At 51.9% G+C, this 43429-nt stretch carries 43 protein-coding genes, 3 tRNA genes and 4 pseudogenes; 9 read left to right on the forward strand and 41 right to left on the reverse strand.

Translation table 11 applies throughout. The features are described 5' to 3' along the window. Positions 1 to 118: 118 nt before the first annotated feature. The gene (locus GJ1_RS17850) at positions 119 to 376 is read right to left on the reverse strand and encodes a hypothetical protein (RefSeq protein ID WP_083509985.1); all 258 of its coding nucleotides are present in this window, start codon (positions 374 to 376) and stop codon (positions 119 to 121) included. 316 nt (positions 377 to 692) lie between these two features. Beyond that, on the reverse strand, positions 693 to 2903 hold the full coding sequence (gene katG / locus GJ1_RS10070) for a catalase/peroxidase HPI (RefSeq protein ID WP_066231795.1): 2211 nt from the start codon (positions 2901 to 2903) through the stop codon (positions 693 to 695). Between the two features lie 314 nt (positions 2904 to 3217). On the opposite strand from katG, the gene GJ1_RS10075 reads away from it, so the two are divergent. Next, the gene (locus GJ1_RS10075) at positions 3218 to 3700 is read left to right on the forward strand and encodes a hypothetical protein (RefSeq protein WP_066231798.1); all 483 of its coding nucleotides are present in this window, start codon (positions 3218 to 3220) and stop codon (positions 3698 to 3700) included. Positions 3701 to 3806: 106 nt separating this feature from the next. On the opposite strand, the gene GJ1_RS10080 is transcribed toward GJ1_RS10075, so the two are convergent. Together GJ1_RS10080 and GJ1_RS10085 are read right to left on the reverse strand one after the other, a co-directional pair. Further along, positions 3807 to 4382: a hypothetical protein gene (locus tag GJ1_RS10080; RefSeq protein ID WP_066231800.1), complete on the reverse strand. Its 576-nt coding sequence runs from the start codon at positions 4380 to 4382 to the stop codon at positions 3807 to 3809. Positions 4383 to 4486: 104 nt separating this feature from the next. Then, positions 4487 to 5122 carry a BMQ_0737 family morphogenetic spore coat protein gene (locus GJ1_RS10085; RefSeq protein ID WP_066231803.1) on the reverse strand — a complete coding sequence of 212 codons (636 nt, stop codon included), beginning with the start codon at positions 5120 to 5122 and terminating at the stop codon, positions 4487 to 4489. A 298-nt stretch (positions 5123 to 5420) separates the two neighbouring features. Between GJ1_RS10085 and GJ1_RS10090 the strand changes: the two genes are divergently transcribed. Further along, positions 5421 to 7139 carry a coiled-coil domain-containing protein gene (locus tag GJ1_RS10090; protein ID WP_066231806.1) on the forward strand — a complete coding sequence of 573 codons (1719 nt, stop codon included), beginning with the start codon at positions 5421 to 5423 and terminating at the stop codon, positions 7137 to 7139. Between the two features lie 142 nt (positions 7140 to 7281). Here the strand turns inward: GJ1_RS10090 and GJ1_RS10095 are convergent, their stop codons facing one another. Genes GJ1_RS10095 through GJ1_RS10105 form a run of 3 tightly spaced genes read right to left on the reverse strand, consistent with a single transcriptional unit; the run spans position 7282 to position 9816 of the window. Then, the gene (locus GJ1_RS10095) at positions 7282 to 7899 is read right to left on the reverse strand and encodes a LysE/ArgO family amino acid transporter (protein ID WP_066231810.1); all 618 of its coding nucleotides are present in this window, start codon (positions 7897 to 7899) and stop codon (positions 7282 to 7284) included. Then, on the reverse strand, positions 7896 to 9344 hold the full coding sequence (locus GJ1_RS10100; RefSeq protein WP_066231812.1) for a PH domain-containing protein: 1449 nt from the start codon (positions 9342 to 9344) through the stop codon (positions 7896 to 7898). The genes GJ1_RS10095 and GJ1_RS10100 overlap by 4 nt, the downstream gene beginning before the upstream one ends. Then, entirely contained in the window at positions 9334 to 9816 is a 483-nt protein-coding gene (locus tag GJ1_RS10105) for a PH domain-containing protein (RefSeq protein WP_066231815.1), read from the reverse strand. Before GJ1_RS10105 ends, GJ1_RS10100 begins: the two co-directional genes overlap by 11 nt. Before the next feature lie 211 nt (positions 9817 to 10027). On the opposite strand from GJ1_RS10105, the pseudogene GJ1_RS10110 reads away from it, so the two are divergent. Beyond that, positions 10028 to 10222, forward strand: a pseudogene (locus tag GJ1_RS10110) (amino acid permease); the annotation flags it as partial. 129 nt (positions 10223 to 10351) lie between these two features. On the opposite strand, the gene GJ1_RS10115 reads toward GJ1_RS10110, so the two are convergent. The 5 genes from GJ1_RS10115 to GJ1_RS10135 all read right to left on the reverse strand — a co-directional run bounded on the left by GJ1_RS10115 (position 10352) and on the right by GJ1_RS10135 (position 14268). Continuing rightward, positions 10352 to 10540: a hypothetical protein gene (locus GJ1_RS10115; RefSeq protein WP_231578574.1), complete on the reverse strand. Its 189-nt coding sequence runs from the start codon at positions 10538 to 10540 to the stop codon at positions 10352 to 10354. Between the two features lie 225 nt (positions 10541 to 10765). Then, the gene (locus GJ1_RS10120) at positions 10766 to 11335 is read right to left on the reverse strand and encodes a YdhK family protein (protein ID WP_066231901.1); all 570 of its coding nucleotides are present in this window, start codon (positions 11333 to 11335) and stop codon (positions 10766 to 10768) included. Between the two features lie 280 nt (positions 11336 to 11615). After that, the gene (locus GJ1_RS10125; protein ID WP_066231821.1) at positions 11616 to 12173 is read right to left on the reverse strand and encodes a TVP38/TMEM64 family protein; all 558 of its coding nucleotides are present in this window, start codon (positions 12171 to 12173) and stop codon (positions 11616 to 11618) included. Between the two features lie 38 nt (positions 12174 to 12211). Then, a complete protein-coding gene (locus GJ1_RS10130; protein ID WP_066231824.1) occupies positions 12212 to 12892 on the reverse strand; it encodes a response regulator transcription factor in 681 nt (226 codons plus the stop codon). A 2-nt stretch (positions 12893 to 12894) separates the two neighbouring features. After that, positions 12895 to 14268, reverse strand: coding sequence for a sensor histidine kinase (locus GJ1_RS10135; protein WP_066231828.1), 1374 nt, complete (start codon positions 14266 to 14268; stop codon positions 12895 to 12897). Positions 14269 to 14484: 216 nt separating this feature from the next. Here GJ1_RS10135 and GJ1_RS10140 point away from each other — a divergent pair, with 216 nt between their 5' ends. The 3 genes from GJ1_RS10140 to GJ1_RS10150 all read left to right on the forward strand — a co-directional run bounded on the left by GJ1_RS10140 (position 14485) and on the right by GJ1_RS10150 (position 17723). Further along, positions 14485 to 16578, forward strand: a complete 2094-nt coding sequence (locus tag GJ1_RS10140; protein ID WP_066231832.1) for a DNA topoisomerase III — start codon at positions 14485 to 14487, stop codon at positions 16576 to 16578. A gap of 120 nt (positions 16579 to 16698) precedes the next feature. Beyond that, positions 16699 to 16896 carry a hypothetical protein gene (locus tag GJ1_RS10145; RefSeq protein WP_066231834.1) on the forward strand — a complete coding sequence of 66 codons (198 nt, stop codon included), beginning with the start codon at positions 16699 to 16701 and terminating at the stop codon, positions 16894 to 16896. Beyond that, complete coding sequence (locus tag GJ1_RS10150; protein WP_066231838.1) at positions 16896 to 17723, forward strand: serine/threonine protein kinase; 828 nt, start codon at positions 16896 to 16898, stop codon at positions 17721 to 17723. The genes GJ1_RS10145 and GJ1_RS10150 overlap by 1 nt, the downstream gene beginning before the upstream one ends. A gap of 157 nt (positions 17724 to 17880) precedes the next feature. On the opposite strand, the gene GJ1_RS10155 is transcribed toward GJ1_RS10150, so the two are convergent. The 11 genes and pseudogenes from GJ1_RS10155 to chrA form a co-directional block, all read right to left on the reverse strand. Continuing rightward, complete coding sequence (locus tag GJ1_RS10155) at positions 17881 to 18660, reverse strand: enoyl-CoA hydratase/isomerase family protein (protein ID WP_066231841.1); 780 nt, start codon at positions 18658 to 18660, stop codon at positions 17881 to 17883. Between the two features lie 48 nt (positions 18661 to 18708). Further along, complete coding sequence (locus tag GJ1_RS10160) at positions 18709 to 19479, reverse strand: SDR family NAD(P)-dependent oxidoreductase (RefSeq protein WP_044731335.1); 771 nt, start codon at positions 19477 to 19479, stop codon at positions 18709 to 18711. Between the two features lie 80 nt (positions 19480 to 19559). After that, positions 19560 to 19736: pseudogene (locus GJ1_RS10165) on the reverse strand (SDR family oxidoreductase); the annotation flags it as partial. A gap of 157 nt (positions 19737 to 19893) precedes the next feature. Then, a complete protein-coding gene (locus GJ1_RS10170) occupies positions 19894 to 20949 on the reverse strand; it encodes an RNA-guided endonuclease TnpB family protein (protein ID WP_066231848.1) in 1056 nt (351 codons plus the stop codon). 4 nt (positions 20950 to 20953) lie between these two features. Then, a pseudogene (locus GJ1_RS19485) lies at positions 20954 to 21025 on the reverse strand (IS200/IS605 family transposase); the annotation flags it as partial. A gap of 7 nt (positions 21026 to 21032) precedes the next feature. Further along, positions 21033 to 21353: an SDR family NAD(P)-dependent oxidoreductase gene (locus tag GJ1_RS17855; RefSeq protein ID WP_245629377.1), complete on the reverse strand. Its 321-nt coding sequence runs from the start codon at positions 21351 to 21353 to the stop codon at positions 21033 to 21035. A gap of 513 nt (positions 21354 to 21866) precedes the next feature. Then, positions 21867 to 22652, reverse strand: coding sequence for an ABC transporter ATP-binding protein (locus tag GJ1_RS10180; protein WP_066231850.1), 786 nt, complete (start codon positions 22650 to 22652; stop codon positions 21867 to 21869). Beyond that, complete coding sequence (locus GJ1_RS10185) at positions 22649 to 23728, reverse strand: nitric oxide synthase oxygenase (RefSeq protein WP_066231904.1); 1080 nt, start codon at positions 23726 to 23728, stop codon at positions 22649 to 22651. The genes GJ1_RS10180 and GJ1_RS10185 overlap by 4 nt, the downstream gene beginning before the upstream one ends. Positions 23729 to 24104: 376 nt before the next feature. Continuing rightward, positions 24105 to 26234 (reverse strand): YhgE/Pip domain-containing protein, encoded by a 2130-nt coding sequence (locus tag GJ1_RS10190; RefSeq protein WP_066231854.1) that lies wholly within the window; start codon positions 26232 to 26234, stop codon positions 24105 to 24107. Positions 26235 to 26318: 84 nt separating this feature from the next. Further along, entirely contained in the window at positions 26319 to 26753 is a 435-nt protein-coding gene (locus GJ1_RS10195) for a DMT family transporter (RefSeq protein WP_066231856.1), read from the reverse strand. Between the two features lie 171 nt (positions 26754 to 26924). Then, a complete protein-coding gene (gene chrA / locus GJ1_RS10200; RefSeq protein WP_066231907.1) occupies positions 26925 to 28124 on the reverse strand; it encodes a chromate efflux transporter in 1200 nt (399 codons plus the stop codon). An 83-nt stretch (positions 28125 to 28207) separates the two neighbouring features. Between chrA and GJ1_RS10205 the strand changes: the two genes are divergently transcribed. Beyond that, the gene (locus GJ1_RS10205; protein WP_066231858.1) at positions 28208 to 28711 is read left to right on the forward strand and encodes a QueT transporter family protein; all 504 of its coding nucleotides are present in this window, start codon (positions 28208 to 28210) and stop codon (positions 28709 to 28711) included. A gap of 88 nt (positions 28712 to 28799) precedes the next feature. Here the strand turns inward: GJ1_RS10205 and GJ1_RS10210 are convergent, their stop codons facing one another. Then, complete coding sequence (locus GJ1_RS10210; protein ID WP_066231860.1) at positions 28800 to 29057, reverse strand: hypothetical protein; 258 nt, start codon at positions 29055 to 29057, stop codon at positions 28800 to 28802. 368 nt (positions 29058 to 29425) lie between these two features. Between GJ1_RS10210 and GJ1_RS10215 the strand changes: the two genes are divergently transcribed. After that, positions 29426 to 29869: an OsmC family protein gene (locus tag GJ1_RS10215; RefSeq protein WP_066231864.1), complete on the forward strand. Its 444-nt coding sequence runs from the start codon at positions 29426 to 29428 to the stop codon at positions 29867 to 29869. Positions 29870 to 29958: 89 nt separating this feature from the next. Here the strand turns inward: GJ1_RS10215 and GJ1_RS10220 are convergent, their stop codons facing one another. The 17 genes from GJ1_RS10220 to GJ1_RS10300 all read right to left on the reverse strand — a co-directional run bounded on the left by GJ1_RS10220 (position 29959) and on the right by GJ1_RS10300 (position 43027). After that, positions 29959 to 31170, reverse strand: coding sequence for an ABC transporter substrate-binding protein (locus GJ1_RS10220; RefSeq protein WP_066231868.1), 1212 nt, complete (start codon positions 31168 to 31170; stop codon positions 29959 to 29961). A 105-nt stretch (positions 31171 to 31275) separates the two neighbouring features. Beyond that, complete coding sequence (locus GJ1_RS10225) at positions 31276 to 31983, reverse strand: ABC transporter ATP-binding protein (protein WP_066231870.1); 708 nt, start codon at positions 31981 to 31983, stop codon at positions 31276 to 31278. Next, a complete protein-coding gene (locus GJ1_RS10230) occupies positions 31976 to 32740 on the reverse strand; it encodes an ABC transporter ATP-binding protein (RefSeq protein WP_066231873.1) in 765 nt (254 codons plus the stop codon). The genes GJ1_RS10225 and GJ1_RS10230 overlap by 8 nt, the downstream gene beginning before the upstream one ends. A 2-nt stretch (positions 32741 to 32742) precedes the next feature. Continuing rightward, positions 32743 to 33780 (reverse strand): branched-chain amino acid ABC transporter permease, encoded by a 1038-nt coding sequence (locus GJ1_RS10235; protein ID WP_066231876.1) that lies wholly within the window; start codon positions 33778 to 33780, stop codon positions 32743 to 32745. Next, the gene (locus GJ1_RS10240) at positions 33780 to 34643 is read right to left on the reverse strand and encodes a branched-chain amino acid ABC transporter permease (RefSeq protein ID WP_066231879.1); all 864 of its coding nucleotides are present in this window, start codon (positions 34641 to 34643) and stop codon (positions 33780 to 33782) included. Before GJ1_RS10240 ends, GJ1_RS10235 begins: the two co-directional genes overlap by 1 nt. Positions 34644 to 34697: 54 nt before the next feature. Continuing rightward, positions 34698 to 35312, reverse strand: a complete 615-nt coding sequence (locus tag GJ1_RS10245) for a TetR/AcrR family transcriptional regulator (RefSeq protein ID WP_066231910.1) — start codon at positions 35310 to 35312, stop codon at positions 34698 to 34700. 20 nt (positions 35313 to 35332) lie between these two features. Continuing rightward, the gene (locus GJ1_RS10250) at positions 35333 to 36502 is read right to left on the reverse strand and encodes a thiolase family protein (protein ID WP_066231914.1); all 1170 of its coding nucleotides are present in this window, start codon (positions 36500 to 36502) and stop codon (positions 35333 to 35335) included. A gap of 471 nt (positions 36503 to 36973) precedes the next feature. Then, complete coding sequence (locus tag GJ1_RS10255) at positions 36974 to 37378, reverse strand: MaoC family dehydratase (RefSeq protein WP_066231882.1); 405 nt, start codon at positions 37376 to 37378, stop codon at positions 36974 to 36976. Further along, complete coding sequence (locus GJ1_RS10260) at positions 37375 to 37824, reverse strand: MaoC family dehydratase N-terminal domain-containing protein (protein ID WP_066231884.1); 450 nt, start codon at positions 37822 to 37824, stop codon at positions 37375 to 37377. The genes GJ1_RS10255 and GJ1_RS10260 overlap by 4 nt, the downstream gene beginning before the upstream one ends. Positions 37825 to 37842: 18 nt before the next feature. Beyond that, the gene (gene fabG, locus GJ1_RS10265) at positions 37843 to 38607 is read right to left on the reverse strand and encodes a 3-oxoacyl-ACP reductase FabG (RefSeq protein WP_066231886.1); all 765 of its coding nucleotides are present in this window, start codon (positions 38605 to 38607) and stop codon (positions 37843 to 37845) included. Positions 38608 to 38642: 35 nt separating this feature from the next. Further along, positions 38643 to 39821, reverse strand: a complete 1179-nt coding sequence (locus tag GJ1_RS10270) for an acyl-CoA dehydrogenase family protein (protein WP_066231890.1) — start codon at positions 39819 to 39821, stop codon at positions 38643 to 38645. Positions 39822 to 39997: 176 nt separating this feature from the next. After that, positions 39998 to 40741, reverse strand: coding sequence for an NAD-dependent protein deacylase (locus tag GJ1_RS10275; protein WP_066231893.1), 744 nt, complete (start codon positions 40739 to 40741; stop codon positions 39998 to 40000). Between the two features lie 86 nt (positions 40742 to 40827). Then, on the reverse strand, positions 40828 to 41577 hold the full coding sequence (nfsA, locus tag GJ1_RS10280; protein WP_066231897.1) for an oxygen-insensitive NADPH nitroreductase: 750 nt from the start codon (positions 41575 to 41577) through the stop codon (positions 40828 to 40830). 154 nt (positions 41578 to 41731) lie between these two features. Beyond that, entirely contained in the window at positions 41732 to 42565 is an 834-nt protein-coding gene (locus GJ1_RS10285) for a pirin family protein (RefSeq protein WP_066231899.1), read from the reverse strand. Positions 42566 to 42772: 207 nt separating this feature from the next. Continuing rightward, positions 42773 to 42865 (reverse strand) — tRNA-Ser (locus GJ1_RS10290). 9 nt (positions 42866 to 42874) lie between these two features. Beyond that, positions 42875 to 42947: transfer RNA gene (locus GJ1_RS10295), tRNA-Ala, on the reverse strand. A gap of 3 nt (positions 42948 to 42950) precedes the next feature. Then, positions 42951 to 43027 (reverse strand) — tRNA-Pro (locus GJ1_RS10300). A 200-nt stretch (positions 43028 to 43227) separates the two neighbouring features. Between GJ1_RS10300 and GJ1_RS10305 the strand changes: the two are divergent. Next, positions 43228 to 43429: pseudogene (locus GJ1_RS10305) on the forward strand (hypothetical protein); the annotation flags it as partial.

The raw sequence follows: 43429 nt of genomic DNA on the forward strand, positions 1-43429 counted from the left end.
AATTGTTTTTTACCGGTTTATTATCGGTCGTTGATTATCAACTGGAGGTGTTTTTTATGTTGTTTCAACAAGCCATAATAAAAAACCTGCGCCCATGCAGGTTTTGTGTTATAAAAATCTACTTGTTGTCATTCTTGTTGAGAATGGAAAATAAACCTGTAAATAAGAAAATAGCCCCCACCGTTTTATAAGCGTTTATATACCCTTTTAACATTTGCAAATATTCTTGAGAATCCACAGAGCCACCTACGGATCGAACCCATGATGAAACAGAAGAAACTCCCAATCTAGGGCTGTTTAAAATTAACAACAATCCAATAACAGCGACAATCAATGAAATAAATTTCATTTTGTTCGGGTCTTTTAAAAAATTCATTTTATCCCTTTCTTCCCCCTCTCTTGATGCAGTTGGACTTGATTACCAGTCCATTATAACATATATAAGTCTATCCGTTTTGTTAAAATCTGTTCCCACTCGCTTTGAGTGAAAGGCTTTTTCAACTGGGCTACAAACTCTTTTATGATTCCTAAGCCGTAATATGTCCCCATACGCCTCCCGTCTTCCATCAACCATACTATAATGAGCAGTATTCAACCATGTCATACATTAAAAAAAAGAAAGAGGTCTCTAGACATACATACAAAAGCAGCTTGCCAATTCAGCGGCAAGCTGCTTCTTTTCGCCTCGCCGATCAAACCGTGACCGACTCTTTGGCTTGTTTCAAATGAATGTCAAAACGATCGGCATTCATCACTTTGACCCAAGCGTTGATAAAGTCGCGGACGAATTTTTCTTGGTTGTCGTCTTGGGCGTAAAATTCCGCGTACGAACGGAGGATCGAGTTGGCCCCGAAAATGAGGTCGACCCGGGTTGCCGTCCACCGCACTTCGCCTGTTTTCCGATCGCGAATTTCGTAAATGCCGCTTTCTGTCGGCACCCATTCATAGTTCATATCTAGCAAGTTGACAAAGAAATCATTGGTGAGCACACCGATGCGATCGGTAAATACCCCGTGAGGCAGATCGCGATAGTTCGCCCCCAACACCCGCAGACCGCCAATTAAGACTGTCATTTCGGGAGCCGTCAACCCAAGAAGCTGCGCTTTGTCGACGAGCAGCTCTTCAGGCGGAACGCTGTACTCTTTCTTCAGATAGTTGCGGAACCCGTCCGCAAACGGTTCTAACACCGCAAAGCTCTCGACATCGGTTTGCTCTTGTGTCGCGTCGCCCCGTCCGGGGATGAACGGCACCTTGACATCAAAGCCGGCATCGCGGGCTGCTTTTTCGACCGCGGCGCTGCCGCCAAGGACGATGAGATCGGCGATGCTTACTTTTTTCGGCAGCTGGCTTTGGATCTCTTCATAAACCGAAAGCACTTTTGCCAGCCGCTCCGGTTCGTTGACTTCCCAATCTTTTTGCGGAGCGAGGCGGATGCGGGCGCCGTTGGCTCCGCCGCGCTTATCGGAATTGCGGAACGTGCTTGCGGAAGCCCAAGCTGTTTTCACCAGTTCACTGACGGTCAGTCCCGAGTTCAAAATTTTCGCTTTGATTTCTTCAATCTCTGAATCGCTCAGCTCATAGTCCACCTCCGGAATCGGATCTTGCCAGATGAAGTCTTCTTTCGGGACTTCCGGGCCGAGATATCTCGTTTTCGGACCCATATCTCGGTGAATGAGTTTAAACCAAGCCCGGGCAAATGCGTCCGCGAATTCCTCCGGATTTTGGTGGAACCGGCGGGCGATTTTTTCGTATTCCGGATCAAAACGCAGCGCCAAATCGGTTGTCATCATGATTGTCGGCACTTTTTTCGATGCATCTTCCGGATCGGGCGCCAAATCTTTTTCATCAGGGTCTACCGCTTGCCATTGCCATGCTCCGGCTGGGCTCTTTGTCAGCCACCAGTCATAGCCAAACAGCAAGTCGAAATACGACGTATCCCATTGAGTCGGAGTCGGCGTCCAAGCCCCTTCAATGCCGCTCGTAATCGTGTCGCGTCCCTTTCCTTTTCCATACGAGCTGATCCAGCCCAGCCCTTGTGCTTCAATCGGGGCGGCTTCCGGTTCGGGGCCGACGTGCGAGGCAGGGCCGGCGCCATGGGCCTTGCCGAACGTATGGCCGCCTGCGATCAAGGCGACGGTTTCTTCGTCGTTCATCCCCATCCGTCGGAATGTTTCGCGAATATCGCGGGCCGCCGCCTTTGGATCTGGCTTGCCGTCAGGACCTTCTGGGTTGACATAAATCAGTCCCATCTGAACGGCCGCCAGCGGGTTTTCCAGTTCGCGGTCTCCGCTGTAACGTTCGGAGCCAAGCCACTCTTTTTCCGATCCCCAGTAAATGTCTTCTTCCGGGTGCCATACATCCTCTCGGCCGGCGCCAAACCCGATCGTTTTTCCTCCCATTGACTCAATCGCCACATTGCCGGCTAGCACGATCAAGTCCGCCCAAGAAATCTTGTTTCCGTATTTTTTCTTGATCGGCCATAGCAACCGCCGCGCTTTATCCAAGTTGGCGTTGTCCGGCCAACTGTTCAACGGCGCAAAGCGCTGTGTGCCGGTCGACGCGCCGCCGCGGCCGTCGCCGATGCGGTACGTTCCAGCCGAATGCCAGGCCATGCGGATGAACAGCGGCCCGTAATGGCCATAATCGGCCGGCCACCAGTCTTGGCTTTCCGTCATCAACTTGCGCAAATCTTCTTTTAACGCCCAATAGTCCAATTTTTGAAATTCCTCAGCATAATTGAACTCTTCATCATGAGGATTCGTTTTTCGGTCATGTTGGTGGAGAATGCTTAAGTTCAGCTGGTTGGGCCACCAGTCTTTGTTTGTTGTTCTGTTCGAGGCGTGACTCGTCACACTGCCATGATATGGACATTTGGAAGCATTGTGTTGATTTTGGCTTTCCATTCCCTCTTCCCCTTTCATCATAAATTCAAATGTGATCATTATCTTTCTAGCTGTTTTCTCTGACAGCTATAATTGATAATGATTAGCACATTAAAATTATACTAAATTGATATTTAATAGTAAAGGATAAAAAATATTTTTTAGTATAAAATCTTCAATAAATGCCATCTTACGATTTTCTTGTGTGAGTTATTCTCCCATTTCATAATGAAAAATAGGTCGAAAAATAGTTATTCATCCGAAACATTTTTCCAAACATTATCATTTAATACAGTAGTATCAAATCTAAAATATTGGGAAAGGATGATCTACTTATGGTTTGTGTGTGCAATGAAGGGTTATTTCCGCAATTGTTCTTTACCCAATCATCGACGGATTTGCCAATTACCATTCCACTAACAGGAACGGCTGTCACGGAAGTGCTTCGTTTGCAACCGATTACCACCCTTAGTGGCGATCGTGTCAAACTGGATTCTATAGTCGAACTAGAGTTGGCTGTGCTAGCCATCGCAACAGGCTTACCCTTAACAGGCATTACTTATCGCTTAGAACGTTCGACCAATGGAGGGGCCTTTACCCCGATTGCCTCGCTGGATGTAGAATCGCTCCTCCCTGTTTTAACTGCTGCCGCTAATACAACCTTATTCCCGAACTTAACATGGGTCGATGTACCAGGCGTAGGCACACATGTGTATCGCATCGTTATTGAAACAAATGGAGGCCTTCTATCCACATTGTTAAGCTCCATCACAGCCGAAACTCGCGCCTTGAATGCCCTTGTCGTCCGAAACGCATAACTAAAAAGGCTGACTCAATGAAAAACATATGCCATTGAGTCAGCTTTTTTGCTGTTTCCGAACAAAAACTGTTTTTTGGGCATGTATCAAGCAATGGATAAAAAAGTCAAGCATGGATGGCAATATGGTTCAGCGCTCGAATCCCGTCAGGCAACTGTTGACAGAAAAAAAATCCTTCCATTTTGTAGGTCGTTTGTTCTTCGCCCATATGGATCTGAAACTGGAAATTCGAGAAAGAGAGGTTTTGCCCTGGCTCAATACGCGATACACGAATCGGTTTTAGCCAAAATTCCCCTTTCTCTTCGACCATTTGCTTGGCTTGTTCGGTCATGTATTGCCATGCTTCCATTACCACTGGGTTTACACGGCGGTCATACTGGACATCGTCCCCTAGTTTCGCTGATAATGCAATATGTTCTTTAGGGGTGACTCTCAAACATATGAAGGGATTTTCTAATGGGATAGAACCTATATTGCGAATCGTAAAATTGCCGATCACCGTTCCTTTGTATCCGGTTGTTTTCGGGAGCAATAATGAATATGTGAAATAGGAAATCGCCTGAATCTCATCGTGTTTCTGTTGGCTGGAATTTTTCAGCTCTTTTAATGCTTGTTTGACCGCCTGAAGCTCTTTCTCGATGGTGCTGATTTTATTTTCCATTTCCGGCAGACGGTGGATCATCCTTTTCCCTCCTTACCCATCTCAATGTTTTTTGTATGTTATATGTATGAAAAAAAAGAGGAGCGGATCTCCTCTTTTTTGCGAGCAGGAAGGAACATTGTTTTTTACATCGTTGGAAAGACGACCGGGCATTGCGGCGGAAAAACATCCACAGGGCATTCTTCCTCGCAGATGATCTCTGGACGGGGTTGGCAAAACCGTGCGGCCACTTCCAAAATTACTTCAAAAGTCACAACGATACTTTGGCAAATTCTTACTGAAACGGTAGCGGTAATCGCATCGCCATTCTGAGTAAAGGCCCCTACGCGGCAAGTATTGAAGGTATTTTGCGTTGCATTGCAGCATACCGTTGTGCCTTCTGGAGCACAAAGAATCACTTCTTCGCTGGTCGTGATCAATGCTGGATTGCTGACTACTGTGACTTGGGCGCCAGCTGTGTTGGTTCCAGTCACCTCCAAAACAACTTGAATCGTTTTTCTTAAGGTGACAGCTTGCAATGTGACGAGTTGATCGCCGACTACACACTCAATATCGCGGCGAGGAGCGTCTTCAGCACACTCCAACAAGGTGATGGAACAATTGACCTGAGAAATCGTAACGCCGGTTAAAGAATCAGTCGGAAACGTAAAGGTGATCTCTTGGGCGAGCTGTACAACGTGTGTTGTCCAGTCATATACTTTACAAACTTGGATGCATTCACGGTCGAATTGTTGAGCAAATTGCTCTAAATTAATCGGCATGGAATATACCCTTCCTTTCATTACATTTTTTTAGGCTACTCTATAGTATGTCACGAACAAATGGAAGTGATAGTTAAAAAACCCATTTTTATCATTAAAGCCCATTGTTTAGGACAAAGATAATAAATTTTACACTGGGCATGAACTCGGTTGCTTACAAACGATTCTGTACCAATACAGCCATTTCATAACTGATAATGAGGTTTTTATACATTTGCCTCAAATGAAGTGTAAATAACCATCCATTTTTTGCATATAATCACTAATATGACAGATGGCTGAAAAAGGGGGGGAAGCCGTGAGCAGAGATCATAAAAGTATTCAATTGCAGCAACAAATCATCCATCTAAAATCCGAATTAGACAAATACAAAACATTGCTCGCTTCGTTAACCTCTGAGGACCAGTTAGCCCATCTTCACGAACAAACCAACCAGCTAATCGCTGAAAATACTGAACTTACCGAGAAATGCCGACAGTATGAAGACATGTTGTCTAGGCAAACAACGGAGATTCATGACTTATCGGCAACGTTAGAGAAGATGGATCAAGAAAACGGGAAGTTGCGCGAGGAGATCGAGCAATTGAAAACGGAGCGTTCCTATTGGAAAGAACAAGCAAAAATGAAAGAAGAGCACATCCAGTCTTTATTAAAAGAGATAGCGGATCTAAAGCAAAAGCAAACAGAATGGGAAAAAGAGCGGGAAATGATCGAAGAAAAAAAACGATCCCTAGAGAGGGAGCTTTCTGTGCAACGATCTTTCATGAACGAACATGTTTCGTTTCAGTCAACATTAACACTTTGCAAAGAAAGGATCGAGACGATGGAAAAAGATTATGGTATTTTAAAAGAGCACAACCATCAACTATCTCGAGAGGTGGAAGAACTGAAAAACGCTCTGGTCGCTCATAAACCAGAAGCAGATGAACTGAAAGAAGAAGTTCGCCTCTTGGTCAACAAACTTCATACGGTGGAAGAAAAACTATTGCAAATGGATCAAGAGAGACACAAGGATTTATTGGTTTTACAAAAACACATTTTAAACCAACAAGTTGAACTCGAGTCTATTTTGGAAAAAACATCGCGATTTTCTAGAGAAATTGAACATCTATCTAAACAAATGGAAAATTTGACTAAAAAATGGGATAACCGAGAAAGAGAGGATCCTGATAGCAACATGAGCGAATTAAAAGATATGTTGCGTCAGATTATGCAACTATTGACCATAGAGCACGAAACTTCCTCTCGAACGATCCAATCAGCCAAGCAACTGGTTGGCAGCAAACAGACAGAATCTTCATCGTCGAACAGCTTTTTGAAACTACAAGAATTTATTGATGAAACAAAACAGCCCATCGTGGTTTCACCTGTAAGAACCAAAGAATCACATCTAACCTCATCAACCCATCTATCTTCTCAAAAGTCCAACCAGATGAAACGTGTTCGAATGGAGAACCATTCCTCTCACAATAGTCGCCATCCATCCCGACGACATCAATCGTCGACAGGAGAGGAAGAGGACAGGTCGCCGAACTCACCAGCATCCACCATCCAATCGCAAGATACGCTAAGTACAGAAGCCAGAATATGTGAATGGATCAACAACAACGAACATACACTTTCTATCCCTTCGCAAACTGAACTTCCATTCGATAGGGCGTCCGCTTTAGAAAGCCAAGATGGAACCAATACAATAACCCATCATGACCAATCGTTTAAAGACATGAGGGGGAATCACCAAAAAACAGAAAGTGAAAATGAGATTCATGAAACACTGATGCTTCCAGCTCCAATAACAAAAAATGAACCAACCATGCAGGATGTGCCCTCCTCCCCCGCCGCTGCCCCCCTTTCGCCTACCAAAGCAACTAGCGAAACGAACCTGGCCCATCCATCTTCTTCGCCAATGGAAACGGATAGAATGGTTCAGGCAGACAATCCATCCGCTGAAGAAGAAATAAAAAGCCATAAATGGCGGCTGCTATCCTTCTTCAAAAAGACGAAAATTGTCCCGTAACCAAGAGGTGGGGAATCTCCCTGCCTCTCCCTATTTTGGATCCAAAACATCGCCTTTCTTTTTGTTTCCGATTATATCAGATCGTTCGTTCGGTGAACAGACCCTAGTGGTTTCCGTTCTGGAGCGGACGATGCGTAGGGAATCAGCCGCGAAACAGCTGCATAAGCATATATCCAGCCACTCCCCAAATGATGAGCGCCGAAATCCGATTCATGGCCCCTAGCACCCGCCCGCTACCGTCCAAGCGGCCGACCACTCTTCCAGCGAAGGAAAGGCCCAAAAACCATCCCCATGACACGATCACACATGCAGCGGTAAACGAGGCTTTCTCCATTCCTGTATAGGCAAGCGAACTCGTGCCGATGACGCCGATCGTATCTAAAATGGCATGGGGATTAAGCAGCGACACGGAGGCAGCGAAAGCGATTTGTTTGCGGGGCGGAAACATTTCAGCCGCTTCACTTCCGCCAGCAGCAGGCTCGCTCTTCCATGTACTCCAGCCCATGTACAGCAAAAAAAGGACGCCCGCCCCCATCACGACCGTTTTCAGCCAAGCGGAACCAAGCCAAACGAGCGAGACGCCCAAAACGGCGAGCAAAATCAACAACGTATCACACAACGACGCGGTCAGCACCGCCGGCAAAGCGTGCAGCCAACGCCGCTGGATTGCCCCTTGGGTCAAGATGAACACGTTTTGCACGCCAAGTGGCAAAATGAGCCCGAACGCAAGGATGAGCCCGTGAAGAAATGCCTTCATCATGTTTGATTCCCCTTTTTTCCTTGCAGCCAGCGATAGATCGCCGCCGCATCCGCTTCATCTACATCGACGACGCGGGCGCTGGTGCCGAGCGGCATGACGGAAGCGGAGATCGTCGCCAGCCGCCTTCGCTTTTGCCACCACGTTGCCGACGCCTCAAGCGATTGAAGGTGATGTTTTAACATGTACGTTGTCGTTTGGCGGAACCAACCGCTTCGGAGCGCCAACTGGCTCGCAGAAATCGCCCAGCCCGCTGCCTGGTGGCGCCGTGCCCCGATCCACGCGGCTGACGGCAGCACAAGCAACAGCCATATCCCCCACGGGCGCCCAACATACGCAGCCAGAGTGATCGGAATCACCAGCCAATAGAGCGGCCGCAGCATGTAGCGGAGTTTCGCTCGCTTCGGCAACGGGTGGAACGTGACATCAAGATCATACTCCGGCAGGCATGCCCGAGCAATCGGCGCTATGCGCTCCTTTTTCACCAGCGGGCAAAGGACGACATCCCCCTGTTTGCCGTCATCGAGCGCCCCGCCGGCGTGAATGAGCGAAACGGTCGCATATCCGAAGAGACGGCGCAACCAATTTTCGCGAATGACCACGCCTTGGACGCGGTCAACACGGATTGACACCGCTTTCCGCTCGATCAAACCGCGGGTGATCACGATCGTATCCCCTTGCTTTCGCACTGTGAATGAAGCGAAACGAACCATATTTTGCACAATTGCTACCCCATAAGCGATCAACAACGCAAACAAGCTGACAATGCCAATGCACCATCGCCCATATCCGTTCCATGTCGCTTGGATATTGCGAAACAGCGCCTCATACGGAACGAGATCGCCAAGCTGCGACAGAAACGCCATTACCGCGGCCACTACCCCAAGCGCTCCTCCGCTTGTGATAGCGGCAAACCATACTTCCTTCATCGAAAGGGTAAACAACGAAGGAAGAAGCTGTTGCCAGTCCGCGAGATCTTCCGGCTCCGTTAGGCTTCCTGCCCGTTCTTTTGCTTGCTCGATGCAGCGCTGCAAGCGGCGAACGTCTTCTCGCGACACGGCAGCAAGCGTCACTTCCGCTTCTCCAAGCACATTCCCAGCCGTTTCAATGCGTACATGGACCGCTCCGACGAGACGTTGCCATACTCCTTCAGTCAGCGAAATCCCTTGAATGCGTTCGAACGGAATCGCTCGTTTTTTCCGGACAAACACCCCTTCTTCCACTTGCAACGTGTCCTCATCCCAATGATAGGTAAAACGAACCCATGAAAGAACGCCCATCACCATCGTATACCCTAAGGCAATGAACGGAACGATCAGATCGCCCCAGGAAAAATCGCTGCCGCTGCCGGCAACGACGATCACAAGAAGCGGCAGCAGCATGTTTTTCAACTCTTTCCCGACCCCGGCCACAATCGCGATCGGATGGAGGCGGCGTTTAGTCGTCATCTTCATCCGCCACCTTCGCCCACTCAGCAATCAAGCGGCAAAGCCGTTCCGCTTCCTCGACGGAAAGCGCAGGAATTTCATGGACGGTCGCCGCGGTGAAAATGGCTACTGAAGCCAACTGATACCGTTTGAGAAACGGTCCCTGCCGCACATCGACGTACTGGACGCGATTCATCGGAATCAACGTCCATGTCGTGGACCAAACGCCGCGTTGAATCTCCATTTCCTCCTCGCGAATGGCATACCGCCATCGTTTCTGCCGCAACGGCGGCAGCCAAACGACCCACACGAACGCTTCGACAAGCCATGCAGCGGCCAAGATGCTGATCAGCCAGTCCGGCCCGTCAAAACGCCAAATGAGAAACGCGATTCCCCCGATGATGGCCCCTGACACCAAAGCCCCAATCCCTCCGGTCAAGCGCCAGACCGATATCGCCTGTTCAGAAATCGTCCTTCCTCCGTTGTGAAGCATCCCCGAACGCTCCTTTTCCTTTTTCCATGAATGCTATTTCCAGTATAACGAAACATTCCCATCTTGGCGAGCGCGTTTTTCGAGAATAGTTGACGAAAGCCAGTCAACTATTCTATTCTAAAACTATTTTTTCGCTTAACTGCATAAAAGCATAAAAGTGAAAAAGTACATCCATGAATATTGTGCTAGAAAGGTTGTTGCTTGATGAAAGCTTGTAGCAGGCAGTTTTTTGCGCTATTGGCTGCCGTCCGCCCCGCTATGGCTGCTTGCCTTCAGTTGTGCGCTTTTCATTACCGCACTGAATCTGTTTGTCCGGTATTACGGAGAAGCCGAATTTTGGCTGGCCGGGTTGAAAATCGCGGCGCTTGTCGTGTTCATTCTGCTTGGCGCCGGCATGTGGTTTGGGGCGTCATCCCGTGAGCGGACGGCAATCCATGGGTCCGTTACACATGAAGAAACGAAAGCGCCCGGGCGAACGGCGTAACCAAACCGCCTCCTTTCGCTCGGGCGATCGCTGCAGGCAGGCGTCTTTTCATCATTCATGGCGCCCGTCTTCCTTTTTCCATGTCCAACCGTTCCCGCGATATTCGTCCCATGCGCGCCAGGCCATGATCGCCATGCCGAGCGCCAGGATCAACGCCTGTCCGTCCATCCGGTGTGCCGTCCATACATGATACCCTGCCGCTCCGATGCCGTAAAGCACCCAAACCACTGAAAACCACATGACTCCCAACCAAAATCGCCGCATCGTTTCTCCCTTTCTTCCTTGTTTTTCCCTAATCGATCCGTGGGACGACAGGCGAAGCCGCCTGTGTCTATTTTTGAAAAAATAAGGAATTTGCGTACAATTATACCACAACTTTCACAAATGAACCGAAAAAAACAAGCCATTCCCCTATGCTCCTAGGGAAATGGCTGCGCGTTTTGCTTAAACACCGATGACTATTCGTTAGTTGGCCGGCGACAGCTCGTCTTCCGTCACCCATTTGTGGTTTGTCACTTTTTTACCGGTTTCCGTATCGATGTAATCGACCATATACACGGTCGTTTGTTTCGCCGAATCGATGACCGCTTTGGCCCCTTTCATCCCTTCCATATGATCGGCGTTCAAGACGACTTCATCGCCCGGCTGGAACGGTTTGTCACCGGCGTTTTCGATTTCTTCGTGAATGACCCATTTGTGGTTTTTCACTGGGTTGCCGCCGGTCGTCGGGGTGTACGTCACCGTATAGACGGTCGTGTCAAACGCGCCGGTGACAGTCGCCTTGGCTCCATCCATTCCCGGCATATGGTCCGCATGGATGATGACTTGGCTTCCAACCGGATACTTCGGTTGTTTCGCTTCCTTCAATCCGGCCGGCACCTCTCCGGAGCCCGAGTGATTCATTCCCCCATGCCCGGTGTGAGAAGCCGTATTTTCCTTTGGCGCTTTGTTGTCCTTGTCTGCTCCGGTGCAAGCGGATAGCAAAAGCGCTGCCATTACCGAAGTTGCGCCTAACAACATTTTCCAGTTTTTCATCGTTTTCATCCTCCTTGCCTTGTTAGCATACCCGTCATTTGTGCAGATTTTATGGAGATGGCCTTGACCATGCGAAAAATCGAAACAGTGCATGTGATGGAAAGGCGAGGTTTGCCGGGTCTGCGAAGCCACAGGCTGTGGTGCAAGACGAACCGATGAGCTCTGGGCGCAGGAAGGTGCAGATGGCCGCCACGGATTTTCCTGCTTTTAGGCATGCAGAATCTCCCCAAACGCCTTAAACAGAAGGTTGAGCGAGGGGCTGCGTTTCCACTTCTCTGTTTCATCCAGGAATCTTTTTCCTTATCTTCCGCCAGATGAACAAAAACATGGCGCCAGATAAGACGGTAAGAATGAGTTTTCCCTGCCACGTGACGCGGATCACCTGATCGACGGCATACGCTTCCATCCATAAAGCTGGGAGCTTGCCGAGCGAACTGGCCGCCGCAAAGACGGGGAGAGACGTGCGGCCGATGGCGGCGACAAACGTTACCACCCCTGATGGCACAAACGGCAACAGTCGAAGCGCTAAAATGAGCCCAAACGCCTCCTTGCCGCTTGCATGAAGCAACGGCTTCACCTTGGGATGGGAAAGCCATGTCGTTTCGCTCCATCGGCGAAGTCCTTTTCGATACAAGACAAACGAGACGACCGCCCCGAGCGCTTCGCCGGCAAATGACACCCAAAAGCCGGGCCAAAATCCGAAGACGGTCAAATTGGCCGCGGTCAAAAACGCGCTTGGGACGACTCCGAGCACGCTGATGGCGAGGTTGGCCAAAAGGCTGAGAAGATACGCCGCCTCGCCCGATGCTTGAAGGGCATCGATCATTCTCTCCATCATCTAGTCCAAACGCCTCTCTTTCCGAAACACGGCGCTCGTTACGACTTGCGTCCGCTCCATTTATAGCCGACGCCCCACACCGTCTGCAAATATTCATCAGCAGGGAAGCCGGCTTGGCGCAATTTTTCGCGGATGTTTTTAATGTGAGAATCAATCGTCCGTTCTTCTGTGTCAGCGAGATACCCCCATAGCGACGCGATGATTTGCCCGCGGCTGAACACTTGATTCGGGTGTTTTAACAGCAGCCCCAAAATAGCGAACTCTTTCGGTGTCAACGCAATCGGCTTGTCTTCGTAGCGGACCGTATGTTCCTCTTCGTCCCATACAAGCCCGGCCGCGCGAATGGCGGAACGACCGCCGGCTGTGCGGCGCAGCACCGCTTCAATGCGGGCAAGCAGTTCCGCCTCGTCAAACGGTTTCGTCACATAATCATCCGCCCCAATTTTCAACCCTTGGACGATATCCGCCGTCTCATCGCGAGCGGTGACCATCATGATCGGCACATTCGAAAACGAACGGATGCGGCGGCACGTTTCCCATCCGTCGAGTTCTGGCATCATGACATCGAGCAGCACCAAATCTGCGTGATGGCGCCGCAAATAGTCAATGGCTTCCGCCCCCGAACGCCGTTTCACGCAGCGGTAGCCATTCAGCGCTAAATACAATTCCAATAAATCAAGCATCCGCTCTTCATCATCGACCAACAACAACGTATACATCGCTATCCCTCCGGCAGCGTAATGAGGATGGTCGTTCCTTTTCCTTGTTCGCTTCTAGCGGTGATCGTTCCCCCGTGCGCCTCGACGATTTCTTTGGCAATCGCCAAACCGAGTCCGGTCCCGCCGCTCATTCGTGACCGCGATTTGTCGACCCGGTAAAACCGCTCGAAAATACGGGGCACGTCTTCCGATGGAATGCCGGCTCCTTCATCGGACACGGTAATGACGATTCCCTGTTTTTGCAGGTGAATGGCGACGGCCACCGTCGTGCCGGAATACGCATACTTTCGCGCATTGTCAAGCACGTTGATCATCACTTGCTCAAACCGCTGCCGATCGATCGCGGCCGTGACCGAACCAGGGCACTGGCACACAAGCGACAGCTGCTTTTCCTGAAACGCGGGGCGCAGTTTTTCACACAATTTTGCCAAAAATGAACAAAGATTAGTCGGCTGCTTTTCAATCTGGAACGAGTGTTGCTCCAGTTTTGCTAATTCAAACAAGTCTTTGACCATTTTTTCGATCTTTTCCGCTTCTTCGTAAATGATCGCCACATAGTTCGCCCGTTCCTCCTCAGAAAGATGCGGACGTCTAGCAATGTCGGCGTATCCTTTCACATACGTCAGCGGCGTGCGCAATTCATGAGAGATGCTCGCTAAAAATTCGCTCCGCTCTTGTTTCAAATACGCCAAATCGTTTGCCAACGTTTGAATGGCCTTCCCTAATTGCGCCAGCTCGTCGTTGCCTTTCATCTCGAGGTGGACGGAAAAATCTCCCCGGCTGAGCGCCTCGGTCGCCCGTTTCATGCGAAGGAGCGGCATCGTAATGGCACGGGAGAAAAAGGCGATTGTCAACACGGTGATCACCACCGACAGCACGCCAACGACGATAAAATGATGCTTCAGTTTATACACCATCGCCCGGATCGAGCGGGTGTCTTGAAACATATACACATATCCTCTCGTTTCGCCTCCGATTTGAATCGGGCTGACGGCGGCGATATGCGACGCCCGCTTCCAGTCGGTTTCGACCATCATTCCCCGGCGGGGAATATGGCGACCGTTCGTTAAAGGAATGATGCGCTTGGCAAACGGAACAATACCGTCAGAAGCCGATACAATCCGGCGCCGGGCGTCGGTGATGGCGACATCGGTTTCCGCCTCTGACTCCATCATCACGACATGCGCCAACGTCGTTCGGTCGTCATTTTTCTCCAAGACGTTGCGATGACTGTTTCCCCGCGCCAACAGCTGCGCGAATTCTTCCTCGATGCGCGCATGGACGAGCGTAGCGTAGAGGGAAACGAACAGCACCATTTCAATGGCCAAGACAAAGGCAAAAAACAGCATTCCGAGTTTCCATGACAGTTTTCGCACGTATTCCTCTCCTCATCCATCAAGCCCCGATGTCATTTCAATTTTACTATTTTATTTAGCAAATGTGCAAAAAGTGTGGAGATGCGGCATTCGCGCCGCGCCAAGGCATCTTCTCCCGCCAAGGAGACAAACCCTGGCGGATGCGTCTTTCTCGTTCTTCCATTATACTAAAAAACAGACTGTACTCATTTGGAGACGACAGAAAGGGGTTTATCGATGAAATCGCTCGTGTTAGCAGAAAAGCCGAGTGTCGCCCGCGACATCGCTCGTGTGCTCGGCTGCAAGCAAGCGCATAAACAATATTTTGAAGGTCCGCGCTACATCGTCACTTGGGCGCTTGGCCATTTGATTGAGTTGAAAATGCCGGAAGACTATGACCGGAAATACGAAACGTGGCGGCTCGAGGACTTGCCGATCATTCCAAAGCATATGGGCTTGAAAGTCATCCGGCAAACAAGCCGCCAGTTTCGCGCCATTGAACGCTTGGCGAAACGGCCAGATGTGAAAGACTGCATTATTGCGACCGACGCCGGCCGCGAAGGCGAGCTGGTCGCACGCTGGATTTTGCAAATGATCGGTTGGACGAAGCCGATTTGGCGTTTATGGATCTCGTCACAAACCGACCGCGCCATTCGCGACGGCTTCCGCCAGTTAAAGCCCGGGGCCCAATTTGAGCGGCTATATCAATCTGCCGTCTGCCGCGCCGAAGCGGATTGGCTGATCGGGCTGAACGTGACGCGCGCCTTGACGACGAAATACAACGACCCGCTCTCAGCCGGACGCGTGCAGACGCCGACCTTGGCGATGATCATCGAGCGCGAGCGGGAGATCCAATCGTTCGTTCCCGTGCCGTATTGGACGATTCGGGCCAAGATCGGCTCGATGGAGGCCGTGTGGGAGCGGCATGGCGGTCATCGGCTGTTTGACCAAGACGAAGCGAAGCGACTTATCGCCCGCCTTGACGGCCAACCGGCGCGCGTTGTGTCAGTCAAACGGAAACGAAAAAGCGAGCCGGCCCCGTTGCCGTACGATTTGACCGAGCTGCAGCGGGACGCGAACAAGCGGTTTGGCTTTTCGGCGAAAAAGACGCTCTCGGTGTTGCAGCGGCTGTACGAACAGCACAAGCTCGTCACTTACCCGCGCACCGATTCGCGTTATTTGCCAAGCGATATGGCATCAACGATGACCAAGCGGCTGTTGGCGATGAAGTCCGGTTATGAGGACGCCATCGCCCCGCTTCTTGCCAAAGGCAAAACCAAAGCAGCCAAGCGGGTGTTTCACGATGACAAAGTGACGGATCACCATGCCATCATTCCGACGGATGAGCGGTTAGATTTGAGCAGGCTATCATCTGATGAACGTAAGCTGTATGACCTGATCGCCCGCCGCTTTTTGGCGCTGTTTTACCCGCCGTATGAATACGAAACGGCAACGGTTGTTTTTGACATCGGCGGCGAAACGTTTGTCGCCCGGGAGACGGCGGTTGTGAATATGGGGTTTAAAGCCATTCTCGGCAAAGAGGAAGCGAACGCCCAACCGACCTTGTCGCACCTCGCAGACGGCCAGACGCTCCCATCGGTGCAGCTTGAGATGGAACAATCGTTCACCGAACCGCCTGCGCGCTATTCCGAAGCCGATTTGCTTGCGCAAATGGAAACATATGGACTCGGCACGCCGGCGACAAGAGCGGACATCATCGAGCGGCTTGTCGAAACCGAAGTGGTCGAACGAAAAGACGGCCGGTTTTATCCAACAAAAAAAGGGAAACAGCTGATTGAGCTCGTCAATGAGGAGCTGAAATCGCCGGAATTGACCGCCCGCTGGGAGCGTGAACTCGAGGCGATCGCCCGCGGAAAAGGAAACCCGAAGCAATTTTTGGCGAACATCCGTCAGCAAACGGAAGCACTCGTCGCCGAAATCAAGCAGAGCGAGCAGGTATACAAAGCGCCAAACCTCACGAACCTCACGTGCCCAGAATGCGGCGCGCTTTTAAAAGAGCGGAAAACGAAAGACGGACGGATGCTTGTCTGCTCGAACGTAGCGTGCCGCTACCGCCGCCGGCGCGATCCGAAACTGTCGAACCGCCGCTGTCCGCAATGCCATCGGCGCATGGAAATGCACGAAGGGAAAGCGGGACTTTATTTCCAATGCCGTCCGTGCAACATTGTTGAAAAAGCGGAAGAGACCAAACGCGCAGCCGCCCGAGGAAGCGAACGGGCGCTTCTCAAAAAATACAGCCCGGCGAACGAATCGTTTGGCGTCAGTTTAGGAGAGCTACTCAAGCAGACATTAAACGAAAAAGAGGAATGAGGTTGCCAAACCGCGCTAGGGGCTATGCCCCTGGCGGTTTCATTTGCATCTTTGAAATCTGAAACTTCCTTCTCATTGCCCCGTATATATAGGTAAATCTATCGCAAAGGAGCGATCGCGATGTTAAAAAAATTGCTAAAAGCACTTTTGGGCCATCACCATCATCCGTCGCACTACCATAAACATTACAGCAGCAGCGACCACCATCATTACGGCCCGACGTATCACTCGCACCACCATCCGTCCCAGTACGGGCACCATCATTACAAAAAGAAGCATCATAGCGGCAGTTTCTTCTCAAGCTTCTTCGGCAGCTGATGAGGCGCTTTTTCAAACACCATCCGCTCATCGCCCGCTGGCTCGACCGCCCGCGCCGGAGCGGGGATGTGCTTTCTGGCCGCTATGAAGTCATCGAAGAGCTCGGGATGGGAAGCTACGGCATCGCCTACAAAGGGCGCGATTACCTGTCAGGCCGTCTTGTCGTCATCAAACAAGCGCGGTGGACAAAAGGGGAAGACGGACGCCGCTTGCTTCGGCGCGAAGCTGACGTGCTCGCTCGCCTGCGCCACCCGCAAATTCCGATGCTGCATGATCTGTTTGTGGAGCGCGGACAGCCGTATCTTGTAATGGAGTATATCAATGGAGAAACGGTGGAAGACCGGATTTTCAAGCAGGAAGCCAAGTACACGGAGCAAGAGGCGTTTCGGTTGCTAAAGGATGTGCTTGAGATCGTCCGGCACGTCCATGCTTTCGGCATCGTCCACCGCGATTTGCGCATCCCGAACATCATTTGGCGCGATGGAACGGTGGCGATCATCGATTTTGGCTTGGCGTGCCGCATCGGCGAACCGGTGGATTTTCGCGATGACGACCCGCTGGAGAAGCGGCTGCGGCGCGAACCGCATCCACGAAGCGATTTCTATGCCCTTGGACACTTCACCTTGTTTTTATTGTATTCCGCCTATGAACCGACGAGCGACGAGGAAAAAAGCTGGGAAGAAGAGCTCGATTTGTCGCTGAACGCCCGTGCGATTTTGCGGAAAATGCTGCAGCTGGACCCGCCGTACGACAACGTCGACGAGTTGCTCGGCGACGTGGATCAGCTGCTGGCCGAACACAACGCGGCCCAAGCCGAGGCACTCTAACAGAACATAGGACCTCTTCGAATCAAGGAAAACCGTTGCATCGAACCGAAAGCCCCTCGCCGCCCGCCTATGGGCAGGAAGAGGGGCTGATTCCATTTTCGTGCAAGTCGAGGCGGCAGCCTTCCTGAAACAAACATTCGCTCTGGTTGGAAGCAGCTTACTTCCCTAGAAACAACGGTTTCCGTTTTTCTTTGAACGCCGCCACCCCTTCGCGATGATCCTCTGTTTCCACCATCAATCCTTGAATGAGCCGCTCTTCCTCGAGAATCTCTTCCAGTGTGGCGGTCAACGCGTGCTCGATCAGCCGCTTTTGTTTGCCGATCGCTTTCGTCGGACCGCTAGCCAACTGCAAAGCGAGCGTTTCCACCGCTTCGCGCAGCCTCTCGGCTGGAACGACTTCGCTTAAGACGCCTAACTCGTACAAACGGCGGGCCGGAATCGGCTCGGCGGTGAAGAAAAACTGTTTCGCCAAATGCGGGCCGACAAGCCGCGGGAGCCAATACGACCCGCCGCCATCGGAGACAAGACCGACTTTCGCGAAGCTTAAAATGAATTGGCTGTCCTCTGCGGCAAGAATCAAATCGCAAGCCAGCGCCAAATTGAACCCCGCCCCGGCCGCCACCCCGTGCACCGCGGCAATGATCGGCTTTTCGCATGATCTCATCATTAAAATGAGACGATTGAGGCGGCCGATATGGTCATACGCCTGCGGGCCATTGGCTTGCCCCATCGTTTTCACATCGCCGCCGGCGCAAAACGCCCGGCCGGCGCCGGACAAGACGATGACGCGAACGGCATCATCCGCTGCGGCGCGTTCGATTTCACGCGTCAGTCCGGCAATCATCTCCGGGCTGAAGGCATTGAGCCGCTCCGGACGGTTCAACGTCAACCATAATATCGGGCCGGATTGTTCCACAAGCAAATGAGGCGCTTCCATGTTCCTCTCCCTTTCCTTTAGTGTTTGGATGGAATTCGACGCAAATCTTCATTTGATCAGCCAACCGCCATCGACAAGCACATCGGAACCGGTCATGTACGACGCTTCGTTAGAGGCAAGAAAGGCAATGACGTTCGCAATTTCCTCCGGCGCCCCGACCCGGCCTAAGGCGGTGTTGCGCTCGATGGCTTTCACAAACCGCTCGTTTTGCAGGCCGCGCTCGGTGAGCGGCGTCTCGACAAAGCCGGGCGAGACGGAATTGACGCGAATGCCATATGGCGCCAGCTCCAAAGCGAGCGATTTGGTCAAGTTGATGACCCCTGCTTTCGCCGCGCTGTAGTGCGGAATTTCCGCCCCGGCCTGATGGCCGGACAGGGACGCGACATTGACGATGGCCCGATTGACCCGTGCGCGTTTCGCTCCTTCCATCATCAGCGGGGCGAGCGCCTGCGACACAAGAAAGACGCTTTTGATGTTGATGCGCTGGATGTCATCCCACTCTTGCTCCGTCAGCTCAAGCCATCTCGCATGGGTGGAGATGCCTGCGTTATTGACAAGCACATGCAAGTCGCCGTACCGCTTTTGAACATATTCCGCCAACGCCTTCACGTGTTCGCGGTCGGTGACATCCGCCGCAAACCGGTCAGCGCCCCCCGGCGTCCCGAGACGTGCGATTTCTTCTGCAGCCTCCTCCAGTTTCGCTGCTGTACGGCCGACAAGCACGACGGTGGCGCCTTCCTTAGCCAAACGGAGGGCCGTCGCCTTGCCGATGCCGCTGCCTCCTCCTGTGACAACCGCCACGGTATTCAAAAAACGCATCGTTTTCCTCTCCCCTCATTTCCGTGTGGGCAACCTCGCCGTTCTTCGTGGCTGCCCTTCTTTTTTCGAACTCCGAATCGCTAAAACGTCAGTCCGCCGCCATCGACCGACAACGTCGCGCCGGTGATAAACGACGCCTCATCGGACGCCAAAAACAACACCGCGTTTGCCACTTCCTCCGGCGTTCCGATGCGGCCGAGGGCGTTCGCTTTCGAGATGATCGGCCATTTGCGCGCATCTTGTTTCCACGGCTTGACACTCCACACGCCTAAAGGGCGTGGGATTCTTGGGTCGTTCGCGTCCTCATCCATTTCTGGTTCAGACAACGCCCAAGTTTAGGGGTGTGTCATCACCCCGTCCCATCGGGTTAAGATGTACCCCAATGGGCGGCGCACCTGTGACCAGTGCGCTAGGTTAGGCGGCGAAGCCCGAAATCGCTTTGGCGATGTTGATCGCGCCATTCAAGTCGGCGTGGATGGTGTATCCGCACTTTTGGCATCGGAAGAGGATGCCGTTTCGGTTCGCTTTCTCCCGATGCCCGCATCGGCATGTTTGACTGGTGTAGGTCGGATTCACCCACTCCACCCGAATGCCCGCCATTTCGGCTTTGTAGGCAATCATCGTTTGCAGTTGATGGAAAGCCCACGAATGAAGATTTCGTCCTGCTTCTTTGGCCGAAGCGGCTCGTTTCCGAATCCCCGCCAAATCTTCCATCCGAATCACGCCAACACCGTTGGCAAGGGCAAAACGGACGATTTGACGGCTGATTTTATGGTTCATATCCTTCATCCAGCGGGACTCTTTACGGCCGATTTTGCGAATCATATGAAGCTTCTTCGCTTGGCCCAACGTTCGCCGCAAAGCCGCATATCGTCGGCGCACAAAGGCGCATTGGCTCCCTTTGAAAAACCACGATTTCGTTCCCACGCTGGCAACGGCGATATAGCGAAGCCCAACGTCAACCCCCATCACCTTTGTTTCGTGCCGCGGCTTGACTTCAAATGCGACCGCGATCGCCAAGCACCATTTCTTTCGCTTTTTGTAGAGCTTGGCCGCCCCTTGTTTGGCGGTTCCATGGATCAGCCGATCCAGCCATGCTTCTTGATAGGGGCGCGTGACGACAGGCACGCCAATTCGTTTCTCCAGTGTGGGGAAGGAAACCGTGTAGAACGCTCCTTTCTTTTCCACCTTTATGTTTTGATTGTTAAAGCAACACCAAAATGTTCGGAACTTCTTTGCCTTTTGTTTTTTCTTTTGGGACTTCACTTCTCGAATCGTTTGATTCACGACGGCGGAAGGAAACCGCTGCGACGAAAACTCTTTAAACAGTTTGCTCGTCGCTTGATTCAGCTTGGGATGATTCAACAGCCAATTCGCAAAGGCGGTATTCACTTCTGTCATCCGTTCATACATGTCTTGTTTGACTTTCGTTGGGTTGTGCAGTTCCAGCCTTAGTGTGATCGTGGGCATGGATTCACCCCCTTTTCTTTTGAGATTCCACATAACGTTTGATGGTTTCGCTTGATACATTTCCTGCTGTACTCATGACTATATCAGTTCGATGAATGAACTGCAACGCGCTTCATCCTACCCCTAAAGGAGTGGGCTTTCGCGCGGGATTTCTGTAAACCGCCGAAGGCATCGACCGTTGTTTGGACAAGGCGGCTCACTTGCTTGGAATCGGCTACGTCCGCCTTGACAAAAATCGCCTCGCCTCCTTTTTGCCGGATCAGGCGGACCGTTTCTTCCCCTCCCTCCTCATTGATGTCACTCACGGCCACTTTTGCGCCTTCTTCCGCAAAGCGAATCGCCGTCGCCCGGCCGATGCCGCTCGCGCCGCCGGTGACAATCGCCGCTTTTCCGTTTAGCCTCATGATCTTCCCACCTTTCGATCCACTTCTGAATCCGTTTTCAACAGATGATATACCAACCGGTTAGTATGTTGTTTCTTTTATTATACATCACATTTAGAATATTTTAAACATTTTTATACCTTAATCGGAAAAGCCTGCACTTCCAAACAAAGACGAAGCCAACGGCAATCGAGCCCGCTTCACCGCCTGACGCGTCTCCTTCCTTCAATGAACACCATGCCGTTATGGAAAAAAAGAGGAGCCGCGGTTTTGGCTCCTCGTTCATCCGTCGATGAGTACAACAGCCGACAGGGCTTCACATATCCGTATATAGCACCCAAACGGAGGGGGGGAGCCGTTGCCTATCCAGCTTCCGGAGATGTGGCCGACATGAGCATCCGCACCGTCGGCCGCCACCCTTCCCCAAGAAGAGTTCGGCTGAACCAATGCGGTTTACCAGAAAATAGAGGTCGACCTTCTCGGATGTACGGTATGTTGAGGCAGTCGGTCTAGAGCCGGCTGTCACCGGCCGTCCTATCGACCGACGGACACCCATGGCCGGCCGTGTTCCCAATGAATGCGGATCGGAAGGCGAAACGCTTCTGAGAGTCGCTCATCGGTCAACACATCCTCTTTTCGGCCAGCCACCACGATGCGCCCGTCTTGCAAAAGCAAGACATGGGTGATCGAGTCGACGATTTCTTCAATATAATGGGTGACGTATAAGAGATGGCACGGCTGAGTGACGATCTGTCCGATCAGTGATAAGATTTCTTCGCGGGCCAATAAGTCAAGGCCGACCGTCGGCTCGTCCAAAATGAGCAGCTTCGGATGGGCCATCAGCGCTCGGGCGATCAATGTTTTCCGCTTTTCTCCTTGCGACAGCGTTGCGTACCGCTTTCCTTTGACCGCTTGAAGACGAAACGATTCCATGAATGATTCCGCTTCCGCTCGATCGTCATCCGTGACGGCATCATACAAGCCGATGGTGGCAAACTTGCCGCTGATGATGACATCTTCAACCGTTTCTGCCTGCAGCGTATCATGAAACTGATCAAGGAGCGAGCTGCTCACAAACCCGATGTGCCGTCGCAACTCCGGCAGGCTTGCCTGTCCAAACCGATAGCCCAATACTTCAACATCCCCGCGCGTCGGATATTGATAGCCGGTGACGATATTGAGAAGCGATGTTTTCCCGGAGCCGTTTAGGCCAAGAATCGCCCATTGCTCACCTTCTTTCACCTCCCAGTTCATATCATGCAAAATGGTCCGCCCGCCCCTCACCCATGACACATCGCACATACGGATGATGACGGTCATTGTTCCTCTCCCCTTTCACATTCATATGGACGATCTTGATAGAAAAAGTTTGGCAACACGGTCGTATTGTCATATGATCGATGAAAAATGTGCGTTGTCGCCGGAGAAAGAGGCGGAATCAGCCATGTCCAATCGCCAGTGACATGGCGGCCGGCCGCTTTCTCTTGCTGTTCAAACAGCTGAAACTGGCGCGCGGCGGTATGGTGATCAACGATGCTGACGCCCGCCTTTTTGTAGGAATACAAAACAGCGATATTCAATTCGACCAGCGCCTTGTCTTTCCATAATGATGCGTTGGAGTTGGTGTCAAGCCCCATGCAAGAGGCCACTTTCGGAAGCATGTTGTAGCGATAATCATCAGCAAAATTGCGGGCTCCGATCTCAGTTCCCATGTACCACCCATTAAACGGCGCCGCCATGTAACGAATCCCGCCGATTTCGAGGCACATATCCGAAATGATCGGGACCGCGTACCATTTTAACTGCAAATCGCGAAACCACGGAAACTCCGGATGTTCAATCGGCACCTCAAGCACCAATTCTTTGGGGATCGACGTCCAAACAGGCTTCCGGCCGCCTACCTGGATCACCAATGGCAACACGTCAAATGGCGTTTTTTCCCCTTTCCACCCAAGCTGTTCACAGGCACGGGTGAAAGTGAGGGAGGATGAGTCGCCGATGATCCCTTCTTCGGTTTCATAACCTGCATAACGAATCAGTTGATGATTCCAAATGCGCACTTCCCCGTTTGGACGGAAGATCGTGATCGTCGGCCGGATTTTCCCGCCATTGGTCGCAAACTCAATATGATGGAACAGATAAGAAAAAACCTCGTCTTCGGTAACCGCCTCTCTCGCATCAATGACATGGAGCGATCGCCAAAAAAAGCGGCCGATGCAACGGTTGCTATGACGCCAAGCCATCTTAGCCCCATAGCTTAACTCTTCGTACGTATGAACATATGTACCAGTTTGTTCTACTTCCAAACGGATTTCGTTCAACCGCCGCTTCATTTCTTGCTCACTTTTTCCAAGCTCCCGATAGCTCACCGTGATAAACTGTTCTGCTTTTTTCATCAACTGCACATCATGCTGTCTGACCCTTGTTTGATTCATATCACTCTCGATGTTTACCATATATGCTTCTTTTCCTCCACTTTCGATCGATTGGACTCTTCGCAGTCATTCCAATTCCAATCAATAAACAAATGCCCCCGACCCACCACATTTGCTCGATAAACATCGAAATCGCCAAAAAAATGAGCGCAAAACCAAGCAGTCGACGGATCGACATGATTCTCTCCCCTTTTCCCCGCATCGAGCGCTCTCCCATCGTGCGAAAGCAGCAGTGAACAATGCTTGGAGACGTCTATCCCACGGGGCAATTGAGAATGGAGCAGCGCTCTCGTCCCTATTGTAACAGATGCTTCCAAAAGAAAATAGAGAAAATTTTTCAATGAAACAACCCACTTTGGACGGCTTTCTCTTTCAGCGCGCGCATCCATGGGTTTAATGAGCTTTTCAACAAAAGTCCGGCCAAAAGGGCGGCAACGGCAAACAAGAGAAGCCGCTTGACATCATGCTCAACATTTTCCCATACAATCCCGCCGACCGCCTCGCGCATTACATCAATGGCATAGGTAAACGGCAGCCAAGGGTTTAATTGCTGAAAGAACGGAGGAATCAGCTCAACGGGATACGTTCCCCCCGCTCCGGCAATTTGCAAGACGAGCAACACAATCGCCATCGCTTTTCCCACATTGCCGAACAAGGAAACAAGCGAAAAAACCACCGCCATAAAGACAAAGCCGCACAAAAGGCCGAACGTCATGAACCATCCCGGTTCACGGACGAAAATATTCGGCAAGATGAAAGCCGCTCCAGCTGTCACGACCATCGCCTGCAAAGCATTCAGCGTCCAAAAGGTCAACAGCCGTCCGGCATATCTTTCCCGCTCATTCGCTTCCGAAAACGAAGAAGGATCCGTCGACAAGACGGAAACAAGCAACAAACATCCTACCCATATGGCCAGCACCGTGTAAAATGGATTCATGCCCGAACCATAGTTCGGCAACGGAAAAAGGCGGAACGTTTGCACGTCAACCGGGTGGGCCAAAAATGCACCTTTCGCCTGTGGATCTTGTTTCAACAAGCGAATAAGTTCATCGATGTTGGTTTCTCTTTTGATTTTCGATAGGAAGGCGGCCAGCTCGCGAACCTGGCGGGAAAGAAATGGATATTGAGCCTGTGCGGTCTTTAGCGCCTGTTGCGCGGCCGCTAAATCACGATCTGTGTTTGACAACCATTGCTCTACCTCATTTAACGCTTGATCCATGCGAAGAAGCGTTTGTTTCGCTTGGCGTACCTGTTTCCCCGTTTGATTCCATTTCGCACGCAACAGAGGCAACAACCGTTGGCGATATGCTTGATCAAGTTGCTGCGCCTGCGCGTCCAATAAGGCCATTTGTTCACGCAGGTGAGTGATCTTCTCTTCGACGCCTGTTGGATGTTGTTTCACTAGCGCCGCTGTTTCTTGAATAGACGCTAGCGTCTGCTCGATACGGCTGACTGTGCGCTGCACAGGTTGAAGCGAAGAGGAATCAATCGTCCCCTCCCATGTTCTCAACGTTCGGCGCAATTGCTGAACCAATGGGCTCGCGTCTGTTGCAGCCTGTTGGATGAGAGTCGCCCAACGCGCTTGCTTTTCCGGTGTATCAAGAGACTCTGGCGTCTGCCCTGCAAAGGAGAAGGGAAAGGAATGGAGCGCATGAACCGCCATTTCCACCGGCTTTTCCCATAAGTGCGATGAAGCATTGACTTGCATGAACAACTTCTCAACGCGGCCTGTCCATTCTAAACCACGCCGCACCGTTGTTTTGGCAGCCGGCAGAAGCTCGCGGCCTGTACGAACCAACGATCTTGCCTCTCCTACATCGCGATCTAGGGCTTCCAATTGTCGTTGAATCGTTGGCAATTCGTTTTCTAGACGAAACACGAACGCCTCAACGCGGCGAATGGTGGGAAGCTGCTGTTCGAGCGTCACTCCCGCTTGGTGGAACAAGGAAAACAACGCGGTATTGACCACCCTCACAAACTCATCGCTGACTTGAGCTGACAACGTACTTGCTCCGCGCTCCGTGATTTTGGGAGCGATGGCGTTTCGTTTGTCGTTTTCATAGTAGTAAATGGTCGCCCTTTTCGGACGATCTTGAACGACAGTAGCCAATCGGGCCGAAAAATCTGCTGGGATGACGATGGTGGCGAAGTAGTCCCCTTTTCGCACACCTGTCATTCCCTTTTCTTTCGAAACAAATCGCCAGCCCAACCGATGGTTGTGTTGCAACGCTCTCACAATCTCGTCACCGGCCTGAAACGAACGCCCAGCCAACTCCGCCCCGCGGTCTTCGTTCACCACCCCAATCGGTAAATCATCTGTATGGGCATAAGGGTCAATCGAAGCCTCTACATTGATCCAAGCGTAAAGCGATGGAAGAACGATCAGACCGAGAGCCAATATGGCTGCGGCCCAGTTGGTCGTGAGATGTTTCAAATCGTTCACATAAATGCGCCATGCCTGTTTCACTTTGATCCGCTTCCTTTCAAGTCGATCATGCTGTTGTTAGTATGAGCGGATCACGGAAAACTAAACCAACTCGGCCAGTCCTGTTCATTTGCGAAAAAAGAGCCAAAGCGCCAAAAATAGAAAGCCCATGGCGGCTAGGCGCATCATGTCAAATGGAATACGCTGTCCGCCGAACAGGCCAAAATGGTCAACAATTGAACTCATGACAAGCTGACCAGCAATCACCGCCATCAATGAATTGGCAACACCGATTTTCGGGACGATGAGCACCATCACAAATACATAAAAGGCGCCAAGAACACCTCCGGTCAGTTGCCATTTCGGCACGGAAAACATGGCAAGGAATTCTCCATTGCCCAAAAACAATTGCACTAAAAAGAGGACAACCGTCCCGATCAAAAACGAAACGAACGCTCCTTCAAACACACCGATCCGCTTGCCCAGGCCGCCGTTGACTCCGGCCTGTACGGAAACAGCCATTCCGGCAGCCAAGGCCAGCAGCATCCATAACCATTTCACGTCCCATTCCCCCCTAAGGCGCCAACATTCCTCTTTATCATGATTCAGTTCAAAAAAACTTGTCAAGATATTGGCCATAGCAGCCGAAAAACCCAGGCATGTTGATTAACCAATAAAAACCAGATGAGAAGGCTCTATTCCTAGCTTTTCTGCCGTAGTCGGCCATCGGATTCATTGAACAAAAGAATGCCAAAGCCCCCCGGCGAACGAAACGAGAACAACCGCCCAGGCCGGCCACTTCCAAACGGCAAGGAGAAGGAAGGCGCCGAGGACAAACGCTAGATCAGCCGGTCCTTTCACGGCTTTCGTCCAAATCGGATCGTACAGCGCCGCAAGCAAAATCCCAACCACAGCGGCGTTAATGCCGGCAAGCGCCGCTTGGAAGCGCGGATGGCGGCGAAGCCAGTGCCAAAACGGAAACGCGCCAAGAACGAGCAAAAAGGATGGAAGAAAAATGGATGTGGTAGCCACTAGCGCTCCCTTCCAGCCCAACGCCGCCATTCCAATATACGCGGCAAACGTAAACAGCGGCCCAGGGACGGCTTGGGCGGCGCTGTAGCCGGCTAAAAACTGATTGGCGGTTACCCACCTTTGCGGCACCACTTCCGCCTCCAAGAGCGGCAACACCACATGACCGCCGCCAAACACGAGCGCCCCAGCGCGGTAAAAGCTGTCAAACAGCGCCAAAAGCGGTGAATGGATCCAAGTGCGAATGAGCGGCAGCGCAACAAGCAACACGGCAAACAATGAAAGCAGCGTCAAACCGGTGGAACGACGAATGGAAGGCGGGATGCCTGCTGAAGACGAAGAAGGTGCGACGTTTTTTCGCCATCCAATAGCGCCAATGACCCCCGCTGCGGCGATGACGGCTACTTGGCTCCATGCATCCGGCATAAGAAGCACGGCACCTGCCGCGGCGATGGCAACCGTCGCCTGCAGGCGACCGGCGGCAAATTTACGCGCCATCTCCCATACGGCTTGTGCTACAACCGCTACAGCTGCCAACAGCAAACCTTTCATCCAACCAGCTTCACCCGAAGGAGCATGTTGCAGCCAAACGGCGACTACGCTGAGGGCGACAGCCGACGGCAATGTAAAGCCAAGCCAAGCGGCAAACGCCCCCCAAACGCCAGCGCGCATGAATCCGATGCCGATGCCGACTTGGCTGCTCGCCGGACCAGGGAGGAATTGGCATAAAGCGACCAAATCGGCATACGTTTTCTCGTCCATCCATTTTTTTCGTTTGACGTACTCTTCGTAAAAATAGCCGAGATGAGCGATCGGACCGCCAAATGACGTTAGACCGAGGAGAAGCGCTGTTTTTCCGACTTCCCAAACCAATCGGCTCTTGCTTGTTTCTTGTTGATTCATCGAGGCCAACGAGATTCACTTCCTTTCGTTCACTCGTTTGTCGTGCTACAATCATATTATCATCAATGCGAGGAGAGGACGTTATGAAAATTCGGACCATAGCAGCAAATGGTTTGATTGCCGCTGTATATATCGCCGTGACGATGCTTATTCAGCCGTTTGGCTTTACGAACATTCAGTTTCGCGTCTCGGAAATGTTAAACCATTTGGTCGTGTTCCGTAAAACATACGCCATTGGCATCGTGCTTGGCGTCTTTTTCGCCAATTTGTTTTTCTCGCCGATCGTCGCGTATGATCTCGTATTCGGTGTCGGCCAGTCGGTGTTGGCGATGCTGATTACGATCGGTGCCATGCGGTATGTCGAAAACGTTTGGATGCGCATGGCGGTCAATACGTTGTCATTTACCGTAACCATGGCTATCATCGCCCTAGAGCTGAAACTGGCGCTCGGTTTTCCATTTTGGCTCACATGGCTCACGACCGCCATTGGGGAGTTTGTCGTTATGGCCATCGGGGCGCCGATTATGTACGCTGTCGGCCGCCGTTTGGCGTCGGAGATGTTCCATTCACTTCATAAAAGCCGTTAATGGTTGCCCCAATGCATCGTTGCTAAAGATGCGGCTCATCGTTAACCTGACAAAGAATCTAACAGGACGGTGCCGACTTCAGCGACGGCTATGGCATCGAACGGACGGCCCATTCAATGAGCAACGAACAAACAGCAAGCAAGATCGACGCTGCGGTCATTGTTTTGAGCATCGTCCGCTGCTTTGTTGACATAAATCGGCCAACGCGAAGAACGACAAGGCTGGCCATGATTCCGCCAGCCCATATGGCGAGGCCAACTGGGGTAGTGAGCACAGTCCAGTCGCTTATCCAGTAGCAAATGACAGCAACATGGCAAGCCAACAGCAAATATACGATTGTCCTCATGGTTCTCTTCCCACCTAATAGGAGTGCCGGGTTTCCAGAACGGAGGGCGCCGACCGTTTCACCGTCTTTGCAGACTCGAAGTTATGCCAGCAAATGCCGGCCACAATTGTGACCAGATTCATCACGTGGCAGAGCAGTTTTATTTTATCGTATTATTGGCAATTTTGCTATTTGTTTTATTGATTATTTAAAAATGTCCACAATATGCATTTACCAACCCGGAATAGTTCCACCAGGCAACCATATCATCACCGTACCCACTCTTCTTTCCGTCACCTCCGTTTTCTTCAAATTCTTACTTGTCAAATAGGAATTTATGTATTATTCTTAATTTATCCACTATTCCTATTTGTCAGGAGGTTTTTCCCATGCCTAAGCTTACCTTTTCCTCTGATGTCAAATGGTCTGGCGAAGGAGTACGCTCGGTGGCTGACATTAACGGCAAACAAGTCATCATTGACGAACCCCCAGCCTTGGGAGGCACCGACCAGGGACCGAATCCCGTAGAGCTGATCCTAGCCGCCCTGGGGGGATGCATCAATGTACTGGTCTCTCTGTTTGCCAGCCATCACGGAGTAGAACTGAAAGGAGTTCAAGTACACGTAGAAGGGGATTTAGATCCCGATGGCTTTATGGAGAAAGCGGATGTTCGTCCTGGGTTTTTAGAAATTCGTTACCATATTGATATTGACTCTCCTTCCGATCCAAAAAACGTCCGAGCCTTGATTGAACACGTTGAACGTGTCTGCCCAGTAAAAGACACCTTAAAAGGTGTACCCACATTGTCCATAACAGATCGGAAAATATCATAACAAAAAAATGGAAAAGGCTGTCTGGAAAAAGTCGTGTGATGACCTTTTCAGACAGCCTCTCTATGCTTATCAGTCAGTTGCATGGTTTATTATTGTTTTAACTCAATCGGCACGATTTCTCCATTTTCCACCGCGGCAACGACGATTTCCGATTCAAAGCCGCCATCCTCGCCTATGCTTGGAACGTTATACACTTTCTTTTCTTCCGGAATGTTTTTCAATCCATCATTCATATGTTCACGGATGGCTTGCGGATCGTCGACCGTGCCGGCGGCTTTCATCGCCTCGACGAAAGCGTAAAGCGCCAAATAGTTGTAAGCCGCTTCCGAACCCGGATCTTCATTGAATTTCGCCCGGTAGTTTTTCACAAAATCCGGAACAGCCGGTTCGTCCGATTCGATAAGCGGCATGACGCCGATCGAACCTTCAAGCATGTCATAAGAGCCGGTTACTCGTTTCATCTCATCGAGCTTCGCTTGGTCCATAATAATGAAGCCGCCTTTAAATCCAAGCTCGCGCGCTTGTTTCGCCACTTTCGCCGTCGGTTCCGAAGCTCCTCCGATAAACAACACATCCGGTTTTTCTTTCAACGCGTTTGTGACGATCGTAAAGAAATCGGTGTCTTTCGTAAAGTCAATCGATGATTTGTAGACAACTTTTCCGCCTTGCTTTTCCCAATACGGCAACAGCTTTTCTGTCCAGTCTTTCCCGTATTGCGTCGCCGTTGGCAAAGCAGCCAGTTTCTTGCCGAAACGCTTCATGGCATAATCAGTAAAGGTCGGAATATAGCCGTCATAGCGCGGCGGAATGCGCACCGTCAGCTTGTTGCCCGTTTGCGTAATCTTCGGCTCGCTTGTGTACGCCGCAATGATGAAATTGTCCGTTTGATTGAACACTTGCAGCGCCATGACACCGCCGCTGTGCGGAGTGAAAATGATCGGTGTATGATGTTCTTGCACAAGGCGTTTGGCGTTCGCCGCCGTTTCGTTTGGCAAATATTTATCATCAAGGGAAACGATATTAATTTTGTATTTCTTTCCTTTGACTTCAAAGCCGCCGCTATTGTTGATTTCCTCCGCCGCCATTTTCAAGCCGTTTAACGTCCGTTGGCCGTAGTAAGCAGCCGGGCCGCTTAACGGGCCGCTGTAGCCGATGTTGACCGTACCCGCTTCACCGCCGCTTCCTCCGCTGTTGTTTCCGCCGCTGGCGTTATTGTTGCTTGGCGAACTGTTGCACGCCGCCAGCATAAACATCATGACTGCCGCGATCATGGCGGCGATTGACCATTTTCTTTTTTTCATTCATACTCCCCCCTATTATTGGTTGTTGGTTAATCATTCTAAATATTTAGACAATAATCAATGCACCCGTTGCTCACCCCCTTTCAAGGTTTGACAACAACCTTCTTATGTCCCAATGTACGCCTTGCGGACATCGTCGTTCGCGAGCAGTTCCTCCGCCGTTCCCGAGGCGACGATCGTTCCGTTTTCAAACACATAGCCTCGATGAGCAATCGACAGCGCCGCATGGGCGTTTTGTTCCGCGAGCAAAATCGTTGTCCCCTCTTCATGAATTTGTTTGATCGTCGCAAACATTTGCTCGACAATGAGCGGAGCGAGCCCAATCGACGGCTCGTCGAGCAAAAGCACGGTGGGGCGCGACATTAAGGCGCGGCCGATGGCGAGCATTTGCTGCTGGCCGCCGCTTAACGATCCGGCTGGCGCGTTCCGCTTGTCGCGCAAAATCGGAAACAGCTCATATACATGTTCGATCAAGCGTCGGATGCCTTCTTTGTCCTTTCGATGGACGTAAGCGCCCATCAACAAGTTTTCGTATACACTCATGCGTGGAAACAGTTTGCGTCCTTCCGCGCATTGCACAACGCCGCGTTGGACGATGCGGTCAGGCGGCAGCGAATCGATGCGCTCGCCATCGAGGCGGATTTCCCCTTGTGCTGGTTTATGCAACCCGCTGATCGTGCGAAACAATGTGCTTTTCCCCGCTCCGTTGGCGCCCAGCAACACGGCGATCTCCCCTCGCTTGACGGAAAACGTCACATCGCGAATGGCCGTAAAACTCCCGTAGCGGACGGATACGTTCGCAACCTCAAGCAATGGCGCTCCCTCCTAAATACGCTTGAATGACCGCCTCGTTGTTTCGCACTTCCTCGGGCGTTCCTTCAGCGATTTTTTCCCCGTAGTTTAACACCATAATGCGGTCGGCGATTTTCATGATCATTGACATTTTGTGCTCAATCAGGCAAACGGTCAGGCCGCCCTTGACCATTTTGACGATCAATTCCTCAAGCCCTTCCGTTTCATCCGGGTTGATGCCGGCCGCCGGCTCGTCAAGCAAAACGAGTTCGGGATCGGTTGCTAAGGCGAGCGCAAACGCCACCCGCTTTTTCTGCTCCTGCGACAAGTTGGCCACAATCCGATCCGCCACGCCGGTCAACCCGACAAACTCGAGCACTTCCATCGCCTTTTCTTTGCACGCCTGTTCCTCGCGGCGATGCCGTTTCGTGCGCAAAATGGCATCAAACAAGTTGGATGAAGTGCGAAGCCGATGGCCGATGATGACGTTATCGATCACCGTCGCCTGTTCAAACAAGTGGGTTGTCTGAAACGTGCGGGCAATGCCGAGCTTTGCCCGTTCGTTCGCCGGCAGGCGGGTAATATCGCGCCCTTTGAATGTAATCGTCCCGGACGTCGGCCGGTACAAGCCGCTAATCAAATTGAAAAACGTCGACTTGCCGGCTCCATTGGGGCCGATGATGGCATTGATTTTCCCTTGTTCAACGGAAAACGTGACATCGTTGACCGCCAACAATCCGCCAAACCGCTTCGTCAACCGTTCGACGTGCAAAAACATTGTTATCCCTCCTTTACATGCCGTTCGCTCCGCCCTTGGCGCGAGGCAGCCAGCTCAGCGACGGTCCGGTTTGCTTCCAGCTTGAGGCGGCGCGCTTCTTCACGCTTTGCTTTAAAACGGATAAAGCCGCCCGCAATGCCATGCGGGTAAAAGATGATCAAAAGCGTCAGCACCGGACCGAAAATGAGCATCCGGTAATCTTGCAAAAATTGCAACTGCTGGGATAAAAACGTGACGAGCAGCGTTCCGACGACTGGGCCGGCAAGCGTGCCGATTCCGCCGACAAGCAAATAGGTTAAAAAGTCAAACATCACACTGACGTACGCGATATCCGGGCCAAGAAAGCGGATGAACGACGCATACAACGCCCCGGCGAGCGACGTGAAAAAGACCGACAGAACAAACGAGGCCAGCTTGTTTTTCATCGTAGAGATGCCAAGCGTCAAGGCGAGCTCCTCGCTGTTGCGAATGGCGATATACGTCCGCCCAGTCAACGAATAGACAAGCCGATACATGATGAAGACGACGGCAGCCAAGAAAAACAACAACAAATAATATTGGGCGACCGGCGTTTGAAACGAGAGCGGACCGATGTCAGCCGGCGCCGGAATGCCGATAAAGCCGCGCACCCCGCCGGTTAAGCCATCCCATTTGTCAATGACCAAATAAATAATGTAGCCGACACAAAGCGTATAAATGGCGAAAAAGTGCTCTTTCGTCCGCAACGCGACAAGGCCGACCAAAGCGCCAATCAACGTTGTCAACAAACAGGCCGACACGAAAGCGAGCCAAAACGGCACGCCGGCTTTCACCGTCAAAATACCGAGCGTATAGGCCCCGATCGCAAAAAATCCAGCGTGGGCAAGCGATAAATAGCCAGTATAGCCGGCAAACAAGTTCAATCCGTAAACCGCGATCATCCAGATAAAGGAGATCGTCATCATGTGCAAGTAATAGCCGTTGGTGACAAGCAGCGGAAAAGCGAGTGCCAGCGCCGCGAGGACCGCGAGCCATAGGCGTCGTTTTTCGAAAATGGCCATCAACGTCCCTCCTTGGCAAACAGTCCGTTTGGTTTGACTGTTAAAATGATGACAAGAATCACGAAGGCGATAATGTCTTTGTAGTCGTTCGACACGTACGTCGCTCCTAAACTTTCACTAAATCCTAAAATATAGCCGCCGACAATGGCGCCGGGGATGCTTCCCATGCCGCCGAGAATGATGATGACAAACGCTTTCAAGATGACGAGATGGCCCATGCCGGGAAACACGAGGTTGATCGGCGAAGCGAGCGATGCGGCGAGCGCCGCCAAACTGCCGGAAAGAAGAAACGTCAACATGGCGACTTTATTCGTATTGATGCCGACTAAGTTCGCTCCTTCGCGGTTTTGCGCCATCGCGATGATCGAAGCGCCGATGAACGTCTTTTTCAAGAAGATGTACAACAGCACCATGATGACCACAGCGGATGCAATGATGAGGATGCGTTGAATGGTCAGTGTGAAACCGAAAATATTGACGACGTCTCCATATGGTGTCGGCATCGTTTGATAGTCCGCTCCCCAGACGAACTGGGCAAACGCTTCCAAAAACAGCAAAATGCCGATCGCCGCGATTTTGTCATGAAGCGGCGGCGCGTCGCGGAGCGGATAAAACACCAACCGCTCCATCAAGACGCCAAGCAGCCCGACCGCCGCCATCGATACAATAATGGCCAACCCATACGGCAGCCCAAGCTTCGTCATGGCCGTAAGCGTGACATAACCGCCCATCATATACAGCGCGCCGTGAGCAAAGTTTGGAATGTGCAAAATGCCGTAAACGAGCGTCAAGCCTAACGCGACGAGGCTGTAAACGCTTCCAACAGTCAGCCCGTTTAACAGTTGCTGAATGAACAACTCCATCCCGATCCCCCCTTGTCTGCCGCTCAGCCTTATATAAGCTAAACAGCCGATCCATCATTTCAGTGAAATAGGCGATCCTCCTACACCCGCTCCCGTTTTCTCGCTCTGCGCCCGAATACCGTTTAAAATGAAATCGACATAAATATCGGTCAGCTCTTCTTCAGAAACGCCCCCATCCGGCTGAAACCAGTAATAGCTCCAGTTCGTGATGCCAAGCAGGCCGAACGTGATCATTTCCGCATTTAGGGACGGCTTGAACTCGCCGCGAGCGATCCCGTCTTCAATGAGCTGTTCATACCGTTTGCGGAACACCCGCCGCTTTGCGCGAATTTCCGCCAAATGATCATCAGCCAAATGCCGCATTTCGCGGAAGAAAATGCGGGCGCTTTTCTTCCGCGTGCGAATGTTGCTGATGACCATATAGACGATGGCGCGCAGTTTATCCGTGCAACTTGCTCCTACATCTTGGATAATGTGCTCTTGCTGCCGCAACAAATCATCCAAATAGGAAACACAAATATCGCAGAGCAGCTCTTCTTTGCTTTTGTAATAGTAATAGAATGCTCCTTTCGTTGCCCCGACCGCTTCGACGATTTCCTGCACCGACGTTTCTTTGAATCCTTTGCGCTCAAACAGTTCAATGGCCGCTTCCCTCAATTTTTCTTTCATCGTCAACTGGCTCCAGTTCATTATTCCCGTTCGATAATCGTGGCGATCCCTTGGCCGCCGCCGATGCATGCGGTAATGAGCGCATATTTTCCGCCGCGGCGCTTCAGTTCATACACCGCTTTCGTGATCAAAATCGCTCCCGTCGCGCCGAGCGGATGGCCGTGGGCAATGGCGCCGCCGTTGACGTTCACTTTTTCCGGATCCATCTCAAGCTCGCGGTCACAAGCGATCACTTGCGCGGCAAACGCTTCGTTGATTTCGATGATGTCCATATCGTCAAGCGCAAGCCCTGCCTTTTTTAGCACTTTTCTCGTCGCCGGCACCGGGCCGATGCCCATAATGTTCGGATCAACACCGGCGACGGCATGAGCGCGGATGACGGCAAGCGGCTTCAAACCGAGCTCCTCTGCTTTTTCCCGCGACATAATGACAAGCGCCGACGCCCCATCGTTCAATCCCGAACTGTTCCCCGCTGTCACCGTTCCTCCTTCCAAAAACGCCGGCGGCAGCTTCGCAAGTGCTTCCATCGTCGTGTTCGGGCGTGGATGTTCGTCCGTATCGAAGACGAACGGCTCGCCTTTTTTCACCGGAACGGTGATCGGTACGATTTGCTCCTCAAACCGCCCTTCTTGCATAGCACGCGCCATGCGCTGCTGGCTGCGCAAAGCGAACGCGTCTTGTTCTTCGCGGCTGATGCCGTACTTTTTGGCCAAGTTTTCCGCCGTGATGCCCATCGGCGGATCGCCGATTTCTTTCGGCGACAGCTGCGACTTGCGGAAGCTTGGCGGCGTCGAGCTGTACGGTTTTTCCGGGCGGTCCATTAAATATGGAGCGCGGCTCATGCTTTCCACTCCGCCGGCGATATACACATCCCCGTCACCGGCCCAAATGGCTTGCGCGGCTAAGTTCACGGCATTAATGCCCGATCCGCACTGGCGGTCGACCGTCAGCCCCGTTAGTTCAAGCGACAAGCCAGTTTGCAGCGCGGTCAGCCGGGCGATATTGCCGCCCCCGCTTAAGACGTTGCCTATAATGACATCATCAACAAGCTCTGGGCCAATGTTTGCCCGCCGCATCGCTTCTTTGATCACTTCCGCACCGTAAATGTGCGCCGGCAGCGTCGCCAAAGCGCCCCCTTGACGGGCGATGGCCGTTCGCACGGCCGACACAATGACAGCGTCCCGTTTCATCATTTTCAGGCGAGGAGCCCCCACTTCAACGACGGAACGGAGTCAGTGGGGGAGGAATCGCCCTTCCTCCTTTCTTTTTGTGATAGAATAAGAATATGGAGAAAACCGTTGAATCAAGGCACTCCATGCGTTACTACCCGATGTAGGGAGTTGGTTGCAGGAAACGTTGCACCCGTAAAACATCGAACGTAGACCCGTCTGTTGTGTGTGGAAGTCAAGTACTGCCAACAGACGTGCCGAGCGATTCGGGAACGATGCGAGTCTACCTGTATCGTTGGGCAGCCGTCAACCTGCCTCAAGCAACGCCAAGTGAAGGAAGGAGACGTCAGTCGCTTGCACTTCCGGACAGTTGCAAGCCCCCTCTTCAAAAGCCTTTAGGCTTTAAATGGTGGGTAGTTGACCCTGACTCCTCTCATCCCCTTTGTCTGTGAAACCCGGCAACCGTGCGTTCCCGCTGCTACCGGGCTCGCTTCACTCATACAGCAAAAACACGGCTTCTCCTTTGACGACTTCTTTGCCATGCTGGTTGACGGCAGCGACGGCAAAGCGAATCGCCTTGTCGTCTTTTTCTTTCACCGTTGCTTTTAACGTGATGACATCGTTTAAAAACACCATCGACTGGAAGCGGACGAAATAATCTTGGACAAACCCTTCTTCGTAATACGGTGTAAACAGTTTGGCGAGGTTTCCCATCGTCCACATGCCGTGGGCGATAATGCCGGGCAGGCCGGCTTTTTTCGCCTCTTCATCGATCGTATGGATCGGGTTGTAGTCGCCTGATGCCCCGGCATATTTGATTAAATCAAGCCGGGACACCGGTGCGAGCGTCACGTCGGGAAGCGACTGCCCCACTTGCCATTCACGGATCGTTGTCATACGCTCATCGCCTTTCTAACCGCCTCGTTAATAATGATCGTCGAGGTCGAGGTGAAAATGAGATTCCCATCGGCGTCTTCGCCGTTGTTCGCGATCACTAAAAAGCCAAGCAAGCCCATGCTGCTTTGTTTTTCATAATAATCTTTCACTTCCGCATAACAATACAGCTCTTCACCGACAAACAGCGGGCGCTCATAATGGAAGCGCTGCTCGCCATGGATGAGCCCTTTGGACGGCAATGTCAGCCCTTCAATGACGCCGTAGTCAAAAACGCGCGGAAACGTCGGCGGCGCAATGTTGCGCCCGTAGCGCGACCGTTTCCCCGTTTCCTCATCCCAATAAATCGGATTCGGGTCGCCGACCGCTTCAGCGAACTTTTTCACCGCTCCGCGCTCGACGACGTTTTTCACTTTCGCCGACCGTTTTCCGATGTCGTTTTGATACATGTTCGGTCCCCCTTGTGTTCAACATTTCGGGCCGCCGGCAACGTACAGCACTTGGCCGTTGACAAACGACGACCGCTCGTCGGCGAAAAACGCCACCGCATGGGCGATATCTTCCGGACGGCCGCTGCGCCCGACCGGGATGTTGGCGACGCTCGCCTGGATGAGCTGTTCAAACGAAATGCCAAGCCGCTCGGCAGTCGCTTTTGTCATATCAGTTTCAATAAACCCGGGAGCGACGGCATTCGTCGTGATGCCAAATTTGCCAAGCTCAATCGCCAGCGTTTTCGTAAATCCTTGAATGCCGGCTTTCGCCGCCGAGTAGTTTGCCTGGCCGCGGTTGCCGAGCGCGGACGTCGACGAAATGTTGATGATGCGCCCGTACCGTTTTTCGACCATATATTTTTGCGCGGCGCGGGCGCAGTAAAACGCCCCTTTCAAATGGATGTCCATCACCGTTTGCCAGTCGTCGTCCGTCATTTTAAACAGCAGGTTGTCGCGGATGACGCCGGCGTTGTTGACGAGAATATCGAGCGAGCCGAACCGATCGACCACTTCTCGGATCGTCGTTTCCACTTGTTCGCGGTCGGTGACGCTCGCCACCTTGGCGTAAACGTCATACCCTTTTTCCCGCAGCTCGGCAGCCGTCGCTTCAAGCGCTTCTTCGTTTACATCAATGAACGCTACTTTCGCCCCTTCTTCGGCAAAGCGGGTGACAATCGCCTTGCCGATGCCGCGGCTTCCTCCAGTCACAAACGCCACTCTTCCGGCAAATCGTTGGCTCATGATTTTCTCCTCCCCTTCGATAGCGCTTTCATTTTTTAGAGAAACTGCCCAAGCTTGACGTGTCCTTTAATTAAGTTGCGGGCGATAATGAGACGCTGGATTTCATCGGTGCCGTCGTAAATGCGCCACAATCTCGCTTCACGGTACCAGCGTTCGATCGGCATTTCTTTCGTATAGCCCATTCCGCCGTGAATTTGCATCACCCGGTCGACGACGCGGTTGCCCATGTTCGCGCCAAACAGCTTCGCCATCGACGCCAAATGGCGGTTGTCTTCCCCTTGGTCAAGCGTAAACGCCGCGTTCAAAACAAGCCATTTCGCCGCTTCAATTTCCACCGCCGAATCGGCGATCATCCATTGGATCGCTTGCCGCTCGGCGATCGGCTTGCCGAACGTAACGCGCTCTTTCGCGTAGTCGATCGCCATTTGCAGCAACCGTTCCGCCGCTCCGACCGCCCGGGCGCCGACAACCCAACGGGCATAGCCGATCCACTCAAGCCCAAGTTGATAGCCGTGGTGCAACTCGCCTAAAATGTTTTCTTCCGGCACGCGCACATTTTCGAAAATCAAGCTGGCCGGTGTTGATGGCCCCATCGTATGTATCGGCTCCGAACGCCAGCCCATCTCGCGGTCGACAATAAAACATGTCACTCCTTCGCGTCCATTTGTCGCCTGATGCCGTTCTTTATCGGTAACGGCGATGACCATGACAAAATCAGCGTCATTGCCTCCAGTGATAAACGTTTTCTCCCCGTTTAACACCCACTCATTTCCATCTTTCACCGCCGTCATTTTAATGTTGCGCGTATCAGACCCCGCGCCTGGCTCAGTCATGGCAAAGCACGATTTTTTCTCGCCGTTGATCGTCGGGATCAAATATTTTTTCTTTTGCTCCTCGTTGGCGTAATACAAAATGTTGTCCGCCGACCCGCCGAACTGGAACGGAACGAGCGTTTTCGAGACTTCCATCAACACAATGGCCTGCATGACATGTCCTAAATTGGCTCCGCCATATTCTTCCGGCGTGTTGATCCCCCAAAAACCCGCTTCTTTCGCTTTGAGCTGCAGCTCTTTTAACTTTTCGGGCGAAAGCCCAGGCTTCCCTTCCCGCTCGTTGCGCAACACTTCATTTTCGAGCGGCATCAACTCTTTTTCGACAAACTTGCGAATCGCCTTTTGCACCATGCGTTGTTCATCTGTTAATCGCAAATACATGATTGTCCCCTCCATTTTTTGTTGCGCCTGAAAACCCCACTTCTATAAATACCAACCGGTTGGTATGTCACTTTCATTATATCCGAATGTTCTGAAAAGTACAATACCTTTTTTCTGTTTTTGTCCAACGGGGAAACGCCACATGCGTTCTCCCGTTGGAATGGAAATCTATAGATCTATTCTTCCTGCATTTGCTTGCACACGCTGGCGACTGTTTCCCCGATTCCACCATAAATGACAAGATCAAACATCCCATCCATCCTCGTTGCTGTTTTGTTGATCAACACTTTCCGCGTTGCCGGCGACTCGGCAGCGACATAAAACGGGATTTGGTTTACAGGCGCCACTTCCAGGCTCGTTCCCATCGCCAAAAGCAAGTCGCTTTCCGCCGCTGCCGCAAACGCTTCCTCGATGCGCGGCACGAGCCCGCCGAACAGGACGACATCCGGCTTCAAAATCGTCTCACACTTTTCGCAGCGCGGCACCTCGTGGCGATTGATAAACGACAGATCGAACTTGTTGCCGCATGACGGACACGTCGCCGTCTGCAGCGTGCCGTGCAGTTCAATGACATTCGTGCTTCCCGCTTTCGCATGCAGGCCGTCGATATTTTGCGTCAAAATCGTCACCGTTTTGCCGATATCTTCAAGCCAGCGGAGAAATCGATGCCCGTCGTTCGGGGCAAATCCGCCCATCAGCTTTAACGAAAACATCCGCTTGAACCGGCGCCAAAAATCAACCGGATCTTTTTTGTAATAATGCTCTGACAAATAATATTCGACATTGTCCTCTTGGGCGTAGAGGCCGTTTTCGCTGCGAAAATCAGGAATGCCGGATTCCGTGCTCATCCCGGCCCCGGTCAGGACGGCGATCACGTTCGCCTCTTTGATCCATTGCGCCAGTTGCCGGATTTTGCCCACTCTCGTTCTCTCCTTTCTTACGAACCTCCTGGACTTCGGGAATGGGAGCTGGGGATAGAAAAACCCAGCTTCCACCTGCAGCGAGGCTACCGTAAATTGAACCCTTTCCCTTCCACAAACTCTTTCATGTACATCCGGACTTGGCGGCTGAGCATTTCAGCCATTTGCCCGGTCCATGTGTCACGGCGACGGCCGTTTGTCCGCTGCTCATAATAGGTAGACACCGTTGCGTTGTAGCGCTGCAGCTGTTCAATGAATCGCTCGCGGTCTTGGTTGTATTCGTCCTCGTGGTAGACGTGTTCAAACGGCAGGCGCGGCTTTTTGTCCGGTTCTTGGGCCGGATAGCCGACGGCAAGCCCAAAAAGTGGAATAACCCGTTTCGGGACGTTCAAAAGCGCACATACTTCTGGCAAATGGTTGCGCAGACCGCCGATATAGCAAATGCCAAGCCCCATCGACTCCGCGGCAATGGCCGCGTTTTGCGCCGCAAGCGCCGTGTCGATGAGCGCAACCATAAATTTTTCCGTGCTCTCGAGCGACGGCAGTACGTTTTTCCCTTCCAGTTCGCCAATCAACTCATGGCGGTGAAAATCGGCGCAAAAGACAAAGAAATGACCATTCTGCTCGACATATGATTGATTCCCGGCCAGTTCAGCGAGTTTCCGTTTTTTCTCTGGATCTTTCACGCCGATGATCGAATACGCTTGGACAAAGCTTGAGGTGGACGCCGCTTGAGCGCATTGGACGATCGTACGGATTTGTTCCTCGGTGAGCGGCCGGTCTTCAAAACGGCGGATCGAACGGTGCTGTAAAATCGTTTCAACCACTTGATTCATTCTAATGCCTCCTATGCCAAAAAATTCGGCTCATTCTCCATAAACATGATAACAAAAAAAGAAAGAGCCGAAAAACGATCGGCTCTTTTTATCCCCTCCGGGCAAGAAAACGTCCGCTTCCACCGCAGATAAGCGGGAAGGGAGATCAACCTGATTATTGCCCAAACCGCCCTTCCTGATAGTCGCGAATCGCTTCGCGGATTTGCTCCGGCGTGTTCATCACGAACGGGCCGTAAGCAACGACCGGCTCGTTCACCGGCTCGCCGGCGTAAAGGAGAAGACGCAGCTTTTCACGGGCGGTCACTTGCAGCTCTGTATCCTCCCCACGGTTGTGGCGGCTGAAAAACAGCGCTTGCCCGGCTTTTCCTTCCGTCTGATCAGCGCCGAACGTGCCGCTGCCTTCCAGAATGTACAAGAAACCGTTATAATGACCCGGCAAATCTTGCACGACCGTCGCTCCTGGTTCGACAACCATTTCCACCATCGTCACGGGAACAATGTTTTTCGTCGGCGCTTGCACCCCTTTTGACGAACCGGAAAAGACGCGAATCGTCGCCCCTTCTTCTTTGCGCACCGGCATGTCTTTGGCGCGTAAGTTTTGGTAGCGCGGTTCAGTCAGCTTATGCGTGCTCGGCAGGTTCACCCAAAGTTGCAAGCTGTGAACGGTCGAACCGGGCGCTGGATCTTCTTTATGGACGACGCCGCGGCCGGCCGTCATCCATTGCACATCCCCGGTGCCGAGCGTGCCGTGACCGGCTTTGCTGTCGAAATGTTCGAGCTCGCCGCTGATCACATACGTCACCGTCTCAATGCCCCGGTGCGGATGGACGTCAAATGTTCCCCGCTCAAAAATATCTTCCATCAACAACAAAAACGGATCGTACTCTTGCCAGTTTCCTGGTTCAAGCACCGGACCGCTGCGGTGAATCGGGCTGTTCGTCGTGATTTGCACCGTTTTGATGCGGCGAATGCGGCGTTGAATCGTCATAACCACTCCTCCTCATTTCGCGCAATCCGGCTGTTGCCGGAAGAAATGCGGCTCAACCGCTCTTTTCTCTTTCATCGTACCCGATCCAACCAAAAACAGGCAAATCATCTGCCTAAAAAATGCCTGCCATACAGCTTGCAAAAAAAAAAAAAAAAAACAAAAAACCTGCCGACAATCGGCAGGTTGGCATTCCATTCATATGTACGATGGCGGAGGAGGAGGGATTCGAACCCCCGCGGGCTGTGACACCCCTATCGGTTTTCGAAACCGACCCCTTCAGCCGGACTTGGGTACTCCTCCGCAGAAAAATGGAGCCTATCGGATTCGAACCGATGACCTCCTGCGTGCGGGGCAGGCGCTCTCCCAGCTGAGCTAAGGCCCCATATGGTCGGGAAGACAGGATTTGAACCTGCGACCTCACGGACCCGAACCGTGTGCTCTACCAAGCTGAGCTACTTCCCGACATCTTCTTAATTCCCCTTGCGACAATTCTCATTTTATATGAACATCAAAGAGAAGTCAATAGTTTTTTATTTTTTTGCCGCAATGAGGGATTGGCTTTTTTCTGAAACGCCTGCATAGCCGCCGCTTCTTTTTTCCTATACTAAAAACTTCCTATACTAAAAACAAAGCAAATGCGGGAAGAAGAAAGGGGGCGCTTCGTGAAACTCGTTCCATCGGCGCGGCGCAAACGGGCGTATTTGTCGCAGTTCAGCACGACCCATCTCCATCTGCGCCACCCGCTTGTCGTCGCCTTTTTTTCGTTTTCCTTTCCGGTACTCAGCAATTTAATGCAACACCGTTATGCCACGGCTTTTATTTTAATCGTTTGGGAGCCGTTTATCAATACGAAAGCGCACGTGG

The sequence above is a fragment of the Geobacillus jurassicus NBRC 107829 genome, from assembly GCF_001544315.1.
GTDB lineage: Bacteria > Bacillota > Bacilli > Bacillales > Anoxybacillaceae > Geobacillus > Geobacillus jurassicus.

Bases quoted from the DNA above. Each gene is read 5' to 3' on its own strand.
- GJ1_RS10150 (WP_066231838.1), top strand. From the start codon at position 16,896: ATGAGGCGCTTTTTCAAACACCATCCGCTCATCGCCCGCTGGCTCGAC.
- nfsA (WP_066231897.1), bottom strand. From the start codon at position 41,577: ATGAATCAAGTGGTTGAAACGATTTTACAGCACCGTTCGATCCGCCGT.
- GJ1_RS10075 (WP_066231798.1), top strand. From the start codon at position 3,218: ATGGTTTGTGTGTGCAATGAAGGGTTATTTCCGCAATTGTTCTTTACC.
- GJ1_RS10180 (WP_066231850.1), bottom strand. From the start codon at position 22,652: ATGACCGTCATCATCCGTATGTGCGATGTGTCATGGGTGAGGGGCGGG.
- GJ1_RS10160 (WP_044731335.1), bottom strand. From the start codon at position 19,479: ATGCGTTTTTTGAATACCGTGGCGGTTGTCACAGGAGGAGGCAGCGGC.
- GJ1_RS10080 (WP_066231800.1), bottom strand. From the start codon at position 4,382: ATGATCCACCGTCTGCCGGAAATGGAAAATAAAATCAGCACCATCGAG.
- GJ1_RS10285 (WP_066231899.1), bottom strand. From the start codon at position 42,565: ATGACGATTCAACGCCGCATTCGCCGCATCAAAACGGTGCAAATCACG.
- GJ1_RS10130 (WP_066231824.1), bottom strand. From the start codon at position 12,892: ATGTATACGTTGTTGTTGGTCGATGATGAAGAGCGGATGCTTGATTTA.
- GJ1_RS10140 (WP_066231832.1), top strand. From the start codon at position 14,485: ATGAAATCGCTCGTGTTAGCAGAAAAGCCGAGTGTCGCCCGCGACATC.
- GJ1_RS10260 (WP_066231884.1), bottom strand. From the start codon at position 37,824: ATGTATCAAAACGACATCGGAAAACGGTCGGCGAAAGTGAAAAACGTC.
- GJ1_RS10250 (WP_066231914.1), bottom strand. From the start codon at position 36,502: ATGAAACGGGACGCTGTCATTGTGTCGGCCGTGCGAACGGCCATCGCC.
- GJ1_RS10105 (WP_066231815.1), bottom strand. From the start codon at position 9,816: ATGCTTCACAACGGAGGAAGGACGATTTCTGAACAGGCGATATCGGTC.
- GJ1_RS10270 (WP_066231890.1), bottom strand. From the start codon at position 39,821: ATGTATTTGCGATTAACAGATGAACAACGCATGGTGCAAAAGGCGATT.
- GJ1_RS10210 (WP_066231860.1), bottom strand. From the start codon at position 29,057: ATGAGGACAATCGTATATTTGCTGTTGGCTTGCCATGTTGCTGTCATT.
- GJ1_RS10240 (WP_066231879.1), bottom strand. From the start codon at position 34,643: ATGGAGTTGTTCATTCAGCAACTGTTAAACGGGCTGACTGTTGGAAGC.
- GJ1_RS17855 (WP_245629377.1), bottom strand. From the start codon at position 21,353: ATGAGGCTAAACGGAAAAGCGGCGATTGTCACCGGCGGCGCGAGCGGC.
- GJ1_RS10245 (WP_066231910.1), bottom strand. From the start codon at position 35,312: ATGAAAGAAAAATTGAGGGAAGCGGCCATTGAACTGTTTGAGCGCAAA.
- chrA (WP_066231907.1), bottom strand. From the start codon at position 28,124: ATGAATCAACAAGAAACAAGCAAGAGCCGATTGGTTTGGGAAGTCGGA.
- GJ1_RS10255 (WP_066231882.1), bottom strand. From the start codon at position 37,378: ATGACAACGATCCGTGAATGGCAAGTGGGGCAGTCGCTTCCCGACGTG.
- GJ1_RS10115 (WP_231578574.1), bottom strand. From the start codon at position 10,540: ATGTGGTTTTCAGTGGTTTGGGTGCTTTACGGCATCGGAGCGGCAGGG.
- GJ1_RS10125 (WP_066231821.1), bottom strand. From the start codon at position 12,173: ATGATGGAGAGAATGATCGATGCCCTTCAAGCATCGGGCGAGGCGGCG.
- GJ1_RS10215 (WP_066231864.1), top strand. From the start codon at position 29,426: ATGCCTAAGCTTACCTTTTCCTCTGATGTCAAATGGTCTGGCGAAGGA.
- GJ1_RS10120 (WP_066231901.1), bottom strand. From the start codon at position 11,335: ATGAAAAACTGGAAAATGTTGTTAGGCGCAACTTCGGTAATGGCAGCG.
- GJ1_RS10100 (WP_066231812.1), bottom strand. From the start codon at position 9,344: ATGACGACTAAACGCCGCCTCCATCCGATCGCGATTGTGGCCGGGGTC.
- GJ1_RS10230 (WP_066231873.1), bottom strand. From the start codon at position 32,740: ATGTTTTTGCACGTCGAACGGTTGACGAAGCGGTTTGGCGGATTGTTG.
- GJ1_RS10145 (WP_066231834.1), top strand. From the start codon at position 16,699: ATGTTAAAAAAATTGCTAAAAGCACTTTTGGGCCATCACCATCATCCG.
- GJ1_RS10185 (WP_066231904.1), bottom strand. From the start codon at position 23,728: ATGAAAAAAGCAGAACAGTTTATCACGGTGAGCTATCGGGAGCTTGGA.
- GJ1_RS10155 (WP_066231841.1), bottom strand. From the start codon at position 18,660: ATGGAAGCGCCTCATTTGCTTGTGGAACAATCCGGCCCGATATTATGG.
- GJ1_RS10085 (WP_066231803.1), bottom strand. From the start codon at position 5,122: ATGCCGATTAATTTAGAGCAATTTGCTCAACAATTCGACCGTGAATGC.
- GJ1_RS10170 (WP_066231848.1), bottom strand. From the start codon at position 20,949: ATGCCCACGATCACACTAAGGCTGGAACTGCACAACCCAACGAAAGTC.
- GJ1_RS10235 (WP_066231876.1), bottom strand. From the start codon at position 33,780: ATGGCCATTTTCGAAAAACGACGCCTATGGCTCGCGGTCCTCGCGGCG.
- GJ1_RS10095 (WP_066231810.1), bottom strand. From the start codon at position 7,899: ATGATGAAGGCATTTCTTCACGGGCTCATCCTTGCGTTCGGGCTCATT.
- fabG (WP_066231886.1), bottom strand. From the start codon at position 38,607: ATGAGCCAACGATTTGCCGGAAGAGTGGCGTTTGTGACTGGAGGAAGC.
- GJ1_RS17850 (WP_083509985.1), bottom strand. From the start codon at position 376: ATGAATTTTTTAAAAGACCCGAACAAAATGAAATTTATTTCATTGATT.
- katG (WP_066231795.1), bottom strand. From the start codon at position 2,903: ATGGAAAGCCAAAATCAACACAATGCTTCCAAATGTCCATATCATGGC.
- GJ1_RS10220 (WP_066231868.1), bottom strand. From the start codon at position 31,170: ATGAAAAAAAGAAAATGGTCAATCGCCGCCATGATCGCGGCAGTCATG.
- GJ1_RS10205 (WP_066231858.1), top strand. From the start codon at position 28,208: ATGAAAATTCGGACCATAGCAGCAAATGGTTTGATTGCCGCTGTATAT.